The organism is Agrococcus sp. Ld7, assembly GCF_045064095.1.
Classification (GTDB): Bacteria; Actinomycetota; Actinomycetes; order Actinomycetales; family Microbacteriaceae; genus Agrococcus.
This window is the reverse complement of the sequence record NZ_JBISGY010000034.1, coordinates 1-53,826: the sequence shown is the minus strand read 5'-3', so window position 1 is coordinate 53,826 and position 53,826 is coordinate 1. Positions and strand designations below refer to the sequence as shown.

Annotated in this window: 58 protein-coding genes (1 of these 58 only partly in view); 38 read left to right on the top strand and 20 right to left on the bottom strand. The window is 71.7% G+C overall.

Annotated elements, in window-relative coordinates; translation table 11 throughout:
* Positions 1-736, bottom strand: the 5' portion of a protein-coding gene (locus ACJJVL_RS11045; RefSeq protein WP_405218718.1) for a spermidine/putrescine ABC transporter substrate-binding protein. Its footprint begins 455 nt before the window's first position; 736 of the gene's 1,191 nt are visible here — the first part of the coding sequence; the start codon lies at positions 734-736; its stop codon lies off the left edge, out of view.
* A gap of 27 nt (positions 737-763) precedes the next feature.
* Positions 764-1,921: an ABC transporter ATP-binding protein gene (locus ACJJVL_RS11040; RefSeq protein ID WP_405218717.1), complete on the bottom strand. Its 1,158-nt coding sequence runs from the start codon at positions 1,919-1,921 to the stop codon at positions 764-766.
* Positions 1,922-2,038: 117 nt separating this feature from the next.
* Here ACJJVL_RS11040 and ACJJVL_RS11035 point away from each other — a divergent pair, with 117 nt between their 5' ends.
* Together ACJJVL_RS11035 and ACJJVL_RS11030 are read left to right on the top strand one after the other, a co-directional pair.
* A complete protein-coding gene (locus ACJJVL_RS11035) occupies positions 2,039-3,091 on the top strand; it encodes an NYN domain-containing protein (protein WP_405218716.1) in 1,053 nt (350 codons plus the stop codon).
* A gap of 32 nt (positions 3,092-3,123) precedes the next feature.
* Positions 3,124-4,014 carry an Fpg/Nei family DNA glycosylase gene (locus ACJJVL_RS11030; RefSeq protein WP_405218715.1) on the top strand — a complete coding sequence of 297 codons (891 nt, stop codon included), beginning with the start codon at positions 3,124-3,126 and terminating at the stop codon, positions 4,012-4,014.
* Between the two features lie 10 nt (positions 4,015-4,024).
* On the opposite strand, the gene ACJJVL_RS11025 is transcribed toward ACJJVL_RS11030, so the two are convergent.
* The 3 genes from ACJJVL_RS11025 to ACJJVL_RS11015 all read right to left on the bottom strand — a co-directional run bounded on the left by ACJJVL_RS11025 (position 4,025) and on the right by ACJJVL_RS11015 (position 6,248).
* Positions 4,025-4,306 (bottom strand): YciI family protein, encoded by a 282-nt coding sequence (locus ACJJVL_RS11025; RefSeq protein ID WP_405218714.1) that lies wholly within the window; start codon positions 4,304-4,306, stop codon positions 4,025-4,027.
* Positions 4,307-4,350: 44 nt separating this feature from the next.
* Positions 4,351-4,926 carry an NADPH-dependent FMN reductase gene (locus tag ACJJVL_RS11020; RefSeq protein WP_405218713.1) on the bottom strand — a complete coding sequence of 192 codons (576 nt, stop codon included), beginning with the start codon at positions 4,924-4,926 and terminating at the stop codon, positions 4,351-4,353.
* Positions 4,927-5,027: 101 nt separating this feature from the next.
* A complete protein-coding gene (locus ACJJVL_RS11015; protein ID WP_405218712.1) occupies positions 5,028-6,248 on the bottom strand; it encodes an amidohydrolase in 1,221 nt (406 codons plus the stop codon).
* 62 nt (positions 6,249-6,310) lie between these two features.
* On the opposite strand from ACJJVL_RS11015, the gene ACJJVL_RS11010 reads away from it, so the two are divergent.
* The 7 genes from ACJJVL_RS11010 (at position 6,311) to ACJJVL_RS10980 (ending at position 11,007) form a co-directional block, all read left to right on the top strand.
* Complete coding sequence (locus ACJJVL_RS11010) at positions 6,311-6,895, top strand: hypothetical protein (RefSeq protein ID WP_405218711.1); 585 nt, start codon at positions 6,311-6,313, stop codon at positions 6,893-6,895.
* Positions 6,892-7,149: an ABC transporter ATP-binding protein gene (locus ACJJVL_RS11005; RefSeq protein ID WP_405218710.1), complete on the top strand. Its 258-nt coding sequence runs from the start codon at positions 6,892-6,894 to the stop codon at positions 7,147-7,149. The genes ACJJVL_RS11010 and ACJJVL_RS11005 overlap by 4 nt, the downstream gene beginning before the upstream one ends.
* Positions 7,146-7,754, top strand: a complete 609-nt coding sequence (locus tag ACJJVL_RS11000) for a hypothetical protein (RefSeq protein WP_405218709.1) — start codon at positions 7,146-7,148, stop codon at positions 7,752-7,754. The genes ACJJVL_RS11005 and ACJJVL_RS11000 overlap by 4 nt, the downstream gene beginning before the upstream one ends.
* Positions 7,755-7,816: 62 nt before the next feature.
* Complete coding sequence (locus tag ACJJVL_RS10995) at positions 7,817-8,680, top strand: sulfurtransferase (RefSeq protein WP_405218708.1); 864 nt, start codon at positions 7,817-7,819, stop codon at positions 8,678-8,680.
* 47 nt (positions 8,681-8,727) lie between these two features.
* Entirely contained in the window at positions 8,728-8,967 is a 240-nt protein-coding gene (locus ACJJVL_RS10990; RefSeq protein WP_405218707.1) for a hypothetical protein, read from the top strand.
* Between the two features lie 91 nt (positions 8,968-9,058).
* Positions 9,059-9,505, top strand: coding sequence for a Fur family transcriptional regulator (locus ACJJVL_RS10985; protein WP_405218706.1), 447 nt, complete (start codon positions 9,059-9,061; stop codon positions 9,503-9,505).
* On the top strand, positions 9,502-11,007 hold the full coding sequence (locus ACJJVL_RS10980) for a catalase (protein ID WP_405218705.1): 1,506 nt from the start codon (positions 9,502-9,504) through the stop codon (positions 11,005-11,007). The genes ACJJVL_RS10985 and ACJJVL_RS10980 overlap by 4 nt, the downstream gene beginning before the upstream one ends.
* 70 nt (positions 11,008-11,077) lie before the next feature.
* On the opposite strand, the gene ACJJVL_RS10975 is transcribed toward ACJJVL_RS10980, so the two are convergent.
* The 4 genes from ACJJVL_RS10975 to ACJJVL_RS10960 are packed head-to-tail and all read right to left on the bottom strand — an operon-like array spanning position 11,078 to position 14,635.
* Positions 11,078-12,094: a zinc-binding dehydrogenase gene (locus ACJJVL_RS10975; protein ID WP_405218704.1), complete on the bottom strand. Its 1,017-nt coding sequence runs from the start codon at positions 12,092-12,094 to the stop codon at positions 11,078-11,080.
* Positions 12,095-12,124: 30 nt separating this feature from the next.
* Positions 12,125-12,685, bottom strand: coding sequence for a GAD-like domain-containing protein (locus ACJJVL_RS10970; RefSeq protein WP_405218703.1), 561 nt, complete (start codon positions 12,683-12,685; stop codon positions 12,125-12,127).
* A 47-nt stretch (positions 12,686-12,732) separates the two neighbouring features.
* Complete coding sequence (purB, locus tag ACJJVL_RS10965; RefSeq protein WP_405218823.1) at positions 12,733-14,115, bottom strand: adenylosuccinate lyase; 1,383 nt, start codon at positions 14,113-14,115, stop codon at positions 12,733-12,735.
* Between the two features lie 7 nt (positions 14,116-14,122).
* On the bottom strand, positions 14,123-14,635 hold the full coding sequence (locus ACJJVL_RS10960) for a low molecular weight protein-tyrosine-phosphatase (RefSeq protein WP_405218702.1): 513 nt from the start codon (positions 14,633-14,635) through the stop codon (positions 14,123-14,125).
* A 230-nt stretch (positions 14,636-14,865) separates the two neighbouring features.
* On the opposite strand from ACJJVL_RS10960, the gene ACJJVL_RS10955 reads away from it, so the two are divergent.
* Together ACJJVL_RS10955 and ACJJVL_RS10950 are read left to right on the top strand one after the other, a co-directional pair.
* A complete protein-coding gene (locus ACJJVL_RS10955; RefSeq protein WP_405218701.1) occupies positions 14,866-15,132 on the top strand; it encodes a hypothetical protein in 267 nt (88 codons plus the stop codon).
* Positions 15,129-16,613 (top strand): hypothetical protein, encoded by a 1,485-nt coding sequence (locus tag ACJJVL_RS10950; RefSeq protein WP_405218700.1) that lies wholly within the window; start codon positions 15,129-15,131, stop codon positions 16,611-16,613. The genes ACJJVL_RS10955 and ACJJVL_RS10950 overlap by 4 nt, the downstream gene beginning before the upstream one ends.
* A gap of 10 nt (positions 16,614-16,623) precedes the next feature.
* Here ACJJVL_RS10950 and ACJJVL_RS10945 read toward each other — a convergent pair whose 3' ends face one another.
* Positions 16,624-17,028, bottom strand: coding sequence for a phage holin family protein (locus ACJJVL_RS10945; RefSeq protein WP_405218699.1), 405 nt, complete (start codon positions 17,026-17,028; stop codon positions 16,624-16,626).
* A gap of 59 nt (positions 17,029-17,087) precedes the next feature.
* Between ACJJVL_RS10945 and ACJJVL_RS10940 the strand changes: the two genes are divergently transcribed.
* The 4 genes from ACJJVL_RS10940 to ACJJVL_RS10925 are packed head-to-tail and all read left to right on the top strand — an operon-like array spanning position 17,088 to position 21,556.
* Entirely contained in the window at positions 17,088-18,146 is a 1,059-nt protein-coding gene (locus ACJJVL_RS10940; protein WP_405218698.1) for a histidinol-phosphate transaminase, read from the top strand.
* A 23-nt stretch (positions 18,147-18,169) separates the two neighbouring features.
* Positions 18,170-19,273, top strand: coding sequence for a thiamine pyrophosphate-dependent enzyme (locus ACJJVL_RS10935; protein WP_405218697.1), 1,104 nt, complete (start codon positions 18,170-18,172; stop codon positions 19,271-19,273).
* 20 nt (positions 19,274-19,293) lie between these two features.
* Positions 19,294-20,256 (top strand): alpha-ketoacid dehydrogenase subunit beta, encoded by a 963-nt coding sequence (locus ACJJVL_RS10930; protein ID WP_405218822.1) that lies wholly within the window; start codon positions 19,294-19,296, stop codon positions 20,254-20,256.
* A gap of 13 nt (positions 20,257-20,269) precedes the next feature.
* On the top strand, positions 20,270-21,556 hold the full coding sequence (locus ACJJVL_RS10925; RefSeq protein WP_405218696.1) for a dihydrolipoamide acetyltransferase family protein: 1,287 nt from the start codon (positions 20,270-20,272) through the stop codon (positions 21,554-21,556).
* A 35-nt stretch (positions 21,557-21,591) separates the two neighbouring features.
* Here the strand turns inward: ACJJVL_RS10925 and nadE are convergent, their stop codons facing one another.
* Positions 21,592-22,449 carry an ammonia-dependent NAD(+) synthetase gene (nadE, locus tag ACJJVL_RS10920; RefSeq protein WP_405218695.1) on the bottom strand — a complete coding sequence of 286 codons (858 nt, stop codon included), beginning with the start codon at positions 22,447-22,449 and terminating at the stop codon, positions 21,592-21,594.
* 113 nt (positions 22,450-22,562) lie between these two features.
* On the opposite strand from nadE, the gene ACJJVL_RS10915 reads away from it, so the two are divergent.
* The 13 genes from ACJJVL_RS10915 (at position 22,563) to ACJJVL_RS10855 (ending at position 32,747) form a co-directional block, all read left to right on the top strand.
* Entirely contained in the window at positions 22,563-23,657 is a 1,095-nt protein-coding gene (locus tag ACJJVL_RS10915; protein WP_405218694.1) for a metal ABC transporter substrate-binding protein, read from the top strand.
* Positions 23,654-24,466, top strand: a complete 813-nt coding sequence (locus tag ACJJVL_RS10910; protein ID WP_405218693.1) for a metal ABC transporter ATP-binding protein — start codon at positions 23,654-23,656, stop codon at positions 24,464-24,466. The genes ACJJVL_RS10915 and ACJJVL_RS10910 overlap by 4 nt, the downstream gene beginning before the upstream one ends.
* Positions 24,463-25,356, top strand: a complete 894-nt coding sequence (locus tag ACJJVL_RS10905; RefSeq protein WP_405218692.1) for a metal ABC transporter permease — start codon at positions 24,463-24,465, stop codon at positions 25,354-25,356. Before ACJJVL_RS10910 ends, ACJJVL_RS10905 begins: the two co-directional genes overlap by 4 nt.
* Positions 25,356-26,219, top strand: coding sequence for a metal ABC transporter permease (locus ACJJVL_RS10900; RefSeq protein ID WP_405218691.1), 864 nt, complete (start codon positions 25,356-25,358; stop codon positions 26,217-26,219). The genes ACJJVL_RS10905 and ACJJVL_RS10900 overlap by 1 nt, the downstream gene beginning before the upstream one ends.
* Positions 26,216-26,656: a Fur family transcriptional regulator gene (locus ACJJVL_RS10895; protein WP_405218690.1), complete on the top strand. Its 441-nt coding sequence runs from the start codon at positions 26,216-26,218 to the stop codon at positions 26,654-26,656. The genes ACJJVL_RS10900 and ACJJVL_RS10895 overlap by 4 nt, the downstream gene beginning before the upstream one ends.
* A 188-nt stretch (positions 26,657-26,844) precedes the next feature.
* The gene (gene rpmB, locus ACJJVL_RS10890) at positions 26,845-27,081 is read left to right on the top strand and encodes a 50S ribosomal protein L28 (protein ID WP_405218689.1); all 237 of its coding nucleotides are present in this window, start codon (positions 26,845-26,847) and stop codon (positions 27,079-27,081) included.
* On the top strand, positions 27,081-27,251 hold the full coding sequence (gene rpmG, locus ACJJVL_RS10885; protein WP_123696729.1) for a 50S ribosomal protein L33: 171 nt from the start codon (positions 27,081-27,083) through the stop codon (positions 27,249-27,251). Before rpmB ends, rpmG begins: the two co-directional genes overlap by 1 nt.
* Complete coding sequence (gene rpsN / locus ACJJVL_RS10880; protein WP_347755015.1) at positions 27,252-27,557, top strand: 30S ribosomal protein S14; 306 nt, start codon at positions 27,252-27,254, stop codon at positions 27,555-27,557.
* Positions 27,558-27,761: 204 nt separating this feature from the next.
* Complete coding sequence (locus ACJJVL_RS10875) at positions 27,762-28,454, top strand: YitT family protein (RefSeq protein ID WP_405218688.1); 693 nt, start codon at positions 27,762-27,764, stop codon at positions 28,452-28,454.
* Positions 28,400-28,924 (top strand): HU family DNA-binding protein, encoded by a 525-nt coding sequence (locus ACJJVL_RS10870; RefSeq protein ID WP_405218821.1) that lies wholly within the window; start codon positions 28,400-28,402, stop codon positions 28,922-28,924. The genes ACJJVL_RS10875 and ACJJVL_RS10870 overlap by 55 nt, the downstream gene beginning before the upstream one ends.
* Positions 28,925-29,027: 103 nt before the next feature.
* The gene (locus ACJJVL_RS10865; protein ID WP_405218687.1) at positions 29,028-29,750 is read left to right on the top strand and encodes a hypothetical protein; all 723 of its coding nucleotides are present in this window, start codon (positions 29,028-29,030) and stop codon (positions 29,748-29,750) included.
* A 256-nt stretch (positions 29,751-30,006) separates the two neighbouring features.
* Positions 30,007-32,004: a cytochrome c oxidase assembly protein gene (locus ACJJVL_RS10860; protein ID WP_405218686.1), complete on the top strand. Its 1,998-nt coding sequence runs from the start codon at positions 30,007-30,009 to the stop codon at positions 32,002-32,004.
* On the top strand, positions 32,001-32,747 hold the full coding sequence (locus ACJJVL_RS10855; RefSeq protein WP_405218685.1) for a histidine phosphatase family protein: 747 nt from the start codon (positions 32,001-32,003) through the stop codon (positions 32,745-32,747). Before ACJJVL_RS10860 ends, ACJJVL_RS10855 begins: the two co-directional genes overlap by 4 nt.
* 58 nt (positions 32,748-32,805) lie before the next feature.
* Here ACJJVL_RS10855 and ACJJVL_RS10850 read toward each other — a convergent pair whose 3' ends face one another.
* Together ACJJVL_RS10850 and ACJJVL_RS10845 are read right to left on the bottom strand one after the other, a co-directional pair.
* Positions 32,806-33,291, bottom strand: a complete 486-nt coding sequence (locus tag ACJJVL_RS10850) for a GNAT family N-acetyltransferase (protein ID WP_405218684.1) — start codon at positions 33,289-33,291, stop codon at positions 32,806-32,808.
* Positions 33,292-33,354: 63 nt separating this feature from the next.
* Positions 33,355-34,218: a rhodanese-related sulfurtransferase gene (locus ACJJVL_RS10845; protein WP_405218683.1), complete on the bottom strand. Its 864-nt coding sequence runs from the start codon at positions 34,216-34,218 to the stop codon at positions 33,355-33,357.
* A 59-nt stretch (positions 34,219-34,277) separates the two neighbouring features.
* Between ACJJVL_RS10845 and ACJJVL_RS10840 the strand changes: the two genes are divergently transcribed.
* Positions 34,278-34,853, top strand: a complete 576-nt coding sequence (locus ACJJVL_RS10840) for a thioesterase family protein (protein ID WP_405218682.1) — start codon at positions 34,278-34,280, stop codon at positions 34,851-34,853.
* 218 nt (positions 34,854-35,071) lie between these two features.
* Here ACJJVL_RS10840 and ACJJVL_RS10835 read toward each other — a convergent pair whose 3' ends face one another.
* Positions 35,072-36,667 carry a phytoene desaturase family protein gene (locus ACJJVL_RS10835; protein ID WP_405218681.1) on the bottom strand — a complete coding sequence of 532 codons (1,596 nt, stop codon included), beginning with the start codon at positions 36,665-36,667 and terminating at the stop codon, positions 35,072-35,074.
* A gap of 85 nt (positions 36,668-36,752) precedes the next feature.
* Between ACJJVL_RS10835 and ACJJVL_RS10830 the strand changes: the two genes are divergently transcribed.
* Both ACJJVL_RS10830 and fgd read left to right on the top strand, forming a co-directional pair.
* Positions 36,753-41,453 carry a proline dehydrogenase family protein gene (locus ACJJVL_RS10830; protein WP_405218680.1) on the top strand — a complete coding sequence of 1,567 codons (4,701 nt, stop codon included), beginning with the start codon at positions 36,753-36,755 and terminating at the stop codon, positions 41,451-41,453.
* A 198-nt stretch (positions 41,454-41,651) separates the two neighbouring features.
* On the top strand, positions 41,652-42,644 hold the full coding sequence (gene fgd / locus ACJJVL_RS10825) for a glucose-6-phosphate dehydrogenase (coenzyme-F420) (RefSeq protein ID WP_405218679.1): 993 nt from the start codon (positions 41,652-41,654) through the stop codon (positions 42,642-42,644).
* A 12-nt stretch (positions 42,645-42,656) separates the two neighbouring features.
* Here the strand turns inward: fgd and ACJJVL_RS10820 are convergent, their stop codons facing one another.
* Together ACJJVL_RS10820 and ACJJVL_RS10815 are read right to left on the bottom strand one after the other, a co-directional pair.
* On the bottom strand, positions 42,657-43,964 hold the full coding sequence (locus ACJJVL_RS10820; protein WP_405218678.1) for an FtsX-like permease family protein: 1,308 nt from the start codon (positions 43,962-43,964) through the stop codon (positions 42,657-42,659).
* Complete coding sequence (locus ACJJVL_RS10815; protein WP_405218677.1) at positions 43,961-44,779, bottom strand: ABC transporter ATP-binding protein; 819 nt, start codon at positions 44,777-44,779, stop codon at positions 43,961-43,963. Before ACJJVL_RS10815 ends, ACJJVL_RS10820 begins: the two co-directional genes overlap by 4 nt.
* 196 nt (positions 44,780-44,975) lie before the next feature.
* On the opposite strand from ACJJVL_RS10815, the gene ACJJVL_RS10810 reads away from it, so the two are divergent.
* Both ACJJVL_RS10810 and ACJJVL_RS10805 read left to right on the top strand, forming a co-directional pair.
* On the top strand, positions 44,976-45,809 hold the full coding sequence (locus ACJJVL_RS10810) for a type II CAAX prenyl endopeptidase Rce1 family protein (RefSeq protein WP_405218676.1): 834 nt from the start codon (positions 44,976-44,978) through the stop codon (positions 45,807-45,809).
* A gap of 166 nt (positions 45,810-45,975) precedes the next feature.
* Positions 45,976-46,347, top strand: a complete 372-nt coding sequence (locus ACJJVL_RS10805; RefSeq protein WP_405218675.1) for a VOC family protein — start codon at positions 45,976-45,978, stop codon at positions 46,345-46,347.
* A 6-nt stretch (positions 46,348-46,353) separates the two neighbouring features.
* On the opposite strand, the gene ACJJVL_RS10800 is transcribed toward ACJJVL_RS10805, so the two are convergent.
* Positions 46,354-47,052 (bottom strand): GNAT family N-acetyltransferase, encoded by a 699-nt coding sequence (locus ACJJVL_RS10800; RefSeq protein ID WP_405218674.1) that lies wholly within the window; start codon positions 47,050-47,052, stop codon positions 46,354-46,356.
* Between the two features lie 67 nt (positions 47,053-47,119).
* Between ACJJVL_RS10800 and ACJJVL_RS10795 the strand changes: the two genes are divergently transcribed.
* The gene (locus tag ACJJVL_RS10795; protein WP_405218673.1) at positions 47,120-48,064 is read left to right on the top strand and encodes a nucleoside hydrolase; all 945 of its coding nucleotides are present in this window, start codon (positions 47,120-47,122) and stop codon (positions 48,062-48,064) included.
* A 29-nt stretch (positions 48,065-48,093) separates the two neighbouring features.
* On the opposite strand, the gene ACJJVL_RS10790 is transcribed toward ACJJVL_RS10795, so the two are convergent.
* Together ACJJVL_RS10790 and ACJJVL_RS10785 are read right to left on the bottom strand one after the other, a co-directional pair.
* Positions 48,094-49,260: a MalY/PatB family protein gene (locus ACJJVL_RS10790; protein ID WP_405218672.1), complete on the bottom strand. Its 1,167-nt coding sequence runs from the start codon at positions 49,258-49,260 to the stop codon at positions 48,094-48,096.
* Positions 49,261-49,420: 160 nt separating this feature from the next.
* Positions 49,421-49,918 (bottom strand): beta-class carbonic anhydrase, encoded by a 498-nt coding sequence (locus tag ACJJVL_RS10785; RefSeq protein ID WP_405218671.1) that lies wholly within the window; start codon positions 49,916-49,918, stop codon positions 49,421-49,423.
* Positions 49,919-49,955: 37 nt separating this feature from the next.
* Here ACJJVL_RS10785 and ACJJVL_RS10780 point away from each other — a divergent pair, with 37 nt between their 5' ends.
* Both ACJJVL_RS10780 and ACJJVL_RS10775 read left to right on the top strand, forming a co-directional pair.
* Positions 49,956-50,306, top strand: coding sequence for a hypothetical protein (locus ACJJVL_RS10780; protein WP_405218670.1), 351 nt, complete (start codon positions 49,956-49,958; stop codon positions 50,304-50,306).
* 42 nt (positions 50,307-50,348) lie between these two features.
* Complete coding sequence (locus ACJJVL_RS10775; protein WP_405218669.1) at positions 50,349-51,665, top strand: FAD-dependent monooxygenase; 1,317 nt, start codon at positions 50,349-50,351, stop codon at positions 51,663-51,665.
* Between the two features lie 281 nt (positions 51,666-51,946).
* Here ACJJVL_RS10775 and ACJJVL_RS10770 read toward each other — a convergent pair whose 3' ends face one another.
* Entirely contained in the window at positions 51,947-52,357 is a 411-nt protein-coding gene (locus ACJJVL_RS10770; protein ID WP_405218668.1) for an NUDIX domain-containing protein, read from the bottom strand.
* A 92-nt stretch (positions 52,358-52,449) separates the two neighbouring features.
* Between ACJJVL_RS10770 and ACJJVL_RS10765 the strand changes: the two genes are divergently transcribed.
* Both ACJJVL_RS10765 and ACJJVL_RS10760 read left to right on the top strand, forming a co-directional pair.
* On the top strand, positions 52,450-53,394 hold the full coding sequence (locus tag ACJJVL_RS10765) for a hypothetical protein (protein ID WP_405218667.1): 945 nt from the start codon (positions 52,450-52,452) through the stop codon (positions 53,392-53,394).
* Between the two features lie 128 nt (positions 53,395-53,522).
* Positions 53,523-53,810: a WXG100 family type VII secretion target gene (locus tag ACJJVL_RS10760; protein WP_405216198.1), complete on the top strand. Its 288-nt coding sequence runs from the start codon at positions 53,523-53,525 to the stop codon at positions 53,808-53,810.
* Positions 53,811-53,826 lie beyond the last annotated feature (16 nt).

Genomic DNA, 53,826 nt, shown 5'->3' with positions numbered 1-53,826 from the left:
CCAGCTCGTTCACGAGGAAGTCGCGGCACGCGTTCAGCTGCGCCTCATCCGTGGTGTTCCAGTCGATCTCATCGCGCCAGAAGAACGGGCCGAGCACGCCGGCGGGGTCGTCGAGCAGGGTCGTCCTGCCGCTCGCCTCGTTCATGGCGGCATCGAGGAAATCGGCCCAGGTCGAGAGCTCGCGCGTGATCACGGTGTTGTCGTAGACGAAGCCCGTCGTGCCCCACGCCTTGCAGACCGAGTACTGGTTCTCGGGATCCCATTCGCGCCCGACGTACTGCGGGGCCAGGTTCGCAAGGTTGGGCAGCAGCTCCTTGTTGAACGGCGTCAGCAGCTCGTTCTCGATCATCTGCGGGATGAAGGAGCCGGTCGGCACGATGACGTCGTAGCCGGAGGTGCCGCGCGCGGCGACCAGCTTCGCGATCATCTCCTCGTTCGAGCTGAACGAGTCGAGCCGGATGGTCGGGCCCAGCTCATCGCTGAAGCCGGAGAGCACGTCGGGGGCGTCGTAGTCGCCCCAGGTGTACATCGACAGCTCGCGCTCGAGCGAGCCGCCCGAGGCGCCGGACGTGGCGGCGGGGCTGCCGCCTCCGCTGGGCGTGCAGGCCGCGAGCAGCGCTGAGCCGCTCGTGATCGCAGCGATGCTGAGGAAGCGGCGACGCGAGACCTCGCGCTCGATGAGCGGCACGGCCTCGGCGCTCGCGAGGATGCGGATCGGGTTCTTTCCAGCGGGCATCATTGCCTCCTGAGGGGTGAGCGGGGATCAGTCGGTCGGGGGATCGATGCGGCCGCCGGCGGCCGCCGCATCCGTCGCGGGGAAGAGGTGCACGTCGCTCGCGAGCCATGAGCAGCGCACCGTGTCGCCGGTGCTCATCTCAAGCGATTGCGCGGTCGGCTGCCGCACGACGATGCTCTGGTCGTCGCCCAGCCCCACGAGGAACTGCTTCGTCTCGCCCAGGTGGGAGATACCCAGCAGCGTGCCGCGCACGGCGTTCGCGTCGGGCAAGGGATCGCGGCCATCGGGCTCGACGCGCACATGCTCGGGGCGCACCGCGGCCATGCCGGGGCCGGAGGCGAGGCTGTCGTCAGCCGAGCGCAGCCGCACGTGGTGCGCGTCGATGCCGCGACCGGAGTCGATCAGCGCCCCCTCGAAGAAGTTCTGCTGGCCGACGAACGCAGCGACGTAGGCGGATGCGGGCCGGGCGTACACGCTGTCGGGGTCGCCCAGCTGCTCGATGCGGCCCTCGCGCATGATCGCGATGCGGTCGCTCATCGAGAGCGCCTCGGCCTGGTCGTGCGTGACGAAGACGAACGTGATGCCGAGCCGCGACTGCAGCAGCTTCAGCTCCAGCTGCATCTCCTCGCGCAGCTTGCGGTCGAGTGCGCCGAGGGGCTCGTCGAGCAGCAGCACTGCGGGACGGTTGACAAGGGCGCGTGCGAGCGCGACGCGCTGCTGTTGACCGCCCGAGAGCATCGTCGGCCTGCGGTCGGCGAAGCTGCGCATCTGCACCATCTCGAGCGCCTCGGTGACCTTGCTGCGGATCTCGCCCCGTGGCGTGCGCCGCTGCTGGAGCCCGTACGCCACGTTCTCGGCGACCGACATGTGCGGGAAGAGCGCGTACGCCTGGAACACGGTGTTGACGTCCCTGCGATGCGGCGGCCTGCCCAGCACACTCGTGCCGGAGATGCGGATGTCGCCGGCATCCGGGTGCTCGAAGCCCGCGATCATGCGCAGCGTGGTGGTCTTGCCGCAGCCGGAGGGGCCCAGCAGCGACAGGAACTCTCCTGCGCGGATGTCGAGCACGAGGTCGTCGACGGCGAGGTGATCGCCGTAGCGCTTCGTGACGTGCTCGAGCTGGATGCTCCCGCGCACCGTCTCGCTGGCTGCGGGTGCGAGGGTCGCGTCTGCTGCGTTCGACAAAGATCGGCCTTCCCGGTCATGTGCGCTTCGTTGTGCACATGGACAACACCATAGGCACAAGACGGCGGTTCGCGCACCAAATCACGGCAACCGTGACCTGACTGACACACTGGAGCCATGCCAACAGACCTCGAGGCGCGCGTCGCCGTCTACATCGACTTCGACAACATCCTCATCTCCCGCTATGACCAGCTGCACGGTCGCGGCGCCTTCCACACCGACAAGGTGCGCACGCTGCCCACCGATGGTCGCGAGTCGAAGGCGCGCACGCGCTTCCAGCAGGCGACCGTCGACCTCGGCGCCATCATCGACTACGCCTCCAGCTTCGGCTCGATCGTGCTCAGCCGCGCCTACGCCGACTGGTCGGTGCCCGCGCATGCCGCCTATCGCGACCAGCTGCTCGCGCGCGCTGTCGACCTCGTGCAGATGTTCCCCACCACCCGAGCGCTCAAGAACGGCGCCGACATCCGCCTCGCCGTGGACGTCGTGGAGGATCTCTTCCGGCTCGAGGACATCACGCACGTCGTGATCGTCGCCGGTGACAGCGACTACATCGCGCTCGCGCAGCGCGCCAAGCGGCTGGGCAGCTACGTGGTGGGCATCGGCGTCGCCGGCAGCACCTCGAAGTCGCTCGCGGCTGCCTGCGACGAGTTCGCCGACTACGACGCGCTGCCAGGCATCGAGCCGGTGCGGATCGTCGAGCCGGAGCCCGAGCCCGAGCCGAAGCAGCCGGAGGCGGAGGCTGCACCCGCGCGCAAGCAGACGCGAGGCAAGGTCGGCGGAGCCAAGTCGGCGGACAAGGCAGAGCCGGCTGCAGAGCCCGTGCCCGACGCGGAGCCCGAGCCCGAGCAGCCGCCGGCCCGCCGCCGTCGTCGCGCCACGACCGAGTCGGTGGCGGCGGGGCAGGATGAGGTGGCGATGTCGGCCGATGAGCGCGGCGACGCCGCGACCGGCCTGCTGGAGCGCGCCCTGCGGATCCTGCACCAGAAGTCCGACGACGAGTGGCTGCACGCCAATGTCGTCAAGGAGCAGATGAAGCGCATGGATCCTGTCTTCAACGAGAAGTCGCTGGGCCACAAGTCGTTCACCGACTTCGTCACGGCGCGCGCCGACCTGGCGGACATGCGCGAGGAGGGGCAGGCGCGCCTGCTGCAGCTCAAGACGGTCTAGCCGCATTCGGCCGCCGGGTGCACACTGGCTGCATGCCCGAGCTGCCGGAGGTCGAAGCGCTCGCCCTCGACCTGGGCGCGCGGCTGACCGGACGCGCGATCCACCGCATCGACGTGCTGGAGATCGCCGCGCTCAAGACCGTCGAACCGCCGGTCGCCGCGCTGCACGGCAAGGCGGTGCTCGGGGTCGCTCGGCGCGGCAAGCACCTGGTGCTCTCGGTCGAGAGCGGCCCGCATCTGGTGATCCACCTTGCCCGCTCCGGCTGGATCCGCTGGCGCGAGGCCGCGCCGCGGCCCACGGCCGGTCGCGGCAGGGGTCCGCTGGCCGCGCGCGCGGTGCTCGAGCCCACGGACGGGGACCCTCCGGGCGGCGACGGCTTCGACGTGACGGAGCAGGCGACGCGCAAGCGGCTCGCCATCCACGTCGTCGAGCATCCGGAGCAGGTGCTCTCGATCGCGACGCTGGGGCCGGAGCCCCTGGCTGCCGACTTCACCGAGGAGCGCTTCGCGGGCATCCTCGCCGCTGCAGGGCGCGCGCAGATCAAGGGTGTGCTGCGCGATCAGCAGCGCATCGCGGGCATCGGGAACGCCTACTCGGATGAGATCCTGCACGCAGCGGCGATGTCGCCGTTCCACCCCGCGTCGATGCCCGCGGACGAGGTGCACCGGCTCTACGCGGCACTGCGGCAGGTGCTCCAAGAGGCCGTCGAGCATGCCGCCGGTGTGCCGGCGTCGTCGCTGAAGGCCGAGAAGCGGCAGCGCATGCGCGTGCACGGCCGCAAGGGCGAGGCATGCCCCGCCTGCGGCGACACGGTGCGCCAGGTCATCTACGCCGACTCGACGCTCGAGTACTGCGCGACGTGCCAGACGGGTGGCAAGCCGCTCTCCGATCGCGTGCTGTCGCGTCTCGGGGTGCGCCGCTAGGCAGCAGGGATCAGTCCGAGTGGGCGACGACCCCGCCCGAGACGACGGTCCACGGCTGCACCGTGGCGACCCGCACCCCTGGCGCGGAGTAGTAGGGGTCGTCGGCGAGTGCCGCCTCGACAGCGCCCATGTCGTCGGTCGAGAACAGCAGCAGCGCCCCTGACTGATCGGCGAACGGGCCGCCGGCGGCGAGCGTGCCGTCGGCGACCAGTGCCGCAGCCTTCTCGCGATGCGCGGGGCGCAGCTCGAGGCGGGCCGGGTCGTCGGAGAACGAGAGGATGACGGCGATCATGCGCTCAGCCTAGGCACTGGCGACGCATGCCGCCGCATCCGGGACTAGACGGCGACCAGCTCGTCGGCAGCCGCGGCGACCACCAGCTCGATGCTTGCCTGCAGCTCGTCGCGCGAGCGAGCGACGAACGCGGGAGCGTCCACCATGCGCATGGACTCGTCGAAGTCGGTGGACTGGAACGGCATCTGCACGCCCGCTCCCTGCAGCGCGACGCCGATGTAGCGCAGCACCGACGCGAGCTGCGCGGCAGCCGAGCGGCCCCCGGCCCAGCCATAGGAGACGATCGCGGCGGGCTTGCCCTCCCACTCGGCCTTGAGGTAGTCGATGGCGTTCTTGAGCGCTGCCGGGTAGCCGGAGTTGTAGTCGGGGGTGAGGAAGACGATGCCGTCGAGGGCGTCGATCTGCTCCGCCCAAGCGATCGTGTGGTCGTTCGTGCGCACGCCCGATGCCGGCGGCAGCGCCTCGTCGAGCAGCGGCAGGCGCTGCTCGGCCAGGTCGAGCATCACCGCGTCGGCTCCCGCCGTCTCGATGATGCTGACGAGCTCGTCGGCGACGGGTCGCCCGACCCGCACGGGGCGGGTGCTGCCGACGATGATGCCGATTCGGGGACGTGCAGACATGGTGCTCCTCAAGAGTGTGGTGGGTGCTGGGGCGCGCGTCCGCGCTGCGCCCGAGAGCCAGAACGCGCGGTGCTGAGGGGTATTCCCGGGCTGAGACGGCGTCAGGCGAGGAAGGCCCGCGCCGCGGTCACCATGGCCGTCGTGGCGGTGTCGAGGGTCGGCTGCAGCACCGGGATGAAGTCGGGGGAGTGGTTCGAGGGCACATCCGCGTCGGCCGTGCCGCGCGCGGTCGCCTCGGCGACGAGCTGCGGATCGAAGCCGCCATAGAACCAGTAGACCGAGGGGGCGCCCCAGGTGTCCGGGAGGTAGTTGAAGTCCTCTGAGCCGAGCAGCGGCGTCTGCGGCACGTGCCGGTCGCCGAACACGTCGTCGAACGCGGCCCCCACGGCCGTGGCGGCATCCCGGTCGTTGATCGTGAGCGGTGCCCGTTCGCCCGTCTCGATGGTCGCCGCCGGCGCGCCGGCCGCGGCGCACTCACCCTGCACGATGCGCTCGATCGCCGCGATCATGCGGGTGCGCACGCGGTCGTCGAACGTGCGGATATTGATCTCGAACCTGGCGGTCTCGGGGATGATGTTCTGCCGCGTGCCCGCGTGGAAGGTGCCGATCGTCAGGACCGCTTGGTCGGAGGGTGCCACCTCGCGCGACACGATCGTCTGCAGCCGCAGCACCATGCTCGCGGCGAGCACGATCGGATCGATGGTCTTCTCCGGCTGCGAGCCGTGGCCGCCGCGGCCGCGCACCGTCACGACGAAGTGGTCGCTCGCTGCCATCACGGGACCCCCGGCGGTGAGCACCGTGCCTGCCGCCTCGGGCATGACGTGCTGGCCGAGTGCGATGTCGATCCGATCGGGGAACAGCTCGCGCAGCGCGTCCTGCATGCCGAGGGCGCCGTCCATGGTCTCCTCCGCGGGCTGGAAGACGGCGATGATCGTGCCGGACCAGTCCTCCTGGTCGGCGAGGATGCGCAGCGCGCCATGCAGCGACGCCATGTGGGTGTCGTGGCCGCAGGCGTGCATGACGCCGACCGGTGCCCCGGCGAGCTCGTCGACGACCGTCGAGCGGTAGGGCACCTGCTCGACCTCGGTGACCGGCAGGCCGTCCATGTCGGCCCGCAGCAGCACCGTCGGGCCCCGACCGCGGCGCAGCACGCCGACCACACCAGTGGCGGTGCCGACCTGCTCGTGCACCTCGAAACCTGCCTCCCGCAGCAGCTCCGCCATCCGGGCGGCAGTGCGATGCTCCCGCAGCGAGAGCTCCGGGCTCGCGTGCAGCTCGCGGTAGAGCTCCTCGATGAACGGTCGGTGCGTGTCCAGCGTCATGGGGTCAGGCTACGCCGCGCCAGCTCGCGGGTAGGATTGGGGCTGAACCGTGAGGAGCAGCCGTGACCGCCACGTCCGTCGCCTCGCAGGGGTCGCGCCACTGGCACCTCCCTGCGCTGCGAGCCGTGCCCGCGCTCGTCGTGGGCCTGCCGCTGCCCTTCATCCAGCTGCACGCGCCGATCGTGGGTCTCATCGCACTCGCCCTGCTGCTCGCGGGCAGCGCTGCGGCGCTGTGGGCCACCCGCGGGAACGTGCCGAGCGGCGCGGGCCGCTGGCCGGTGCGTCTCGCCTGGTGGTCGGGGATCGGCGCGGTCATCGCGACCGCGCTCGCGATCGCCGCACCCACCGCGGCGATGCTCGGGCTCGCGGTGGCACTGTGGGCGATCCCCGCGGGGCTGCTCGAGCTGCACGGCTGGTGGGGCATGCGATCGGTCACCGAGCCGCGCTCGCGACAGCTCACACGCGACTGGCTCGTGGTCGGAGCGCTGACGCTCATCCTCGGCGCCGTCTACGCGTTCCTGCGCGACCCCGTCACCCTCACCGGGCTCCTCGGCGCCTACGCCGTCATCGTCGGCGTCTTCCACGCGGTCGCGGCTCTCTCCGCCCGCCCGGCCCGCACACCCACAACCGAGCGGAGCAGCGCATGAGCCCCCAGCATCCCACCGACCCCAGTCGCCGCCAGCGGCTCAAGCCCTTCGAGTACATCGTCTTCGCCGCCGTCTCCGGCCTGTTCATCGGACTGGTCGTCATGCTCACCGTGCGCGATCTGACGCTCGCGCTCGTCTTCGGGGGCATCGGGTTCATCGCCACGCTGCTGCTGACGGCAACGCTCATGCTGTCCGTGAAGCCGAAGGGTCGGGCGTCGGCCGACCTCGACAAGCGCGAGGGCTTCGAGCCGTGAGTTGCCGGCGCCCGCTGCCGGTCGCCCTGCTCGTGCCCACGCTGCTGCTCGTCGGATGCACCGCCGTCACGGGCGCCGACGATGGCGCTGCGCAGCCGTCGGTCACGACCGCCGCGGGCGGAGGGGACGCGCGACCGGCCACCGCTGATGGCCCGCACCTCACCGTCGCGGGCCTCGTCTTCGATCCGATCGCGGACGACGTCGACCCCGACGGCGCCTGCGAGTCCGTGGCGGGGCGCGAGGCGCTCGAGGAGTTCGACCGCGCACCCTGGCCGGAGCTCGACGTGCCGGCGGGCAGCGCCACCATGACCTGCGGCAACGCGTCCGGTGCCGGCTGGCGCCACATCGCCGACGGCCATACGCGCGACTTCGGCGAGCTCGCCGATCCGGTCGGCGCCGACTGGGAGGACGTCGCCTGGTTCGCGATCGACCGAGCCCTTGAGGAGCCGACGCGCGTTGAGGCGTACCGCGACGACATCGTCAACTACGACGTGCTGGTCGAGCTCGTCGACGACGAGCGGGTCGAGCGCTCCTGGGTGGTGACGGTCGGGTTCGGCCTCGGCTCGGGCCAGATCATCACGGCGTTCCCCGACGAGCAGCACTGATCGGGTTCGGCACGATTGCAGCGGCTGCACCCGGCCGGTGCGCGTTCTGCCACCATGGCCGCATGGATGCCCTCGTGACCGTCGACTGGCTCGCTCAGCACCTCGGCGACCCGAGCCTGCTCGTGCTCGACGCCTCGATGGCACCGCCCGGCAGCGCGGCAGCCCTGCCGCCCGACAGCGCGGCAGCCCTGCCGCCCGACAGCGTGCCGGGTGCGGTGCGCTTCGACATCGAGGGGCGGATGTCGCGACAGGAGGCGAGCGACGGCCTGGGACCGGTGGGCGCGCACGACATGCTCGCGCCCGCCGACTTCGAGCGCGAGCTGCGCGCGCTCGGCGTCCGCGACGGCGATCGCATCGTCGTCCTCGATGCGATGGGCATCTTCTCGAGCGCGCGCGCCTGGTGGATGCTGCGCGCGGCAGGGATCGAGGCGGCCGTGCTCGACGGCGGCCTGCCCGCCTGGATCGAGGCTGGGCATCCGGTCGCCCGGGTCGCGGCGTCGACCGGCCGCGCCGGCGACGTGACGGTCGCATGGGATGGATCGGCATTCGTCGACGCCGACACGACCGCCGACGCGCTCGCGGACGGCGGCTCCGTGGTGCTCGACGCGCGCTCGGCCGCGAGGTTCAGCGGTGCCGAGCCCGATCCGCGCGCCGAGGTCCGCGCCGGGCACATGCCGGGCGCTCGTTCGCTCCCGTATGCGACGCTCGCCCCTGGCGGGCGGATGCTGCCTCCGGCGGCGCTCGCCGAGCAGCTGCACGACGCGGCGAGCGATGCCCCCATCATCGCCAGCTGCGGCTCCGGCGTCACGGCGGCGGTCATCGCGCTCGCGGCCACCTGCGCCGGCCGGCCCGTCACGGTCTACGACGGCTCCTGGTCGCAGTGGGGTCACCGGGAATCCGGGAGGCCGGTCGTCGGGGGCGCGTGAGGCGACAGCCGCGCCTCCGTTGCGGGAGCGCCGGGTACGCTCGCGGCATGAGTGAGCAGCCGCAGGAACCGTTCGAGCTCGACTACGACGCCGCAGCCGCGAGCCTGCCCACCGACCACCCGGAGCAGGCGGCGGACGGCCTCAAGGCGCTCATGGAGATCCCCGCGTTCCGCCAGCTCGTGCAGCAGGTGCAGGCCGGTGAGCTGCACGACGACGAGCTGCGCGACGAGGCCACCTCGATCGCCCACGACCTCGCCGCCCGCCAGCAGCTGCGCCGCGAGCAGTAGCGAGCACGGCCCGGCGCCTCGCGGGCCTGGTGCGCCGTGCCGTCGACGGTTCTTATTTTGATCGGTTCACGATAGCGGCTACGCTGGAGTCATGACGAAGGCCGATGGCGAACTGCTGCGCGCGCGCGGACTGCGCGTGACGCAGGGCCGCCTCGCGGTGCTCGACGTGCTCGAGCAGCGACCGCACGCCGACGCCGAGAGCGTGCACCGCACGCTGGCAGCGCAGGGGCACGACACCAGTGTGCAGTCCGTGCACAACGTGCTCGGCGACCTCACAGCGGCCGGCATCGTCCGCCGGTTCGCGCCCGCACGCTCGGCCGCGCGCTACGAGCGGCGCATCGACGACAACCACCACCACGCGGTCTGCTCCCGCTGCGGCCGGATCGACGATGTCGACTGCGTCGTGGGCGAGGCGCCGTGCCTGCACGCCGATGCGCCCACCGGCTTCACGGTGCTCGCTGCAGAGGTGACCTTCGTCGGCATCTGCGCCACGTGCGCGCAGACCCAGATCCTTGACACGAAACGGAGCGATACATGACGACACCCACCACGAACAGCGTCGGCACCCCCATCGGCAGCGACGCGCACTCGCAGAGCGTCGGCGCCGACGGCGTGATCGCGCTCACCGACCACTACCTGGTCGAGAAGCTCGCGCACTTCAACCGAGAGCGCGTGCCGGAGCGCGTGGTGCACGCCAAGGGCGGCGGTGCCTACGGCCGATTCGTCACGACGCACGACGTGTCGCAGTACACCCGCGCTGCGCTCTTCCAGCCGGGCGTCGAGACCGAGATGCTCGCGCGCTTCTCCACCGTCGCCGGCGAGCAGGGCAGCCCCGACACCTGGCGCGACCCGCGCGGCTTCTCGCTGAAGTTCTACACCAGCGAGGGCAACTACGACCTGGTCGGCAACAACACGCCCGTGTTCTTCATCCGCGACGGCATCAAGTTCCCCGACTTCATCCACTCGCAGAAGCGCCTGCCGGGCTCCAACCTGCGCGACAACGACATGCAGTGGGATTTCTGGAGCCTCTCGCCCGAGTCGGCGCACCAGGTGACGTGGCTCATGGGTGACCGCGGGCTGCCGAAGACCTGGCGCAACATGGATGGATTCGGCTCGCACACCTACCAGTGGATCAACGCCGCGGGCGAGCGCTTCTGGGTGAAGTACCACTTCAAGACCAACCAGGGCAACGACTACCTCACGCAGGCCGAGGCCGACGAGCTCGCGGGAAGCGATGCCGACCACCACATCCGCGACCTCTACTCGGCGATCGAGGACGGCGACCACCCCTCCTGGACGCTGTCCGTGCAGGTCATGCCGTACGAGGATGCGGCGAGCTACCGCTTCAACCCGTTCGACCTGACGAAGGTGTGGCCGCACGGCGACTACCCGCTCATCGAAGTCGGTCAGATGACGCTGGATCGCAACCCCGAGAACTACTTCGCCGAGATCGAGCAGGCCGCGTTCAGCCCCGCGCACTTCGTGCCTGGCATCGCGGCCAGCCCCGACAAGATGCTGCAGGCTCGCATCTTCAGCTACGCCGACGCCCACCGGTACCGCATCGGTGCGAACCACGCAGAGCTGCCGGTGAACCGCGCGCGGGCGACCGAGGTCGACTCCTACGACAAGGACGGCCAGCTGCGCCACACCTTCCGCTCACCGAGCACACCCGTCTACGCGCCGAACTCCTTCGGCGGACCGGCAGCGGACGCGGCTGCGGCAGGGGACGACCGCGGGTGGCAGAACGACGGCGAGCTCGTGCGCGCCGCGGCCACGCTGCACCCCGAGGACGACGACTTCGGCCAGGCCGGCACGCTCGTGCGCGAGGTGCTGACCGACGCGGAGCGCGAGCGCCTGGTCGCGAACATCGTCGGCCACGTGGGCAAGACGCGGGTGCCGGAGATCCGCGAGCGCGCCATCCAGTACTGGAAGCAGGTCGACGCCGGCCTCGGCGCGCGCGTCGAAGCGGGCCTCGAGCCCATCAGCGAGCCGCGCACGTCGCTCGCGTCGGAGCCGGTGCGCACGCCCGCCGTCGTCTAGTCCATCCCGCACCGCGGCCGGCGCTGGTTCCCACCGGCGCGGGCCGCGTCGCGCTGCGGGATCGGCGTCGTCACGGGCGCAGCAGCACCTTCACGGCGCGCCGCTCGTCCATCGCCGCATAGCCCTGCGGCGCCTGCTCGAGCGGCAGCTCCAGGTCGAAGACGGCGGATGCGTCGAGCTCGCCCGCGAGCACGGCGGGCGCCAGCTCGGGCAGGTAGCGCACGACCGGTGCCATGCCGCCGCGCAGTCCGATGTTGTTGCGGAACGCGGTGGACCACGGGATCTCCGTGCCGTGCGGCACGCCCACGAAGCCGACGGTCGCCCCAGGGCGGGCGACCCGGAACGCCGTGCGCATCGACTCACCGGTGCCCACGCACTCGAGCACCGCATCCGCCCCCACACCGTCGGTGAGCTCGAGCACCGCCTCGACGGCGTCGTCGCCGCGATCGGGCACCAGGTCGGTGGCGCCGAAGATGGTTGCGATGCGCTGGCGCTGGGGATTGCGGCTGAGGGCGATGATGCGCTCCGCGCCCAACCGCCGCGCCGACAGCACGCCGCACAGGCCCACGGCGCCGTCACCGACGACCACGGCGGTCGATCCGGGTGCAACGCCTGCGGAGACCGCCGCGTGGTAGCCGGTGGGCAGCACGTCGCTGAGCGCCAGCACCGCCGCATGCTGCGCGGGGTCGGGCGCGGCGTCGAGCACGAAGCAGGTCGCGTCGGCGTTCGTGACCCGGGTCAGCTCGGCCTGCCCGCTCGCGGTCATCGCCAATTCGACGCAGCCCTGCGTCTGCCCGGCGAGGCAGTGCACGCAGCGGCCGCAGCAGTGGTTGAACGGCACGACGACGAAGTTGCCCGTGCGCACGCGCTCGACCTCGGCGCCGACCGCCTCCACGACGCCGATCGCCTCGTGGCCGATGGTCCGCGGCTCGCTCACAGGGTTCGCGCCGCGGTACGGCCACAGATCGGAGCCGCAGACGCAGCCGGCGACCACACGCACGATCGCGTCGGTGGGTCGTTCGATGGATGGGTCAGCCCAGGACTCGACGCGGACGTGGCCGGGGGCGTACAGGATGGTCGCTCGCATGGCTCCAGCCTGGCACTGCCGGCGGTGTCGTCAGTGCAGGATCGGTCCCTGCCGCTCGAGCAGCGCCTCCACGGCTGCCAGCGCCGGGTGCAGCTCGAGCGCGTCGAGCGCGGGCGGCGGATCGTCGGATCGCCGAGGCACATGCGCGAGCACCTGGTCGTACGGGGGCACCCCGTGCCGCGCCACCGCGTCCGGGTAGGGCGCCCAGTCGAACGCACGCGCCAGGTGCGCCGCGCCGTGCTTGGACGTCAGGTGCAGCAGGGTGCGCGGCCGCGAGCCGAGGCCGACGGCGCGCCGCCGCCGCAGCAGCAGGCCGGCGACCCCGCGGTCGGGCTCCCACAGCACCACATCGGCGAGCGCCGTGACCATGATCGGCACCGCGGGGCCTTCGCCGATCATCTTGCCGAGCAGGTTGCCGATGCGTCCCTCGTATGCGCCGGGGTCGATCAGCCGCAGGAAACCCTCGCCGAACGAGCCGTAGCCGTAGCGGTGCCAGAGCTCGATGATCTCTGCGGGCACCCGTCCGTCGTAGGCGTCGAACGTTGCCGCCTGCACCGGGCCGTGCGGTACGAAGTCGTCGATCTCGAGCACGCTTCGACCGTAGCGAGCGCGGTGCGGTGCCTGCCAGTGCCCGCGGCCTACGGCAGGCGGTCGACGAGCGCGCTCGCGACGCCCGTGTAGGTGCCGGGGGTGAGGCGGCGCAGGCGCTGCTTCGCGGCATCCGAGATGTCGAGACCGTCGACGAACGCGACCAGCTGCTCCTGACCGACGCGCTGGCCGCGCGTGAGCTCCTTGAGCTGCGCGTAGGGGTCGGCGATCTGCGAGTTGCCCGCGAGCACCTCTGCTCGGATCACCGTCTGGATCGCCTCGGCCAGCACCTCCCAGTTGCCCTCCAGTGCAGCGTCGAGCGCGGCATCCGAGACCGCGATCTCGCTGAGCCCACGGCGCAGGTTGTCGAGCGCGAGCAGCGAGTGGCCGAGCGCGACGCCGATGTTGCGCTGCGTCGACGAGTCGGTGAGGTCGCGCTGCAGGCGGCTGGTGACGAGCGTCGCCGAGAGCGACTCCAGCAGGGCCGAGGCGATCTCGAGGTTGGCCTCGGCGTTCTCGAAGCGGATGGGGTTGATCTTGTGCGGCATCGTCGACGAGCCGGTGGCGCCTGCGACCGGAATCTGCGTGAACGCGCCCAGCATGATGTACGTCCACACGTCGGTCGCGAGGTTGTGCAGGATCCGGCCCGCGTGTGAGATGGCGCCGAAGAGCTCTGCCTGCCAGTCGTGCGACTCGATCTGGGTCGTCAGCGGATTCCACACGAGCCCCAGGTGCTCGACGAACGCGGATGCGGTGGCCGGCCAGTCCGCGTCGGGCTCAGCGACCACATGCGCAGAGAAGGTGCCGGTGGCGCCGGAGAACTTGCCCAGCACCTCCACCCCGTCGATGCGCGTCGCCTGACGCTCCAGCCGCCACGCGACGACGGCGAGCTCCTTGCCGAGCGTGGTGGGGGTGGCGGGCTGGCCGTGCGTGAGCGACAGCATGGGGCGGTCGCGCTGCTCGAGCGCCAGCTCGCGCAGTCGGTCGATCACGGCGCGGAACGCGGGCATCCACACCTCCTGCACCGCCGAGCGGATCGTGAGCGCGTAGGAGAGGTTGTTGATGTCCTCGCTGGTGCAGGCGATGTGCACGGCCTCCGAGAGGCGCTCGAGGCCGAGCTGCTGGAGCCGATCGCGCACCAGGTACTCCACGGCCTTCACGTCGTGGCGGGTGACGGCCTCCTTCTCGGCGAGAGCGTCGATCTCGGTCTGGCCGAAGGCGGCCGCCCACTGCCGCAGCGCCGCCGCGGCGTCCGCGTCGACAGGCTCCGCGCCGAACAGTCGGTGCTCGGCGACCCACAGCAGCCACTCCACCTCGACGTGCACGCGGGCGCGATTGAGCCCGGCCTCCGAGAGGTGCTCGGCCAACGCCGAGGTCTGCCGCTGGTAGCGGCCGTCGAGGGGCGAGAGGGGCTGGATGGGCAGCGTCATGATGGCTCCTTCAGGCGCGCATGGCGGGCTGGATCTGGCGAAAGAGCCTGCCGACGGCGGTCTCGATCTGGTGCAGGACGGTGCCGAAGAACTCGTCCTCCGAGTAGTAGGGGTCCGGCACGTCGAGCGCCGTCGATTCGGGGTCGAACGACAGCAGCAGGCGGATCTTCGACTCCTGCTCGTCGCTCCGGGCGAGCGAGCGCAGCGCCCGCTCCTGGCCCCGATCGAACGCGATCACGAGATCGAAGGCGTCGAGCCACTCCACGTTGAACTGCTTGGCGCGGTGGTCGACGGCGTCGTAGCCGGCATCGTTCAGCGCCGCGAGCGTGCGCGGGTCGGCGGTCTCGCCCACGTGGTACTCGCTGATGCCGGAGCTGGCGACCAGCAGCCGGTCGGCGACGCCGTGCTGCTTCGCGAGGTGCTCGAAGACGGTGGCGGCCATCGGCGAGCGGCAGATGTTGCCGGTGCAGACGAAGGCGACACGGAAGCGCGTCGCATCGGCGAACTCCCGGTCGATGGTCACCCCACCATTCTGGCGCACCCCGCGCCCCCGTCGGTCGTGGAGCGCGCGGCCGCAGCAGCCTCGTCGGTCGAGGAGCGCGCGGCCGCACCAGCCCCGTCGGTCGAGGAGCGCGCGGCCGAAGGCCGCACGCGTCACGAGACCAAGCTCTCCACAGTCCCACCTCCACCCGCCGCGCACCGCGACCCGCCCATGCGACAGTGCGCGGCAACCCCGGCGATGGAGGCGCACCCATGACCACGATTGATCCCGCGGCCGCCGCTCAGGCCGCCAGCCGCGCCCACGCGGTCGCTCAGGCTCACGATGCGATCTGGGCGGTGCACCGAGCAGCGCGGATGCTCGACGACGCGGCGGGCCTCGCGGTGCTGCGCGGCCAGGAGGCCTGGCTGGGTCCGGCGCGCGACGCCTTCGACGCGCGCGGCGAGGCGCTGCGCTCGCGGCTGATCGCCGAGACCGGCGGGCTGCGCGTGCTGGCGCTCGCGATCGAGGGGGCCATGTGAGCGGGTGGAGCGGCGGTGGAGGCTCGTTCGGCGGGCCGCTCGGCAATTTCAGCGTCGGATCGAAGCAGAGCGGCTGGGATCCGACGGTGACCGGCATTGCCTGCGCACGGCTGCGCGATGCGCAGCGGCAGGTCGAGGCCGCGGTCCGCGCCCTGCGTTCGGCGCCCGACTTGGCGACGGCCGCCTCGGGTGTGCTGCACGGCGCGTCGCTGCGGCGCTGCGCGGCCGAGATCGATGCACGCGTCCTGGCCACGCAGCAGCTGGCGGACGAGCTCGGTCGCCTGCACGACGAGACGCAACTGGCCGGCCGCGCCTACGAGTGGGCATCGGACGCGGTGCGGCACCGGATCGAGGAGGTTGCGGGCACCGTCGCCTTCGCGCTGGGCGCCACCGTCCGCACAGCGGTGTTCGCGACAGCACCCTGGGCGGTCGCGATCGGGCTGGTGGCCGTGCCGCTGGCGGCGCGGCTGCTGCTGGGCAGCCCGGGCGCACTGGCGCGCGTGACGGCACAGGCGCGGCGGGCGGGAATCGATCTCGAGCGCTTCCTGGCGGACACCTCCGCGTTCTGGGAGCGCGCAGGAGAGGTGCTCATGGCCAACCCTGTCTTCGTCGGCGCGCTCGCGCTCGCGATCGAGTCGAGCGACGAGGCGGTGGCGGGTCTGCTCGGCGTGCCGCTGCCGGTCGCCTCGGCGATGGAATCTGCGATCGGCGACGACGAGGTCTTCGGCCTGATGGCGCTGACCGGTGCCGCAGGTGCCGGGCTCGCGACCGGAGGCGGGCGGGTGCACGCGGTCTTCTCGAGGCCGGTTCGGCCGCCGAGCCAGCCGATCGACGATCCGGCGGACGCGATGCGCGTGATCATCGAGCAGGAGGAGCAGGTGACGATCCACGAGCATCGCATGCCCGATGGCTCCCGCCGCTTCCAGGTGTTCGTGCGCGGCACGCAGACGATCGCACCGGATCCGTCGAGCGGCCTCGACATGCGCGCGAACCTCGAGAACACGGGTGCGGTCGGCGACCGGCTGCACGGCTCCGACGCGGCAGTCGCAGAAGCGATGCGCGCAGCGGGCGTCGGCCCCGGCGATGCCGTCGACCTGTTCGGCTTCTCGCAGGGTGCTGGCGCGGTCGCGAATGTGGCGGCATCCGGCGAGTTCGACGTCGAGACCGCGCTGCTGGTGGGCGGGCCGGTCGGCGCAGCCGAGATCCCGCCGGGGGTGGCGGTCTTCAGCGTCGCGCATCGGGGCGACCTGGTGCCCGCGCTGGACGGCTGGGGCGACGAGCCGCGAGTGCACACGACGATGGCTGCGAGCGCGGGCGGCCACGGCACCGGGCCCCTGGCGCGGCACTCCGGGCTCGAGTACGTCGACACCCTCGAGCGGCTGGACGACTTCGCCTACGACGACTACCGCGCCCGACTCGCCGCGGCCACCGCAGGTGGGACCGGGGTCGCCGCGCTCAGCGTGAGGATTCGGCGACGCTGACCGTGCGCGCTCAGCGCTCGCGCGGTCGCTCCTTGCCGAAGATCGGGCGCGTGACGATGGTGATGAACCAGGTGAGGAATGCGATGCACACGGCCGCGAGCATGCCCCACCAGAAGCTGTCGACACGGATGCCGTAGCCGACCAGGCCGGAGATCCAGTGCACGATCATGAGCAGGAACGCATTCACGAACAGGGCGACGATGCCGAGCGTGAGGATGTAGATCGGGAACGCCACGATGCGGATCAGGTTGCCGAGCGTCGCGTTGACGAGCGCGAACACCAGCGCCACGCCGAGCGTCGTGAGAGCGATCTGCCACCACGCATCACCGAACGAGACGATGTGGACGCCGCTCACGAACAAGGTCACGAGCCAGATCGCAACGGCGGTGAAGACGACGCGGAGCAGGAAGCGCATGCCACGATTCTCGCACCCATATCCCGCGCGAGAGGCGAGGCTCGCAATAGCCTGAGGCTGTGACTGTGCGACTTCGACCAGAGATCGCGGCCGTGCCGCCCTACCAGCAGGGGCGGCCAGCGCCGCAGGGGAGCTTCAAGCTCTCCAGCAACGAGAACCCCTTCCCCCCGCTGCCCGCGGTGGTCGAGGCGGTGCAGCGCGAGGCGGAGCGCGTCAACCGCTATCCGCGACCCGGGGCCCCCGACCTCAAGTCAGCGCTCGCCGACGAGCTGAGCGTCGACACCGACCGCATCCTCATCGGCGACGGCTCAGCCACGCTGCTGCAGCAGCTCATCCACGCGGTCGCCGGCCCCGGCGACGAGGTCATCTACGCGTGGCGCTCGTTCGACGCCTACCCGCTGTTCGTCCGCACCGGGGGCGCGACGGCGATCGAGGTGCCGGTCGACGCCGAGCACCGCCACGACCTCGACGCCATGGCTGCTGCCATCACCGATCGCACGCGTGCGGTGATCGTCTGCAGCCCGAACAACCCCACCGGCACGATCGTCGACGCCGATGCGCTCGACGCCTTCATCGCCCGCGTTCCTGCGGATGTGCTGATCATGCTCGACGAGGCATATATCGAGTTCGTGCGGGAGCCCACCGTCGATGGCATCGGTCTGCAGCGCGCGCACGACAACCTGGTCGTGCTCCGCACCTTCTCGAAGGCGCATGGCCTCGCGGGTCTCCGTGTCGGCTACGCGGTGGGCGACCCGCGGGTGCTGCGCGCGGCCGACCTGTGCGGCGTGCCGCTGTCGCAGACGGCGCTCGCCTCCAGCGCTGCGATCGCCGCGCTGCAGCATGTCGGCGAGACGTTCAGCCGCATCGACGTGCTGGCCGATCAGCGCGACGCACTGTGGCGGAGGCTCATCGACGCCGGGGTGCCGGCTCCGAAGCCCTACGCGAACTTCTTCTGGATCCCGTCCGAGCCCGGGCAGGAGGCGGCGATCCAGGACATCCTCGATGCCAACCGCATCGTCGCGAAGGTGTTCTCCGACGGCACGCGCATCTCGGTCGGTGAGCCGGAGGCCGATGAGCACATCCTCGCGGCGGCCAAGGCGATCCAGGCGCTGCAGTGACCCCACCGCTCGCAACGTCGGCGGTGCCTGAACCCATCCGGCTGCTCGACGCGGACGGCTCACTGGTCGAGACCGACGCGAACGCGCCGTGGCGCGAGCTCTCGGCGCAGCTGAGCGTCGACGACCGCCTCGCGATGCACGGCGAGATGGTGCGCACACGCAGCTTCGACATCGAGGCCGGACACCTGCAGCGGCAGGGCAAGCTGGGTCTCTGGGTGCCCTCGATCGGTCAGGAGGGCGCACAGGTCGGCGCAGCCTGGGCCGCCCGCGACCAGGACACGATCTTCCCGTCGTACCGCGAGCACCTGCTGGCGCTGCACCGCGGGGTGACGATGCAGCAGATCATCGACATCTTCCGCGGCGCTCGCCACGGCGGCTGGAATCCGCTCGAGGTGCGCGGCATGCGCATCTATTCGCTCGTGATCGCCACGCACGCGCTGCACTCCACCGGCTACGCCATGGGCATCCGTCTCGACGGCGCGTGCGGCACCGGCGATGCGTCGACCGACGAGGCCGTCATGGCGTTCTACGGCGACGGCGCAGCCAGCCAGGGCGATGCGAGCGAGGGCCTGGTCTTCGCGGCGAGCTACCGTGCGCCCATCGTCTTCTTCGTGCAGAACAACAAGTGGGCGATCTCGGTGCCGTCCACCCGGCAGAGCCGCTTCCCGCTGCATGAGCGCGCGCGCGGCTTCGGGCTGGGGGCGGCATGGGTCGACGGCAACGACCCGCTCGCCTCCTTCGCGGTGACCCGCCGGATGCTGGATGCGGCCCGGCAGGGCGAGCCCGGCTACATCGAGGCCGACACCTATCGGATGGGTGCGCACACGACGAGCGACGACCCCACCCGCTACCGCACGAGCGACGAGGAGGAGTCGTGGCGACGCCGCGACCCCATCGCGCGCCTCGCCACGCACCTGCGCGCGCTCGGCGTGACCGACGCGCTGCTCGCTGAGCAGCAGCAGCAGGCCGACGATCTTGCCGCCGACATGCGACGAGAGGCGCTCGCCGCAGGCGTAGCCGCCAGCGACGACATCTTCGACTTCGTCTACGCCGAGCCGCATCCGCTCATGACCGAGCAGAAGCGCCAGCTGGCCGAGTTCGAGGCCGGCTTCGGGAGCGACGCGTGAGCGCGACGCCGGCAACCACCATGCCGATCGCGAAGGCGCTGAACTCGGCGCTGCGCGCGGCGATGCGCGCCGACGAACGGGTGCTGCTGATGGGCGAGGACATCGGGCCGCTCGGCGGCGTCTTCCGCGTCACCGACGCCCTGCATGCCGAGTTCGGCGAGGATCGGGTGCTCGACACCCCGCTCGCCGAGTCGGGCATCATCGGCACCGCGATCGGCCTCGCCATGCGCGGCTACCGCCCGGTGATCGAGATCCAGTTCGACGGCTTCGTCTACCCCGGCTTCGACCAGATCGTCTCGCAGCTGGCGAAGATGACCGCTCGGCATCGCGGCGCCGTGCGCATGCCGATCGTCATCCGCATCCCCTACGGCGGCCACATCGGCGCCGTCGAGCACCACCAGGAGAGCCCCGAGGCGTACTTCGCGCACACCGCCGGCCTGCGGGTCGTGAGCCCCTCGACCGCGAACGACGCGCACTGGATGCTGCGGCAGGCGATCGAGAGCGACGACCCCGTGATCTTCATGGAGCCGAAGTCGAAGTACTGGTCGAAGGGCGAGGTGCTGGAGAAGCCTGCTGTCGACCTGCACCGCGCGGTCATCGCGCACCCAGGTACGGACGTCACGCTCATCGGGCACGGAGCCATGGTGCACGTGCTGCTGCAGGCGGCGCAGATCGCCGAGGGTGAGGGAACCTCGTGCGAGGTCGTCGACCTGCGCTCCCTCTCGCCCGTCGACTGGGAGACGCTCGTCGGCTCTGCCCGTCGCACCGGCCGCGTGGTCGTCGCGCAGGAGGCGCCCGGGCACGTCTCGGTCGGCAGCGAGGTCACCGCGACGATCGCGGAGCGCGCCTTCTACTCGCTCGAGGCTCCCGTGCTGCGCGTGTCGGGGTTCGACGCCCCCTTCCCGCCCGCGCAGCTCGAAGACATCTACCTGCCGGACGCCGACCGCGTGCTCGATGCGGTCGATCGCGCCATGGCCTACTGACGGAAGGACGCACATGCAGGAGTTCCGACTGCCCGATCCGGGTGAGGGCCTCACCGAGGCCGAGATCGTCACGTGGCGGGTGAAGCCCGGCGACACCGTGCGCGTCAACGACGTGCTGCTGGAGGTCGAGACGGCGAAGTCGCTCGTCGAGCTGCCGAGCCCGTTCGAGGGCACGGTCGAGGCGCTGCTGGTGGAGGAGGGCCAGACCGTCGAGGTCGGCTCGCCCATCATCCGCGTCTCTGGGGGCGATGTGGACGCGGTGGAGACGGCGCAGGACACCGCCGCCACCGTCACCGAGGACGAGGACGGCGGCGCCGTGCTGGTCGGCTATGGCGTCCGCGGCGGCGCCGAGACGCGCAGGCGGAAGCCCAGGACGGTGCGCGACGTGCCTGCGCCCGTCACGCCGGTGCGGCCCGCGTCGGTCCCTGCGGCATCCGCCTCCGGCGTGATCGCGAAGCCGCCGACCCGCAAGCTCGCCAAGGACCTGGGCGTGGATCTCACCGCTGTCGAGGGCTCGGGCCTCGCGGGCGAGGTGACGCGCGACGATGTCGTGCAGGCAGCCAAGCAGGCCACCGTGTTCCGCAACCTCGACGCCCCAGCGTGGTCGGGCGGTCGCGAGGAGCGCATCCCCGTGAAGGGCGTGCGCAAGGTGATCGCGCAGGGCATGGTCGAGTCGGCGTTCACGGCGCCCCACGTGTCGGTGTTCACCGACGTCGATGCCACGCGCACGATGGAGTTCGTCAAGCGGCTGAAGGTCTCGAGCGACTTCGCCGACGTGAAGGTGTCGCCGCTGCTGGTGATGGCGAAGGCGATCCTGTGGGCGATCCGCAGGTCACCGCAGGTGAACTCCACCTTCACCGGTGACGAGCTGGTGGTGCACCACTACGTGAACCTCGGCATCGCGGCTGCCACGCCGCGGGGGCTGCTGGTGCCGAACGTGAAGGATGCGCAGGACATGTCGCTGCGCGAGCTCGCCCTCGCGCTGCAGGAGCTGACCGCCACGGCGCGCGAGGGCCGCACGCAGCCGGCCCAGCTGCAGCACGGCACGTTCACCATCACGAACATCGGCGTCTTCGGCATGGATACCGGCACGCCGATCCTGAACGCGGGCGAGACGGGCATCATCGCGCTCGGCACGATCCGGCAGAAGCCGTGGGTGGTCGATGGTGAGGTGCGACCGCGCTGGGTGACGACCGTCGGCGGCTCGTTCGACCACCGCGCGATCGACGGCGACGTCATCAGCCGCTTCGTCGCCGACGTCGCGTCGATCCTGGAGGAGCCGGCGCTGCTGCTCGACTGACGGCTCTGCAGCGCACACCCGGCGCGGCCGCGCCGCTATTCGAAGAGCGGGCCCGCGGCCGGGCGCCACCAGTCGTCAGCGGGGCCAGGGGGCAGCTGACGCTTATGCTCGCTGCGGTCGTACTTGGCGATGACGTGTGCTGCGACCCGGTCCTCCACCGGCTCGCCGCGCAGGAAGGCGTCGATCTGCTCGTAGGAGATGCCGAGCTCGGCCTCATCGGTCTGGCCGGGCCGATCGTCCAGCAGGTCGGCCGTCGGCACCTTCTGCCACAGTCGTTCGTCGGCCTCCAGCAGGCGCAGGAGCTCCTTGCCCTGGCCCTTTGTGAGACCGGCGAGCGGCAGCACGTCCGCCGCGCCGTCGCCGTGCTTCGTGTAGAACCCTGTGACCGCCTCCGCCGCGTGATCCGTGCCGATCACGAGCAGCCCCAGCTGCCCGCCGATCGTGTACTGCGCGACCATGCGCGCGCGGGCCTTCACGTTGCCCTTGTGGTAATCGGTGACTTCGCCGATCGCGGCCTCCACCGACGCCTCCATCGCGTCGACGCCCGGCTTGATGTCGACCGTGACCTCGCGGTCGGCGCGGATGAAGTCGAGCGCCAGCTGCGCATCCGCCTCGTCGTGCTGCACGCCGTACGGCAGGCGCACCGCCAGGAAGACCGCGTCGCCGCCGGCCTCGCGGACGCGCTCGACGGCGAGCTGCGCGATGCGGCCAGCGAGCGTGGAGTCCTGGCCGCCGGAGACGCCGAGCACGAAGCCGCCCGCGCCGCTCGCACGCAGGTAGTCGACGAGGAAGCGGATGCGTCGCTCGAGCTCCGCGGGCGGGTCGATCGAGGGCCGCGAGCCGAGCGCGGCGATGATCGCCGACTGCCGGGTGCCGATGGGAGTGGTCGCCATGGCTGCGAGCCTACGCCGGGACATTGGGCTGCGACCAGCGAGATTGACAATCGTTCTCAATAGCCTTTAGCGTTGCACTGCACGGCAGGTCGTCGTGCTGGACAAGGACTCTCATGCGGATGCTTCCCGCACTCGGCGCCGTCGGCGCCGTCACCCTCGCGCTCGCCGGTTGCGCCGGCCCGACCGGACAGCAGGACGTCGAGCCCGGCTCCGCAGGCGACCGGCTCGAGATCGTCGCCACCACCACGCAGCTCGCCGACGTCACGCGCGAGCTGGTCGGTGACGCAGCGTACGTGACGAGCCTCCTGCGGCCCGGCGCGTCCGCGCACGCCTTCGATCCCGGGCCCACGGCGCTCGCAGCGCTCGCGAGCGCCGACCTGCTCGTCATCAACGGCGCAGGGCTCGAGGGCTGGCTCGACAGCACCGTGGAGGCCTCCGGGTTCGACGGCACCACCGTTGACACCTCGGGGGGTCTCGACCTCATCGCGGCCGAGGACGACCCGCACGAAGGGCACGACCACGCCGATCACGCCGATGCGGCGCATGATGAGGCGGCGCATGACGATGAGACCGCCGAGGAGCATGCCGCGCACGACGACGAGGCCGACCCGGGTCACGACCACGAGGGTCACGACCACGGCGAGTTCGACCCGCACGTGTGGACCGATCCGGCGAATGTGCTCGTGCAGGCGGAGACCATCCGCGACGCCGTCACCGCGGCCGACCCCGACGCCGACATCGCCGCATCCGCCGAGGCCTACCTCGCGCGCCTGGCCGACCTCGACGCATGGATGCGCGCGTCCATCGAGCAGGTGCCGACGGACGAGCGCCGCATCGTCACGACGCACGACACCTTCGGCTACCTCGAGCGAGCGTTCGACGTGCAGGTGGTCGGCACGGTGCTGCCGAGCCTCGACGACAGCGCCGGTGCGAGCGCGGCCCACATCGACGAGCTGGTGGCCGAGATCCGCGCGACCGGCACGCGCGTGGTCTTCAGCGAGAACGCGATCGACCCGCAGCTGGCCGGCACGATCGCTCGCGAGGCGGGCGTCGAGCTGCGGCAGGGCGCGGATGCGCTTGCCGCCGACGCGCTCGGGCCCGAGGACAGCGATACGGGCACCTACATCGGTGCCCAGATCCACAACACGTCCACGATCGTCACGGCCTGGGGTGCCGAGCCCCTGCCGCTGCCGGAGTCGCTCGCATGAGTGCGCAGCGGGAGCTCGTCGTCGAGATCGAGGACGCCTCCTTCGACTATGGCGGGGCACCGGTGCTCACCGATGTCTCCTTCTCGGTGCGCGCGGGGGAGGCGGTCGCCCTCATCGGCCCCAACGGCGCGGGCAAGTCGACGCTGCTCGCGGGCATCCTCGGTCTCGCGCGGCAGGACGCGCGCGTCTTCCGCGTGCCGACCGGGCGCGGCGAGATCGGCACCCTGCCGCAGGCGAACGAGATCGATCCGGCCTTCCCCGTCACGCTCGACCAGGTGGTCTCGATGGGCCGCACGCCGCGGCTGGGCCTGCGCTGGCCCGGTGGCGCGGACCGCCGCATCGTGGCGGACGCGCTCGAGACGGTAGGCCTCGCCCACCGCCGCGGCACACGGTTCGGCGATCTCTCCGGCGGGCAGCGCCAGCGCGGCCTGCTCGCGCGAGCGCTCGCGAGCGAGCCGCGTCTGCTGCTGCTGGACGAGCCGTTCAACGGCCTCGACCTGACATCGCGCGAGGCGCTCATCGAGACGATTCGCACGCTGAAGTCGCGCGGCGTGGCGCTGCTGATCACGACCCACGACCTCGACCTGGCCCGGGCGGTGTGCGACCGCACCCTGCTCGTCAACCAGCGGCAGATCGCCTTCGACGACACCGACTGCGTGCTCACGCTCGAGCAGGTGGAGGCTGCGTTCGCCAGTCACGTCATGGAGATCGACGGCCACACGCTCGCCACCACCGAGCATCACGCCAGCGAGCATCACGGCCACCATCCGCTCGCCGACGACCAGCCGGTCGAGCGCGACGGGCGATGATCGCGCTGCCCGTCCTCGTCGACCCCTTCTCGCCGTTCTCGGCGCCGTTCCTCGCGCGACCGCTGCTGCTGCTCGTCGCCCTCGCGATCGCCGCCGGCACCGTCGGCGTGCTCGTGCATCTGCGTCGGCTCGAGTTCTCCACCGACGGACTCACGCACGCGGTCTTCCCTGGCCTCGCGATCGGCGCTGCGCTGGGCGGCACCGCGGGTCTGCTGCCCGGCGCGATCGGCGCGGCGCTCGCAGCCGCCGTCGTGCTCGCGCTGCTGTCCCGCCGCGGCCAGCCCCGCGACAGCGCCGTCGCGATCGTGCTCACCACCTTCTTCTCCTTCGGCGTCGTGCTGGTGTCGCTCTCCCGCGGCACCGGCGGCAGCATCTCCGACTTCTTCTTCGGCCGACTGCTCACCATCACGTGGAGCGACCTCGGCGTGGCGCTGACGCTCATCGCGATCGCCATCGCCCTCATCGTCGGCACCGGCAGGCAGCAGCTGTTCGCGGCCTTCGATGCCGCCGGTGCGCGCCGCGCCGGACTGCCCGTGCTGGCGCTCGAGATCATCGGCACCGTCGCGATCGCGCTCGTGGTGGTCGCGGCCTCCGCCTCCGTCGGCACCCTGCTCGCCCTCGCGGTCGTCATCGTGCCGGCCGCGGCCGCCCGTGCGCTGACGCGCTCGCTCCGCACCGCGATCGCGATCTCGATGCTGTTCGGCGCGATCACGGGCTGGATCGGGCTGTGGGTCGTCGTGCAGCTCGCGCAGCTGGGAGTGGATGCCGCTCCCGGCGCCACGGTCGCCCTCACCATGATCGCGGCGTACCTCCTGGCGCTCGCGGCAGGCGCCGTGCGCGGCGGCCCAACACCGAGCGCCGCAACGTCGTCGCCCGCAGCGGTGCGCTGATGGGGGCACCGCTGCTCGACTTCTTCCAGCTCGCCATGCTGGAGACCATCCTCGCCGGAGCGCTCGCTGGCATCGTCGGCGTGCTCGTGGTGCTGCGGGAGCGCGCCTTCTTCACCATGTCGCTCACCCACGCGACGTTCCCCGGCGCGGTCGCGGCGGCGATCGTCGGAGGATCCATCCCGCTGGGTGCAGCTGTCGCGGCCATCGCGCTCATCGGTGTCGCCGTCGGCATCGGCCGCATCCGCTCCCAGGGCCCGGCCGTCGCCTCCGGGGTCATGCTCACCGCAGGCTTCGCGCTCGGAGCGTTCCTGCAATCCGTCGCGCCGCTCGCGATCGACGTCGAGTCGTTCCTGGTCGGGCAGGTGCTGGCAGTGACGCCCGCCGATGCGTGGCTCACCGGTGCCGTGCTCGCGGCGGCGCTCACCGCGTGGGCGGTGTTCGGCAGACACCTGCTCTTCTCGAGCGTCGATGAGGCCGGCTACCGGCAGGCAGGCATGCGCCCGTGGCTGCCTGAGGTGCTCTCGCTCGCCGTCATCGCCGGCACCGTCGTCGCGATCATGCCGGTCGTCGGCGCGATCCTCGGCGTCGCACTCATCGTGGCACCGGCCGCAGCGGCGCGCCTGCTCGTGACGGACTGGCGGTGGATGCTCGTCATCGCCCCGGCGATCGGCATCGGCTCCGGAGTGCTGGGGCTGCTCGCATCGCGCGCGCTCGACCTTGCCGCGGGGGGCGCGATCGCACTGGTCGCCGCGGTCGCCTACGGCGCGGCATGGGTCGTCAGCACCCGCAGGACCCGACCGCGGCGCGGGGCGGACCCCGGCCGCGTCGACCGATCGCACCCCAGAGAAGCGAGGACCTCGTGACTGCTCCAGATCCGTCGACCGCGTCGGGCCCGTCGACGGCCCCCGATCCCGCGCCTCGCCGCGCCACGCGGCAGCGCGAGGCCGTGCGCGAGGCGCTCGCGGCCAGCGAGGAGTTCGTCTCTGCCCAGGCCCTGCACCAGAGCCTGCGCGGCGATGGCTCCACGGTCGGCCTCGCCACCGTCTACCGCGCGCTCGCGGCGCTCGCGGAGGACGGGGAGGCGGATGCGCTGCAGTCGGGCGGGGAGGTGCTCTACCGCGCCTGCACGCCCACGCATCACCATCACCTCATCTGCCGCAGCTGCGGCCGCACGGTCGAGCTGGAGGCGGCCACGGTGGAGCGCTGGGCACGGGAGGTTGCGTCGGCGCACGGCTTCATCGAGCCCGATCACGTGGTCGACATCTTCGGACTGTGCGGCGACTGCGCCGCACGACGCTGAGACCCTGCGCACCCGGCAGGAATTCGGGATTGCCGAGTGCCCATCCGGTGCCGTACGATAGACCCTTGGTGCGGCCTCGGCCGCGCAGCACACGCCCCCTCCAGCGCCCGCAAGGGCACGGCAGCGGCGTGGGCAGGCAAGTGATCTTGGGCAGGCCGAAAGGTCTGCGGTAACCATTTGGAGGCACCATGGCAGCCGTATGCCAGGTGACCGGAGCCATTCCCGGCTTCGGGCACAACATCTCGCACTCGCACAGGCGCACGAAGCGACGCTTCGACCCGAACGTGCAGCGCAAGACCTATTTCGTCCCGTCGCTCAAGCGCACGATCAAGCTGAACGTCTCGGTCAAGGGCATGAAGGTCATCGATGCCCGCGGCATCGAGGCCGTCGTTCGTGACATGCAGGCTCGGGGGGTGAAGCTCTGATGGCGAAGAAGTCGCAGGACGTCCGTCCGATCATCAAGCTCCGCTCGACCGCGGGCACCGGCTACACCTACGTGACGAAGAAGAACCGTCGCAACAACCCTGACCGACTTGTGCTGAAGAAGTACGACCCCATCGTGCGTCAGCACGTCGAGTTCCGAGAGGAGCGATAAATGGCCAAGAAGAGCATGATCGCGAAGAACGAGCAGCGCAAGGTCATCGTGGCCCGCTACGCCGAGAAGCGTGCGGCGCTGAAGAAGGCCCTCGTCGACCCCAAGAGCACGGACGAGGAGCGCGAGGCCGCTCGTCTCGGCCTGCAGAAGCTCCCCCGCAACGCATCGCCCGTCCGCGTCCGCAAGCGCGACGCCATCGACGGCCGCCCCCGCGGCCACGTCGGTGCGTACGGCATCTCGCGTGTGCGGTTCCGTGACATGGCGCACGCGGGCCAGCTGCCCGGCGTGACCAAGTCGAGCTGGTAGCACCCGATTCGCACGACGCCCCCGACCGCGAGGTCGGGGGCTTCGTCATTGCCCCGGCAAGTCCCCAACAGCGGACGGATCGCCGGTCCGTCGCAGGCGGAGGGTAGATCGTCCTCGCCTCGCGCCATCTCCGCCGCTCGCGACGAGCGAGCTCCTGTGGGAGTGGTGCGCCCGAAGGGTCGCCGGACACGATGGAATGGAGTCGTGCACCGCATACGCCACCTGCTGCTCCCCATCGACTCGCTCGGTCCCGCCGACACGGCGGCCCGGGTCGTGCAGCTGATGGTCGGCCTGTTCCTCTACGGCATCTCGCTCTCGCTGCTGGTGCGCGCCCTGCTCGGCGTCGGGCCGTGGGATGTGCTGGCGCTCGGCATCGCGAACCACCTGCCGATGAGCTACGGCGCCGCGACGGTCGTGGTGTCCGGCCTCGTGCTGCTGCTGTGGATCCCGCTGCGGCAGCGGCCGGGCATCGGCACCCTCCTGAACGCGGTGCTCGTGGGCGTGGCTGCCGACCTCGGGCTCTGGCTCATCCCGAGCCCCACCGAGCTCTGGGGGCAGATCGCGATGCTCGCCGGCAGCATCCTGCTGCTCGCGATCGCCACCGGCATCTACATCGCGCCGCAGCTCGGACCCGGGCCGCGCGACGGGCTCATGACGGGCCTCGTGCGCATCACCGGCTGGCCGATCTGGATCGTGCGCACGCTGATCGAGGGCAGCGCGCTGCTGATCGGCTGGCTGCTGGGCGGCCCGGTCGGCATCGGAACGGTCATCTTCGCCTTCGGAGTCGGGCCGCTCATCGGCATCTTCCTGCCGTACTTCGAGCGTCGCAGGGCGGCCACGGCATCCCGTCTCCGGGCTCGCCGGCTCGCGGCCGAGTCGGGGCCGCAGCAGCCCTGACGTGCGATCTGTCCCCCAAATCTGTTCGCACATCGCGAAAAGACGCGGAAATCGCGGCGTGTCGCCGTGTTTCTCCGAAGGAATGGAAGCCTCGCGGCTACGTTCGGGGGTGGTCGGAGCCCCATCAGGGCCCGGCGCATGCCCGCCCCCAGGCGGGACGGACACGCCACCACCAGGAGGACACCATGGCTGAGACCATCAACAAGACCACCCTCGCATCGAAGATCGCTGCGTCCACCGACCTGTCGCAGGCCAAGGTCAGCGCCGTGCTCGACGCGCTGTTCGACGAGGTCTCGACGGCCGTCGCCGCTGGCGACAAGGTCTCGATCCCCGGCTTCTTCAGCGCAGAGCGCACCGAGACGTCGGCTCGCACGGGCCGCAACCCGCAGACGGGCGAGGAGATCCAGATCGCCGCGGGCCACCGCGTCAAGCTGACCGCTGGCTCGAAGCTCAAGGCAGCCGTCAAGTAAGCACTGCACCACACAGCACACCAGGGGCCCCGCCACGACGGCGGGGCCCCTGGTGCGTTTGGCTCCGTACAGTGGGCACGCGCGACACACCCGAGGAGGCCGGATGCACCCGCGAACCGTGAACGGTGCTCGTCGCTCGAGGTCGGAGCAGCTGATCGCCGCAGAGGCGCTCGCCGCTCGGCTGGATCGCCCGATGGGCTACCTGGGCGTGCTGTTCCTGTTCGTCGTGCTCGGACAGCTGCTCGTCGACGACCCGGGCTGGGCGCGGCTGCTGAGCATCACCGGCTGGGTGTTCTGGGCGCTCTTCGTCGCCGAGTTCGTGCTGCGCGCGTGGGTTGCCAGGTTCCAGGCCGCGTTCTGGCGCCGCAACTGGTGGCAGGTGCTGTTCCTCGCGATCCCCTTCCTGCGGTTCTTCCGCGCGCTGCAGGCCGTGCGGATGCTGCGCGTGGCACGGTTCGCGCGCGTCGGCGGCATCCTCTCCGCGGGCGTGCGCGGCTCTCGTTCGGCGGGTCGCCTGCTCTCGAGCCGCATCGGCTGGCTCGCCGCCGTGACGCTCGTCGTCATGCTCGCCGCCGGCCAGCTGCTGTACGCCATGGACTCGCACAGCGACTTCACGACCGCGCTCTACGAGGCCGCGCTCGCGACCATCACCGGCTCGGGCATCACCGCCCGGGACCCGTTCGCGAAGGTCGTGCAGCTCGTGCTCGCCGTCTACTCGGTGGTCGTGTTCGCCGGTCTTGCGGGCGCCCTGGGCGCGTACTTCCTGCGTGGGCAGACGACGTCGGCTGCGGAGGGCCCGGGCGACGAGCCCGCCGCGCGCGCCTGAGGCTGCGGGCTCTGCGATCGGGGGGGTCTCGTGACGCACGCGGCCTCCGGCCACGTGCTCCTCGACCGGCGGGGCGTGCGACCGGGTGCTCCTCGACCGGCGGGATGCGCGACCGGGTGCTCCTCGGTCGGCGGGACGTGCGACCGGGTGCTCCTCGAGCAGCGGGATGCGCGACCGGGTGCTCCTCGGTCGGCGGGGCGGGCGGCCCGGGGGCCAGCCGGGCGGCGGTCATAGGGGCGACGACTACCCTGGATGGGTGCAGCGCCTCCGTCTCCTCGCTCCGGCTCTCGCGATCCTCGCGGGGCTCGCAGCGCTCTGGGCGGCGCTCGAGTTCGGCGGCGGTGCCGCCCCGCTCGCGATCGAGGATCCGGGCGCGGCGGTGCGCTACGGCATCCCCATTGCCAGCATGCTCCGCAACATCGCGATCGCGGCAGCGTTCGGCGGCCTCGTGCTCGCGTGCTTCGCGCTCCGACCCGGCAGCCGCGACTGGCACCGCACCCTCGACATCGCCGCGGCCGCGACCGGCATCGCCGTCGTCGCACAGGGCTTCATGGCGTGGGGCAGCTTCCGCACGCTGGTGTCGAATCCCGTCACCGCCACCAACGAGTTCGGCGAGCTGCTGCAGCTCTTCTTCACCGAGATCGAGACCGGCCGCCTGCTGCTCGCGACGCTGCTCTCGCTCGCTGTGCTCACGGTCGTGCTGCTGGTCGCGCGCGGCCCCGTCGCCGCCGCCTTCACGACGGTCGCCTGGGTGGTGCCCTTCTGGTTCATCGCCTCTGGGGGCCACGCGGGCGGCACCGCCGGCCACGACGTCGCCGTCTCCGCGCTGCTGCTGCACCTGATCTTCGTCTCGATCTGGCTCGGCGGCGTGCTGCACCTGGGCCTGCTGCTCACGGGCCGCCGAGGCGCCGGGCCCGCAGCGGACGACGCAGCGGCGGCATCCGCTCCCGACGTCGCCTACGGCGACGTGCTGCTGCGCTACTCGAGCCTCGCGCTCGCAAGCTTCGGCGTCGTCGCCTTCACCGGCATCGCCTCGGCGTGGGTGCGCCTCGAGGGCGACTGGTTCAGCGGCTACGGCATCCTCACGCTCGCGAAGGCCGCACTGCTGATCGTGCTGGGCGGCTTCGGTGCCTGGCACCGGATGCGGCTGCTCACCCCCGTGAAGACGCTCGGTGAGCGCGTGGGCGGCAGGACGATCGCCGCGATCCTCGGGCTCGAGCTGATCGTGATGGGCGTCACGGCGGGTGTCGCGGCGGGCCTTGCGCGCACGCCGACGCCGGTGCCGGAGACGCCGCCAGGGCTCGAGGCGACCCCTGCGGAGATCCTCACGGGCAAGCCGCTGCCACCGCCGTTCGACGTCGGCCGGCTCGTCACGGAGTGGGCGCTCGACCCGCTGTGGACGGTCGTCTGCGCGCTGCTGCTGTTCTTCTACCTCGCGGCCGCGCGGCGGCTCACGAAGCGTGGCGACCACTGGCCGGTGCTGCGCACGGTGTCGTGGACGGCGGGCGTGCTGCTGCTGTGGTGGTGCACCTCCGGGGCGCTGAACGTGTACGAGGAGTTCCAGTTCTCGCTCCACATGCTCGTGCACATGCTGCTGGGGATGGCCGTGCCGGTGCTGCTCGTGCCGGGTGCCCCCATCACGCTCGCGCTGCGCACGATCGCCAAGCGGCGCGACGGCAGCAGGGGCGGGCGCGAATGGCTGCTGGCCATCGTGCACTCGCGCTACATGCAGGTCGTCGGGCATCCGCTCGTCTCCGCCGCGATCTTCGTCCTCAGCCTGTGGGTCTTCTACTACACGCCGATCCTGGAGTGGGCGATGGAAGACCACCTCGGGCACATCTGGATGGTGCTGCACTTCGTCGGCGCCGGCTACCTGTTCGTGCAGGCGATCATCGGCATCGACCCGGCGCCGGCCCGGCCGCCCTTCGCCCTGCGGCTTGTGCTGCTGATCGGCACGATGGTCTTCCACGCCTTCTTCGGCTTGACGCTCATGACCGGCGAGGCGCTGCTGCTGGCCGATTGGTTCGGCGCGATGGGCAACGGCATCGACGCGCTGGAGGATCAGCAGGTGGGCGGCGGCATCGCCTGGTCCATCGGTGAGATCCCCACCGTGATCCTGGCGATCATCACCTCCGTGATGTGGGCCCGCAGCGACAAGCAGGAGCGCACGCGCATCGACCGGGCGGCCGACCGCGACGGCGGTGCGCAGCTGAGCGCCTACAACGACATGCTCGACAGGATGGGGAACCGATGACCGACACGCAGCAGTACCTGCCGGCCGAGCTCGCGGCGCTCGCCGAGGGTCGCGCGCTGCGGCTGCGCATCGTGCGGCACGCAGAGACCGAGTTCAACGTCGGCCACGTCATGCAGGGCTGGTCGGACTCACCCATCACCGAGCTCGGCCACCGGCAGATCGCCGCGGTGGCGCGGCGGTTGTCGAGCGAGCGCTTCGACGTCGTGCAGAGCTCCGACCTGCCGCGCACGCGCACGACCGCCGAGGGCATCGTGGCGGCGCTCGAGGCAGCGCCGACGATCGAGTACACCGAGCTGCTGCGCGAGTGGAACTTCGGCTCCCACGAGGAGCGCCCCGCGTCGGAGGTCTGGCAGGCGGTCATCGTCGAGCACGGCTACGAGGTCGACCGCGAGCTGACCGCGCTGCGCACGATCGGCGAGCAGGTCGGCTGGCGCGGCCTGTTCGACACCATTGCGCAGCTCGACACGAGCGGGCAGGCGGAGCACGCGCTCGCGACCGTCGTGCGGGCGGATGCGGCACTGGAGCGGGTGATCCGCGCCGCGGCCGCCGCGCCCGGAGAGGACCGCGCCGAGGTGCTGATCGTCTCGCACGGAGGCTTCATCACCTCGATGCTGCGGCAGCTGGTGCCGGAGCTGGCACCGGACGTGATCCTGCCGAACTGCTCGGTGACCACCGTCTCGCTGCCGGCGGGATCGACGGCCTGGCAGCTCGACGCCGTCGGCGAGGTCGCCGAGCCGGAGTGAGCCGTGCCCGAGCGAGCCGGTCAGGCATGAGCCGGGCCGGCGTGACCGGCCCCGCCCGTCAGTCGCGCGAGGGCAGGTGCACTTCGATCTCGTACAGCTCGCGCGGGTCGGCCTCATCGACGCGCTCGCCGGAGAGGCCGAGCTTCCGGTAGAAGTCGGCGGCCACCTCGAGCGACTGCCACTCGAGCACGCGGATGCGGGTCTGCTCCTCGGCCCATTGCTGCACCGCCCGGAACAGCGCCGTGCCTGCGCCGCGGCCTCGCGCATCCGGTGACACCCACAGGTCGTGCATGCGCGCGATCGACCAGTCGCGCTGCGGCGCGGGCCCGTAGTCCTGCGCGGCGGCGTAGCCCACCACCTGCCCGTCGGCCTCGGCCACCACGATGTGGTGCGCGTCGTTCACGACCAGCGCGTCGAGGCGCTCGCGATAGCGATCGACCTTCTCGTCATCCTCGTCGGCATGACGATGCGCGGCGATCAGCCGCTGCAGCACGGCCGCGTCATCGCGCGTCGCGCGTCGGATGAGGATGTCGCCGTCGACCATGTCGCCAGCGTAGCCGCCGTCGCCCGGGAGTCTCGCTGTGCTGCCGCGGCCGCCCCCGCGCCGTCAGGCCGCCGCGACGTGCCCGGCGCAGGCGGGCTCGCAGGCGCCGCAGACGGGCACCTGCTTGCGGCAGGACCAGAGACGGCAGTTGCCCATGTCGCCGGTCGGCGTGCCGCAGCTCGCGCAGCTGCCCAGCACCGCGGCGCCCGCACCGAAGTCCACGGTCTGGCGCTGGTCGAAGACATACAGCGAGCCCTCCCAGAGCCCCGCATTCCCGAAGCTCTCGCCGTAGCGGACGATGCCGCCGTCGAGTTGGTAGACCTCCTGGAAGCCGCGCTTGACCATGAGCGATGACAGCACCTCGCAGCGCACGCCGCCGGTGCAGTAGGTGACCACCGGCTTGTCCTTCAGGTGGTCGTAGGCGCCCGAGTCGAGCAGCCGGACGAAGTCGCGCGTGGTGTCGACCTCGGGCACGATCGCGTCCTTGAAGCGGCCCACCTCGGCCTCGAAGCGGTTGCGGCCGTCGAAGAAGACCACGTCGTCGCGCTCGGCGACCAGCGCGTGCAGGTCGGCGGGCTGCAGGTGCCGTCCGCCGCCGACCACACCCGCGGCATTCACCTCGATCTCCCCGGGGGCGCCGAAGGTGACGATCTCGTCGCGCACCTTCACGCTCAGCCGCGGGAAGTCCGCGCCGGTGCCCGCCGACCACTTGATGTCCATGCCGCGGAACCCGGAGTACTCGCGGGTGGCCCTGGCGTAGCGCTTGCACGCGTCCAGCTCGCCGCCCACCGTCCCGTTGATGCCGTGCGGGGAGATGAGGATGCGCCCGGTGAGCCCCAGCTGCTCGCAGAGCGCACGCTGCCACAACCGCACCGCCTCGGGATCGGCGATGGGCGTGAAGCGGTAGTAGAGCAGCACCTTGTGCATTGGACGATTCTCCCAAACGATGACGGATGCCGCGCACGGCTCGGGCAGGATGGCTCGTCATGAACATGTGGTTGCAGTGGCTCCTGGCGATGACCGTGAAGAGCAGGGGGCGCCCGGCGCTCGCGATCGACGGGGTGGCCCGGACGCCCTTCATCGTGCTGCCGAGCGACATCGATCTGCTCGGGCACATGAACAACGGCCGCTACCTGTCGTACATGGATCTCGCGCGCGTCGACATGACGGTGCGCACCGGCATGCAGGACGTGCTCGGGCGCGCCGGCATCTACGCGGTGGTCGGGCAGTCGACCATGGTCTACCGCCGCAGCCTGGACCTGTGGCAGCGGTTCGACATCGAGACCGCGGTGCTGGGCGCCGACGAGCGCGCGATCTACCTGCAGCAGCGATTCGTGGTCGACGGCGAGGTGCACGCGCGCGGCGTCGTGCAGGGGCGCTTCATCGAGAAGGGCGTCGGTACGGCGACGGTCGCGCGCGTTGTCGAAGTGCTGGAGGCCGCGGGCATCCCGGTCTCGCTGCCGGAGCTCGACCAGCGCGTGCACGACTGGGCCGAGACCAATCGGCTGCCGTCGAACCGCCAGAGCGCCCCCTCGATCTGGGGCTCGCGCACCCCTCGCTGAACCGCCGCGGGCCCGCGCGCGCCCGCCCGCCGTCCGTCCGTCAACCGAGCCCTTGGTCTGTCGCGCCAGAAATCGACGCGCCAGGCCAAGGGCTCGGTCGACGAAAGGGGCAGCAGCCGGGTCGGCGGTGGTTGTCGGGCGCCGACCGGGCCGGCGCAACCGAGCCGGCGCAACCGAGCCGGCGCAACGGGCCGGCGGTCAATGAGCCGGCGGCCGGTTCAGGGCAGCCGGTCGGCGAGCAGCTCCAGCGCCGCATGGGCCGCGTTGTGGCCGCCGATGCCGGAGACGGCGCCGCCTCGGCGCGCGCCCGAGCCTGCGAGCAGGATCCGCGGATGCGCGGTCTCGACGCCCCACGCCGCTGCCGGCCCGGTGGCCTCCGACTCCAGCCATGGCCAGGAGAGCGGGCCGTGGAAGATGTTGCCACCCGGCATCGCCAGCGCCTCCTCGATGTCGAGCGTCGTCTTCGTCTCGATCGCGGCCCCCTGCGGGCCCTGCACCAGCAGCGGCTCGATCGGCTCCGCGAGCACCGAGTCGAGCGACGCGAGCACGGCGCGCTCGAGCTCGCCGCGCATCCGCTCGTTGGTCTCGCCGGTCAGCAGCCGGTCGGGCGTGTGCAGCCCGAAGACGGTCAGCGTGTGCGCGCCGGATGCCCGCAGCTCGTCACCGAGGATCGTCGGGTCGGTGAGCGAATGGCAGTAGATCTCACACGGCAGCGGTTCGGGGATGCGGCCGTCCGCCGCCGCCCGGTGCGCCGCGCCGAGCTGCGTGTAGGTCTCGTTGACGTGGAACGTGCCGCCGAAGGCGGCCTCCGGTGCCACGTCATCGCGCAGCCGCGGGAGCCGCTCGAGCAGCATGTTGACCTTCACCTGCGCGCCCTCGGGTCGCGGCGCCTCCTCGCCCAGCAGCCCGGCGAGCACGTGCGGAGCGACCCCCGACAGCACGAGGTCGAACTCGGCGGTGAGCTCGATGCCGGTGGCCAAGCCGGGTGAGTCCGTCGGCAGCCCGCCGACGCGCTCCTCCCACGTCACCTCGCCATCGGGCGTGACGCGCGTGACCGTCACCCCGGTGAGGATCGTCGCGCCCGCCTGCCGCGCCGCGAGCTCGAGCTCGCCGGACACCTGTCCCATGCCGCCGATCGGCACGTCCCAGTCGCCGGTGCCACCGCCGATCACGTGATAGAGCAGGCAGCGGTTCTGCTGCAGGCCGGGATCGTCGAGCGCCGCGAAGGTGCCGATGAGCGCATCGGTGGCAATGACGCCGCGCACGACGTCGTGCTCCACCGCGCGCTCGATCGCCTCGCTGATCGGCGCATCGACGATCTCGGACCAGGCGGATGTCGCGCCAGCGGCGTCGCGCGCCGCGTCCCGGGTCGGCAGGGGCTGGGTGAGCGTCGGGAACAGCGAGCGCGCGAGGCGCGTCGTGCGGTCGGTGAAGGCGGCGAAGCCGTCGGCGTCGTCGCCCGCACCGATGGCGGCGAAGGATGCGCGCGTGGCGACTTCGTCGCCGGCATCGATGAGCAGGCCCCGAGCGGCGGGTCCGTAGCCCTCCGGCACGGGCGTGTAGCTCGAGTAGCGACGCCTCGCGAGCTGCACGTCGAGGCCCAGATCCGAGATGATCTGCGCCGGCAGCAGGCTCACGAGGTAGGAGTAGCGCGACAGACGCGCATCCAGGCCGACGAAGTCGCCGGTCGATACCGCCGCGCCGCCGACGTGCGGCAGGCGCTCCAGCACCGTGACCGTGACACCCGCGCGAGCGAGGTAGGCGGCGGCGGTCAGGCCGTTGTGGCCTCCGCCGATGATGGCAACCTTCGGCATGCGATCCTCCTCGAGCGATGGCGGTTCTCGGGGCCCGCCTCCGCGGAATGAGGATGCGAGGCACCGCACGCATACGATATGCCGCATGACCGAGCAGCCCAGGGACGACGACTTCGATGCCCTGATCAAGGAGGGCATCGCGCGGGCAGAGCAGGCGCCGCCGGAGACCGAGCCGCAGCACGCGAGCGCCGACGACATCGCTCAGCTGGGCCTGGACGACCCGCTCGAAGTGGTGGAGGAACAGGTGGTGGTGCGGCAGGAGGCGCCCGGCACCGGTGCCGAGGCGCAGGATCCCGACGAGCCCATCGAGCTGCGGTCGAGCCTCGACTCCGGCCCGGCGTTCGAGATCGACGACGTCACCTGGGCGGCCGCCGTCAGGCCGTACGAGCCGGTCGAGGCGCCCGGGATCCCGCGCCCGGCCTCGGCCCCCGCCGCTGGCTGGTCACTCTCGAACGAGGGCGCCGACGTGCCGACCGTGCAGATGGATGCCGCTGAGCTGCAGGCAGAGCTCCGGGAGGCGTCGTCGATGCCGCACTCCGAGCAGACGCCGGCCGATCCGCCGCTCGAGCGACGCAGGCGCATCCGCGCAGAGCAGGCGGCCGCAACACCCGCTGACGCCGCGACGCCCCCTGCCGCTGCGACGTCCGCTGCATCGCCGCTGGACAAGCCGCGTGTCGGCGGACTCGCGGCAGCCGTCTCCGCACGCGCGGAGGCCAGGGCTGCAGCAGAGCGCGCGGCCGAGCGCGCGGCCGAGCGCGCGGCCGAGCGCACAGCCGAGCGCACGGCATCGACGCCCACAACGCCCACGCCGGACGCTGCGCCCGCGTCCGCTCCGGCCGCCGCGACGGCGACGCCTGCCACAGCGCCCGCTCCCGAGCCCGCGCCCGCTCTCGAGCCCGCTCTCGAGCCCGCGCCCGCTCCCGAGCCCGCGCCCGCTCCCCAGCCCGCCCCTGAGCCCGAGTCGGAGCCCGCTCCCGAGTCGGAGTCCGAGCTTGCGCCCACGCCCACGCCCACGTCCGCTCCGGAGCCCGAGCCCGAGCCAGAGCCAGAGCCCGAGCCCGAGCCGGAGCCCACGCCCACTCCCGAACGGGAGCCCGCGCCAGCGCCCCAGTCGGAGCCCGCGCCCGAGTCGGAGCCAGAGCCCGAGCCCGAGCCCGCTTCCGAGCCGAGCGCAGCACCGGCGCGGCGGCGGCGGGTCGAATCCGTGCAGAACCCTGCCGCTCCCAAGCCACCGAGCGCCGTCGCGCCGACCCCGCTCACCGATCCCGCGAGCGACGACCCGTTCGCGCTCGCCGCTATCGAGCGCGTGCGCGACTGGGTCTCCCGGCCGCTGCAGGGCAAGCGCGACAAGGCCGAGGAGCGCCTTGCGGGGCTGCTGCACGACCCGAAGGGCCCGGGCTTCGCCGTCGGGTTCGTCGACCGGGTCATCCGCCCCGAGGATCCGCGGATCAGTGCCCGCAACTTCGAGGAGCTCAGCCGCGACATCCCGGGCTTCCTCGACTGGTACCTCAAGCTCGGTGTCACGCTCGGAGGCGGCTTCGGCATCGTGACGCCGAAGCTCATCATCCCGGTGGTGAAGAAGGCGATGCGCGAGATGGTCTCGCATCTCGTCATCGACGCGACGCCCGCCAAGCTCGCGAAGCCGCTCGCGCGGTTGCGCGAGGAAGGCAATCGCCTCTGCATCACCCTGCTCGACGAGGCCGTGCTCGGCGACGCGGCCGCGGCCGATCATCTCGAGAGCACGATGGCGCTGCTGCGTCGCGACGACGTCGATTCCATCACGATGACGGTCTCGTCGGTGGCCCCGCAGCTGCAGCTGTGGGCATTCGACGAGACGGTCGATGCGGTGGTCGAGCGACTGCTGCCCGCGTTCCGGCTCGCGGCCGAGTCCGAGGTGCCGAAGCTCATCAACCTCGGCATGGAGGAGTACCGCGACCTCGACCTCACGATCGCGGTGTTCGAGCGGCTGCTCACCCGGCCGGAACTGGCGAAGCTGGAGGCGGGCATCGTGCTGCAGGCCTACCTGCCCGACGCGCTCGGCGCCTACCGGCGGTTGGCCGCATTCGCGAAGGAGCGCCGCGCCCAGGGCGGCGCGGGCATCAAGGTGCGGCTCGTGAAGGGTGCCGCCATAGCGCTCGAGCGCGTCGACGCGACGCTGCACGGCTGGCCGCTCGCGGTGCTGCCGTCGAAGGAGTCGACCGACGCGAACTTCAAGCGCGTCCTGCGCGAGGCGCTGCTGCCCGACAACACCTTCGCCGTGCGGCTCGGCGTCGCGACCCACAATCTGTTCGACCTCGCCTATGCGGCAGAGCTCGCTCGCCATCACGGCACGCACCATCGTGTCGATGCCGAGATGCTGCTGGGCATGGCATCCGAGCACCGCGCCGCCGTCCGCGAGGTGCTCCCGAGCCTGGTGCTCTTGACGCCTGTCGTGCAGTCCCACCGGTTCGACGCCGCCGTCCCCTACCTCGTGCGACGGCTCGAGGAGCAAGCGGCCGACTCCAACTTCTCCTCGACCATGGTCGACCTCGCCGACCCGGCGGTGCTGCAGCGCGAGCGCGACCGCTTCCTCGACTCGCTCGCGCTGCTGCAGCGCGAAGACGCCCGGCGCGCCGCGGATGCCGCACCGGCGCCCAACCGCACCCAGGATCGCTCCGGCGACCTGCAGACCTCCATGACGCATCCGGATGAGTTCGCCAACGAGCCGAACACCGATCCTTCGCTCGCGGCCAACCGCGCCTGGGCACGGCAGATCGTGCAGCGGGCAGCCGCCACCGAGCTGGGCAGCCGCGTGCTCGAGATGAACACGATCGACGACTGGCCGACGCTCGAGCGCCGCATCGACCGCACGGCGCAGGCGGCAGATGGATGGGCGGCGCTGGGCGCCGAAGCACGAGCCGGGATCCTGCGCGACGCGGCATCGACGCTGGGTGCCTACCGCGGGCGGCTGATCGAGATCCTGATCGCCGAGGCCGGCATGACGCTCGCCGAGGCTGATCCGGAGGTTTCGCAGGCCGTCGACTTCGCCCGCTACTACGCGGAGCAGGCGACGACGCTCGAGCAGGTCGAGCTCGCAACGCCGAAGCCCGTCGCGCTCACGCTGGTGGTGTCCCCTCGGAGCTCGGCGGTCGCGACCGCCGCGGGCGGCGTGACCGCCGCGCTCGCCACCGGCTCCGCCGTGATGCTGAAGCCCGCGCCGCAGGTGCGCCGGAGCGCCGCGGTGCTGTGCGAGGCGCTCTGGGAAGCGGGGGTGCCGCGTGACGTGCTGGTGCTCTGCGGCATCGAGCAGGACGAGATCGCGCAGCAGCTCGTCACCCACCCGGCAGTTGGCCGCGTGCTCCTCGCCGGATCCATCGAGACGGCGGAGCGGTTCACCTCCTGGCGCCCGGAGATGCCGCTGCTCGCGCAGACGATCGGCACGAACGCGATCGTCGTCACGCCGTCCGCCGACCTCGAGCTCGCCGCTGCCGACATCGTGCAGAGCGCGTTCGGCCACGCAGGGCAGCAGCGCTCGGCCGCCTCCGTCGTCATCATGGTCGGCACGGTGGGCGACTCGGAGCGCTTCCGGCGCCGGCTCGTCGACGCGGCGACCACGCTGCGCGTCGGGTCGCCGCTCGACGCCCGCACGCAGGTCGGCCCGCTCAGCGAGCCCGCACGGGGCGCGCTGCTGCATGCGCTGACCACGCTCGGCGACGAGGAGGAGTGGCTGCTCGAGCCGAAGCGGCTGGATGCGGCCGGAGCCCTCTGGTCGCCCGGCATCCGCGACGCGGTCGAGCCGGGGTCGGTGACGCACCGGACCGAGCTCTTCGGGCCCCATCTGACGCTCATCGAGGTCGACACGCTCGACGAGGCCATCGACGTGCAGAACGACACCGACTTCGGACTCACGGCCGGCATCCACTCGCTCGACCCGCGCGAGGTCGCGCAGTGGATGGACGAGGTACGGGCGGGCAACCTGTACGTGAACCGCGACATCACGAGCGCGATCGTGGGCCGGCAGCCGTTCGGCGGCTGGAAGCGCTCGCAGGTCGGCCCGGGTGCGAAGGCGGGCGGGCCGAACTACCTGACGACGCTCGTCGACTGGCAGCGGGTCGATCGCGGTCCGCGCGAGTCCGTGCGCCTGCACGGGCTCGATCGTCGCGTCGCGGCCGTGATCGAGGCGGCAACGCCCGCGCTCGACTTCCTGGCCTTCGACCGGGTCCGCGCCGGCGCCAACAGCGACCAGACGGCCTGGGAGGAGGAGTTCGGGCTTGCCCGCGACGTCGCCGACCTCGGGGTGGAGCGCAACATCTTCCGCTATCGCCCGGCGGACATCCTGATCCGCGTCGCCGAGGACGGCTCGGTCGCCGACCTCGTGCGGCTGCTCGCGGCCGCGACCCGCACGCGCGCGATCGTGCGGATCTCGAGCGCTGTGGAGGTGCCGGATGCCGTCGTGCGGCTCTCGCGCCAGGCCATCCCGCACGTGCGCATCGAAGAGCTCGTGCAGGAGACGGATGCCGCGTTCCACGACCGGATCGCGGACGGGTCCGTGCTCGAGGCGATCGAGAACGAGGACGCGCTCGGCCTCACGCGCGTGACCGAGCCGCTGCGGCGCATCCGCCTGATCGGCACGGATGACGGGCTGCGGGCGGCACTCGCTGGCAACGCTGCGGTCGCGGTCTACGACGGGCCGGTGACCGCCGAGGGGCGCATCGAGCTGCTGCCCTTCCTGCGCGAGCAGACGATCTCGATCACCGCGCACCGCTTCGGCACGCCCGACCCCGAGATGCAGGCCCTGCGCTTCTGACCGGACCGCAGGCCCCCGCGCCTCCGCGTGTGTCGAGGAGAGCGCGGCCGCAGGCCCCCGCGCCTCCCGCGTAGGTCGAGGAGCGCGCGGCCGCAGGCCCCCCGCGCCCCCCGTAGGTCGAGGAGCGCGCGGCCGCAGGCCGCCCGCGTCACGAGACCGGCCGCACCCTCCACAGCCGATCCTGCTTGACTGGCTCCCATGCGGTACGGATACAAGGCCAGCGCCGAGCAGTTCAGCCCCTCCGAGCTGCTCGAGCTCGTGCAGCTCGCCGAGCAGTCGGGCTTCGACAGCGCGTTCATCAGCGATCACCTGCAGCCGTGGCGGCATGACGGCGGCCACGCACCGAACGCCGTCGCCTGGCTCGGGATGGCGCTCGAGCGCACCGACTCGATCGTGCTGGGCACCTCCGTGCTCACCCCCACGCTGCGCTACCAGCCGGCCGTCGTCGCGCAGCAGTTCGCCACCCTCGGCCAGGTGCACCCGGGTCGCCTGATCCTCGGCGTCGGCACGGGTGAGGCGCTCAACGAGCAGGTGATCGGCGTCGAGTACCCCGAGCTGAAGGAGCGCTTCGCCCGGCTGCGCGAGGCCGTGCGCCTCATCAAGCGCCTCTGGCGCGAGGAGCGGGTCGAGTTCGAGGGCGACTTTTACGCCACCAACGGCGCAACCATCTACGACCGGCCCGCCACGCCCATCCCCATCTACGTCGCGGGCGGTGGCCCCGCCACCACGCGGTACGCAGCCCGATTCGCCGACGGCCACATCTGCACCTCCGGCAAGGGCGACGAGTACTACCGCGACACGATCGTGGCGAACCTCGAGGAGGGTCTCGCGAAGGCCGAGCGCGATGCCACCGAGGTCGAGCGCATGATCGAGATCAAGGTCTCCTACGACCGTGACCCGGATGCCGCGCTGCAGCACACCCGCTTCTGGGCCGCGCTGTCGCTGACCCAGGAGCAGAAGCACGCGGTGAGCGACCCGATCGAGATGCAGCAATTGGCGGACGACCTGCCCATCGAGCAGGTCGCCAAGCGCTGGATCGTGAGCTCGGATCCCGCCGAGGTCGCCGCCGCGATCGGCCACTACGCCGACCTCGGCTTCACGCACCTGGTGTTCCACGGGCCGGGGGGCGATCAGCGTCGCTTCCTCGAGCAGTTCTCCGAGGATGTGCTGCCGCTGCTGCCCGCGCGCTGAGCCGCAGCGCCATCAGGCCGGCACGTCCTCCGTGGCGACCCGCCGCACGAGCGGCAGTGCGCAGGCCGTCGCACCCAGCGTGACGACCACGGCACCGAGCACCAGGAGCGCCCAGGTGATGACCGAGTCGGGGTTGCCGATCCAGAGCACGATGCTCGGCAGGATGAGCAGGAGCGCCATCGCGGCGGCTCCGCCGACCGCGACCACGAGCGGCAGTGCCACCTGACGAACGATGGCGCCGCGCATCACCGACAGGTCGACGCCCAGCTTGTGCATCGCCTGGTGCTCGCGACGCTGATCGAGCACCTTCGCCGACTGCGCGATGCCGGCGAGCACCGCGCCGAGCACGGCTGCGATCGCGATCGTCAGCGCGGCACCGGTGGCTGTGTCGACGCTCATCGGATCGTCGCCCATCGCCATCGCGGGAGCCAGGGATGCGAAGCCGCCTGCCATCACGGCGATCGCCATCGCTCCGACGATGTTGAAGGCGCCCCGCGGGTCATCGACCACCCGCCGCGCTGCCAGCAGGGTCGCCGGACGCCGTGCCCCCTTGGCGACGAGCCAGGCGACGCCCTGGATGATGAGCGGCCCGATGAGCGCGTAGGAGAGCACCACGATCGAGATGAGCGCGATCGAGATGCTCAGCTCGACCGGGATGAGGTTCAGCACCGAGATCGCGATGTAGACCGCGATGACGGCTGCGAACCCGGCGATGCGCCAGAGCGAGAGGCGCTTCGACCCCGCGCGCTGCGCGACACCGAGCGGCGTGACGTGCACGCGTCGCAGCGACGCGAGCGCTGCCACGAGCGCGATGGTGATCACCGCGCCGCCGGCTGCCAGCCACACCCACGCGGGAGGCAGCAGCTCCGCCACCGTGAACGGCATGCCCTGGAACTCGATCCGAGCGATGCCGGGCGTCACGGCGAGCGCCAGCATCGCCCCGACCAGCACGCCGACGAGCGCCTGCGCGACGGCATCCAGCACGGCCATCGCCGTGACCTGGCCGCGAGTGGCGCCCGCGAGTCGCAGCGCCGCGAGTCGATCGTCGCGGCGGGCGATCGCGAGCCGCACCGCGGCTTGCGCGAGCGTCCACACCGCGGGCAGCAGCAGCGCCGCCGCGACGAACGCGAGCGTGAGGATGAACACGCCGTTCGCCTCGTCGACGGCGCCGGTCTCGAGCCGGACGCGGAACGCGTTGACGCCACCCAGCACCGCGAGCAGGGCAGCAGTGGCGAACGCGAACGCGATGGCGCTCAGGACGTCGGTCGCGCGCGGACCGGTCGCGCGCAGCAGGCGGGCCCAGAGGCGGACGGCGATCATCGGGCAACCCCGGAGCCGAGCTGCTGCACCGCTGGCTGCGCCGACTCGGTCACGCGGAGGTCCTGGCGCACGGCGCCGTAGGACGGCGCACCGCCCTGGGCGGGCGCACCAGCCGGGTCCCCGGCACGAGCGTCGCTCACGATGCGGCCGTCCTCCAGGCGGATCACGCGCGAGCACGCGGCTGCGACCTCTGGATCGTGGGTCACCACGACGAGCGAGGCGCCGTGGCCGAGCGTCGCCCCGATGAGCAGCGCCATGACGGCCTGCCCGGTGGCACGGTCGAGCGCACCGGTCGGCTCGTCTGCGAAGACGATGCCGGGGCTGCCGACCAGCGCCCTGGCGATCGCGACTCGCTGCGCCTGCCCACCGGAGAGCTCGCCCGGTCGGCGCTGCAGCATCGCACCCAGTCCGAGGCGGTGCAGGAGCGCGCCGGCGGCTGCCTCGGCGCCCGACCGCAGTCCGCCGCCCAGCATGAGCGGCAGGGCGACGTTCTCGATCGCCGGCAGCTCCGGCAGCAGCTGGCCGGACTGGAAGACGAAGCCGAAGTCGCTCCGGCGCAGTCTCGTGCGCTGGCTGTCGCGAAGCGTCGCGAGGTCGTCGCCGCGCCACACGACGCGGCCGTTGTCGGGTGCGACGATGCCCGCGAGCACGTGCAGCAGCGTGGACTTCCCCGAGCCGCTGGGCCCCATGATCGCGACGGACTCCGGCCCGTCGGCGCCGATGGCGAGCGACACGTCGGCGAGCGCCGGGCTCGCTGCGTCTCCACGGCCGTAGGTGTGCGTGAGTCGGTGTGCTTCGAGTCGATTGATGTGCATGACTCCCATCTGAGCGGTCGCGGGCGCGCTGCCGGCGGCCTTTGCATCGCACGGGTGACGCGGGATCATCCGATGGGATGAGGATGGATGCGCCCGCGTCCACCGCCGGACAGGTGCGGTTGGCATCCGCTCGCGCGGCACCGATGCGCGTCACTCATGAGGGCGGCATCGAGGCGGCACTCCGTAGGCTGGAGCCGTGACGATCGCAGCCGAAGGCGCCCCCACCAGGCCGGTCGCAATCGTGCCCGCCGCGCTCGTGACGCTCGGTGCGGTGCTGCTGTTCTGGGTGCTGAGCGACTGGGGCTACCTGCCGCTCGTCGCCGGCGTGGTCGGCGGCATCCTCACCGACCGGGCTGGCGCGTCGCGCAAGCTCGGGCAGGATCTCGCGCTCATCGCGATCGCACTCACCTGGATCAGCTTCATCTCGCTGCATGCCGACATCTCGAACGCCGGCATCGCGGGCTTCACGATCGCGCTCGGCGGCGCCGTCGTGATCCCCTACGCGGTGACCCGCTGGGGCTTCAAGGACCGCGCCATCCGCTTCCCCTGGAAGGGCGGGCGCTGGTCGCGGCGCATGTGGACCTACATCGTCGTCGTGGTGCTGGCCGCCTACCTGATCCTGCCGTTCTACTTCCTCACCTCCGGCGTCTACCGCAACTGGCCGGCCGTGGAGGAGTGGGACATGATCGCCCGGCTGTTCATGGGCGTGAATGCCGTGGGACTGTGGGACGAGCTGTTCTTCATCTGCACCGCCTACACGCTGCTGCTGCGCCACTTCCGACCGTGGCTGGCGAACATCCTGCAGGCGGGGATCTTCGTGTCGTTCCTGTGGGAGCTCGGCTACCAGTCGTGGGGGCCGCTCTTGACGATCCCGTTCGCGCTCGTGCAGGGCGCGATCTTCTCCTGGACGAAGAACCTGCTCTACGTCGTCACGGTGCACCTGCTGTTCGATGCCGTGGTGTTCCTCGTGATCGTGCACGCCCACCACCAGGAGGCGCTGCCGATCTTCCCCCTGGTCCACGGCTTCTGACCGCGGCGTCCCCCCGCTCGTCGAGGAGCCGCCGGAGGCGGCGTCCCCCCGCTCGTCGAGGAGCCGCCGGAGGCGGCGTCCCCCCGCTCGTCGAGGAGCCGCCGGAGGCGGCGTCACGAGACGAAGCCCGTGGCGGAGGCCGCAGCCTGCGCGTACCCTCACCGGCATGGCCATCGCACGCTTCCCTTCCATCGTCATCGACTGCCCGGATGCTCACGGGCTCGCGACCTTCTACAGCGCCCTCCTGGACTGGCCCATCGAGCCCCGCACCGATGACCAGGACGACGACTGGGCCGAGATCCGCGGGCCCCAGGGGCAGGTGCTCGACTTCCAGCAGGTCGACCACCACCGCGCGCCCGTCTGGCCCACCCAGGAGCATCCGCAGCAGATGCACCTGGACGTCATGGTCGACGACCTCGAAGAGGCCGAGGCGGCGACGCTCGCCCTCGGGGCGACGAAGCACGAGCACCAGCCGGGCGAGACCTTCCGCGTCTTCCTCGACCCGGCCGGCCACCCGTTCTGCCTCTGCGTCGGCTGAGCAGCGCTACGACGCAGGCAGCGCGACCGCTGCCTGCGTGCCCAGCCGCGTGAAGCCCAGCCGCTCGGCGAGCCGCAGCGACGCCTCGTTGCCGACGCGCGTGCGCCACTGCGCCACGAGCCCCGCGTCGATCGCCGCGCAGACGGCGCGGGAGGCGGCCGAGAACGCGAAGCCGCGTCGCCGCTGCGCCGGCGCGCTCGCGACCCCCAGGTGCGCGACCGTCCCGTGCCACCGCTGGTAGCCCGCGATGGCGACCGCGCGGTCGCCGTCGCGGGCCGCCCAGCGGTGCGCCATCTCCTGCACGCCGGCCTCCGCCCACGCATCCTCCGGCAGGCTCGCGCCGACCGAGGCCACATCCATCGAGCTCGCGTCCACGACCGTGAGCGGCGGATGGCCGGGCCGCGTGCCCGTGAACAGCAGGTGCCCGGTGCCGATCGCGCGCGATCCCGGCAGCGCCGCGGCGATCGCGTCGGCGTCGCGCAGCGCCGCGACCGACAGCGCCGCGAGCGCTGCCTTCACGCGCGGCGGGCCGGCGACCACCGTCGCGTCGCCGACGGCGACGACGATCACCGCGTCCAGATCGGCGCGCTCCACGCGCGTCACGCTCGAGCCCTCGAAGGCGGAGAGCGTGGTGCCGAGCGCCTCCGCCCATGCCGCGCGCAGTTGCACGCCCTCGCGCTGCGGCAGATCGGGGTTGCCGAACATGGCCTCAGTGTCGTCCGCTTCGCGCGCCACGGCGCACGCCACGCCACGCCAGCCCTAGGCTCGTGCCGTGACAACCGTGCTGCTCGACGTCGATACGGGCATTGACGACGCTCTGGCCATCTTCACCGCAGCGCTCTCCAACTCGATCGACCTCGTGGGGTGCACCGTCACCTGGGGCAACGTCGACGTCGAGCAGGGCGCCCGCAACACCTCGGAGGTGCTGCAGCTCGCAGGGCACGGCGACGTGCCGATCGCGGTCGGTGCCGCGGGACCCCGCAATGGCGCCCCGGCGATCTTCTCGCCGCAGGTGCACGGCGACGACGGACTGGGTGGATGCGCCGACACGGCCCACGTGCCCACCCTCGCGAGCGAGAGCGCCGTCGAGCTGATGCTGCGGCTCAGCCACGAGCACGCCGGGTCGCTCGAGATCGTCGCGGTGGGGCCGCTCACCAACCTCGCGGCGGCACTGGACGCTGACCCGACGCTGCCCGAGCGCATCCGGCAGGTGACGATCATGGGCGGTGCGGCGCTGGCGCCCGGCAACGTGAGCGAGACCGCCGAGGCGAACATCTGGCACGACCCGGAGGCGGCGCAGATGGTCTTCGACGCGCCATGGGAGACGACCATGGTGGGGCTCGACGTCACCATGACCTCGCTCATCACCGACGAGCACCGAGCTCGGCTCGCGGCCGGCGGTGCCATCGGCAGGTTCTCGGCAGCGATCCTCGACTACTACCTGCGGTTCTACGAGGGCTACACGGGCGAGCGCGCCTCCGGCAACCACGACGCGCTCGCGCTCGCGGTCGCGACCGGTCTCGTGCGCACGACGCTCTCGCCGCTGGTCGACGTCACGGTCGACTGCTCCGAGGGCGACTCGCGCGGCCGCACCGTCACGACCCTCGAGGGTCAGTGGGGGATGTGGCCGGAGCGCGACGGCGACCGCCATCGCGTGGTGATGGAGGTCGAGCCGGGCTTCGAGGAGCGGATGGTCGATCTGCTCGCGCGCGCCTGAGCCGCAGCGCATGGGCGCGCGAGCGCCCGTCAGGCGATCGCGCCCATGCGGCGCACGGCCTCCTCGATGACATCCGGCCTGGTGCCGAGGTTGAACCGCACGTGGTTCTCGCCCCCGGTGCCGAAGGCCTCGCCGGCGTTGAGCCCGACGCGAGCCTGCTCGAGGAACGCCTTCGCCGGGCCCGCGGAGAGCCCCTGATAGCCGGCATCGGCGCGCGAAGCGGGGTCGGCGACACGCGTGTCGCGGCAGTCGAGCCACGCCAGGAAGGTCGCCTCGCCGGGCTGCCACCGGATCGTCGGCGCATGTTCGGGCAGCAGCCGAGCCAGCAGCGCGCGGTTCTCGCGCAGACCACCGAGCACCTCGTCGAGCCACGCCCGGCCGTCGTCGAACGCCGCGATGTGCGCCATGGAGGCGAGGTGCGACGGCCCGTGGCTGACGACCTCGGCGACGGCGGCGAAGTCGTCGCCGGTCTCCTCGCCGCCCACGATGAGCGCAGTGCGCAATCCGGCCAGGTTCCACGCCTTGGATGCACTCGTGATCGAGAAGCCGCGCGGGTCGACGCTCCAGTAGGGCGTGAACTCGGCGTCGAAGAGCAGCGGCGCATGCACCTCGTCGGCGATCACTCGCACGCCGTGGCGGGCAGCTGCCTCCGCCGCCGCCGCGAGCTCTGCGCGGGTGTGCACGGTGCCGGTCGGGTTGTGCGGGTTGCAGAGCAGCAGCACCGCGCCGGCGCCGCCGTAGCGAGCGCACGCCTCCTCGATCGCCTCCAGGTCGAGGCGCAGATCCTCGCCCACCGGCGCCTCGACGACCGTCCGCTCCGCGTGTGCCGAGTAGGCGTGGAAGGGCGGGTAGACGGGGCTCGTGACGATCACCGAACCGCCGGGCGGCGTCAGCATCCGGATCAGCTCGAACACGCCCATCATCACGTCGGAGACGAGCGCGGTGCGCGATACCTCCAGCTGCGCGCCCCACGTCGCGTCGGCGAACCGCCCGAATGCCTCTGCATAACCGGTGCCGAACGGGTAGCCGGTGTCGCCGCGTCGCAGCGCGTCGGTCACCGCTCGGGTCACGGCCTCCGCGGGCAGCACATCCATCTCGGCCACCCACATGGGCAGCACGTCGGGCTCGAAGAAGCGCCACTTGATGCTGGTGCGCTGCTGCAGGTCGGCCAGGGAGACGCGCTCGAAGGGTGACATGACCCCATCCTGCCGCCATCCAACCGGTTCTGCGGTCTGGGATCGACCGATTCGCGACGCCGTGCCACACGCTCGGTTGACGGACGGGACGGCGGCCGCGCGCGGCCCTGCACGCCCCGCGCGGCCGTGCACGCCGCGCGCGGCCGTGCACGCCCTGCGCTCAGCCGATCTGCTCGAGCAGGCCGGTGTCGACGTCGTAGAGGAAGCCGCCGACGCGCGCGCGAGCGCCGATCAGCGGATGCGACCGCACCCGGTGCACGTCCTCGATGATCGCCAGGTGCTGCTGCTCGATCGCACCCAGGTCGAGCCAGGAGGCGTCGGTGCCGGCGGAGGCGGAGATGTCGGCGAGCAGTGCGCGCTCCGACTTCGACGCCATCGCGCACCTGGTGTGCTGCACGAGCAGCACGCGCTCGACGCTCAGCAGATGCACGCCGAGCACGAGCGCCACCAGGGTGCGCTCGGTCGCGCGTCCACCCGGGTTCCGCAGGATCTTCGCATCGCCCGGCACCAGCCCGACCATGCCGAGCGGATCGAGACGCGAATCCATGCACGTGACGATCGCGACGCCCGCGCGCGCGACGCCGTCGAAGCCCTGCAGGTCGAAGGAGTCGGCGAACGCCCGGTTGTGGGCGAGGAGGTCATCGAAAGCGGATTCCATAGGAACGAATCTATTGCCGCGTGCGAGCATTGGCCGCATGGAGCTCCGCGCCACCGCCCAGCAGATCGACGCGATCTCCCGCCGCTACGCCGACATCTACGGATTCGAGCGCAGCACCGATTGGCTGGTGCTCAAGCTGCAGGAGGAGGTGGGGGAGCTCGTGCAGGCATACCTCGCGAAGACCGGCAGGCAGCGCGAACGGGGCCACACGCAGGAGGAGATCGACCGTCGCTTCAGCCTGGAGCTGGCGGACGCGCTCGGCATGCTGCTGGCGCTCGCGGAGGCGACCGGCGTCGACATCGAGCAGGCGGTCGACGACAAGTGGCTCGTGTGGGACCGCCGCGTCTCGCAGCGTGCCGGAGAGCGGGATGCGCCGGCGTCCGACTGAGCACGCTGGCCGAGCACAGGTGCGGCCGTTAGCCTCTGGTGCATGACGCAGACCGCCATCATCGTCGGAGCAGGACTCGGCGGGCTCTCCGCCGCCCGCGGCCTCGAAGCGGCCGGCTGGCAGGTGCGCGTGCTCGAAGCCGCGCCCGCCGTCCGCTCGTTCGGTGCCGGCATCACGATCACCGAGAACGGCCTCGCCGCGCTCGATGAGCTCGGGGTCGGCGATGCGGTGCGCAGCGCCGCAGTGCGCGCGCTGCCGGAGGGGATCTTCACCGACCAGGGAACACCGCTGCAGCAGGGCATGCACGCCGACTCGAGCGCCGTGCACGGGATCCACCGCGCCACGCTGCTCGAGATCCTGCGGGGCGAGCGCGAGATCGAGACCGGGATGCGCGTGGTGAGCGCGAGCGATGGCGCAGACGGGCGCCCGAGCGTCACGATCGAGCACGGCGCCGCCGATCCCGACTCGTCCGACGCGCGTTCGGAGCGCGAGCGCCGCAAGGACCGTGCGCGCGGCACGAAGCTCGGGCGGCGCCTGCACCGGGTGCTGGAGCCGGGCGACGACCCCATCGATCGGCGCGCGGAGGCCCGCGCGACGAGGGCACAGGTGCGGGCGCTCGCATCGTCGCGCTTCGAGACCCTCGACGCCGACCTGGTGATCGGCGCCGACGGCGTGAACTCCGCGGTGCGGTCGGCACTCTGGCCGAAGGCGCGCACCGACTACTCCGGCGCGACGTCGTGGTTCGGGGTCGTGCAGGCCGAGGCGGATTCGCCATCCGGTCCGCGCATGTACCTCGGTCGCGGCGCCGAGTTCGGCATGGAGCCCATCGACGGCGGCCGCGTCTACTGGTGGGGGATGGCCTTCGCCCGCATGGGGCGCAGCGCCGACGACGAGGTCGCAGCCGCCCTGGCGCAGTTCGACGACTGGGCGCCTGAGGTGCGCGACCACATCGCGGCCACCGGACTGGACGGCATTGCCCGCCGCGACCTCTGGTCGCTCGCCACCCGTCTCGACTCCTATCACCGCCCGGGCGTGGTGCTCGTGGGGGATGCCGCGCACGCGATGCTGCCGACCATGGGACAGGGCGGCAACACGACGTTCGAGGATGCCGCCACGCTCGGCGTCCTGCTCGAGGATCATGCGCTCGAGCGCGCGCTGCACGAGTACGACCGGGCCCGTATCGATCGCACCCAGCGCTTCATGCGGCTCTCGGAGCGGATCGCACGCGCGAACACGCGCCTGCGCAATCCGGTGGTCGTCGCCGCACGCAACGGCATGCTCAACCTGACACCGGCCATCGCGACCGAGATCGCCGGCGACTGGATGCTGGCCTGGCGGTCACCGCGCGAGCGCGACTGAGCGAGCCCGGGCACCCCGCCACAGCGCTTCGGGGTACGCGGGCTCACAGCAGATGGGGAGTTCTCCCCATCGACGAATCCTAGGAAGCCTGCCTACCGTGGGGGCAAGCCCGGCTGGGGCCCCGCAAGGGGAAATCGGGCGTGACAGGGTTCTGGAGTCTCTTCTCCGGGATGCAGAGGGAGCCCCGCTCCATGGACGGGGCAATGCGCGGCACCTCGTGCCGTCCTGCTTTGCAAGGGGGCCCGACCGTATCGGTCGGGCCCCCTTCGCATGTCGGGACGCTAGCGCGGCGGTGACTCTGCCAGCAGGAGCGGGAAGATGCGCTCGCGGTTGAGCGGTGCCTCGGCCGCGTCGTCGATGCCGGCAGCCGGGTGGATCCAGCGCAGCGCCTCGATCTCGGCCCGCGCGACCGGCTCGATCGGCTCGCGGCTGCGGAAGACGCTTGCGTACAGGGCGAACCCCGCCTCGTTGGCGGCGCGGGTCTCGAACTCACCCATCGGCTCGATGCGATCCAGCGGGATCTCGACCCCCAGCTCCTCGAAGATCTCGCGCACAGCGCACTCGGCGGCCGTCTCGTCGCCCTCGGGCTTGCCGCCCGGCAGCATCCACGCGTGCGTGCCGCGCTTCCGCACCGTCAGCACGGCACCGTCTGCTCGCTGGAAGCAGATCGCCGACACGGTGATGATGCCCATGCCTTCAGGCTAGGGCTCGGTACCGTCGAGTTCATGCGGATCCCCAGCCGGCATCGTGGTCGCCCCCGCGCGCAGAGCACGAGCGTGCCCGCGTGGCTGCCCGCTCGCCGCGCGGCGAGACGACGGCCGCGATGAGGCGCGCGGTCCACCTCGCAGGTGACGATGTCGACATCACGGCGGTGGCAGCGGCCGCACTGCGCGCGATCGGTCCAACCCACGCCGGGTGGGTCGCGAGCGTGCGCCGCCTCCACACGGAGCGACGGGAGTACATGCGCTCGCTCACCCCGAGCGACTGGCGCGAGCAGTGCATCGCGGCGATCGATCCGAACGCGCATGACGCGCCGGCGGCGTCCGTGCCGGCTGCACCGCGGGACGCCGCCCGATCCCCGTTCCTCACGCCGGTCTGGTGGGTGCTGCTGTCCATCGCGGCCGTGGCCGGCACGGTGGGCGCACTGCCGATGATGTCGCTCAGGATCGCCCAGGATCCCGCGCTCCTCGTGGCGATCACGACACCGGCGATGGTGCTCGCCGCCGGATTGCTCGTGCTGACGGCCGCGAGCATGCCGCGAGCGGCGCGGAGCGGCACCGCGCTGGGGCTCGCCGCGTCGAGCGTGATCCTCGCCGGCGCCGCGGTCGCGCTCAGCGCATCGCGTTGGGAGGCGATGGTCGCCGCGGGCGATCGCGGCAGCGCGCTCGCATGGATGGTCGGAGCCGGCGTCACGGTGCTCGCCGGCTGCCTGCTCGCGTGGCGGGCGGCACCGCGCCGTGCGCTGCACGCCGTGGAGGCGAAGCCCGCAGAGGGGGCGCAGCGGCAGTTCGCGATCGAGCTGATGTCGAGGGCGAGGCGCTACGTGCGCAGGGTGCCGAACGATGAGGCAGTGGGGGAGCGCTGGCGCATCGAGCTCGCGGAGCTGGCTGGCAACGTCCCGCTCGAGTCGATCGAGCAGGCGCGCAGCCTGGGGCCCTGGAGCTGGCTCGTGTGGGCGGCCTACGATGGCGAGATCCACCTGCCTGACCTGCTGGCGACCCCCCGCTAGCGTCCGGCCGACCGCAGTCCAGCGCTGCGGAGGGGAGTTCTCCCCATCGCACCCTCAGCGGCGCCGTCGTACGGTGGTGGCACTGGCCCGGTCGGGCCGCAGAGACTGCACACCCAGGAGGAGACGCAATGGCTGACTTCGGAGCTTCATATTCCGAGATGGAGTCGGTGTCGGGCAAGCTCGACACGGGCAAGGAGGACATCTCGGGTGTCCTGAAGGATCTCAAGAGCCAGGTCGACACGCTGCTGGGTGAGGACTTCAAGACGCAGCACGCGTCGGGTAAGTTCGGCGAGGGCTATGAGGAGCTCACGTCCGGTCTTGAGACGGCGATCGAGGGCATCTCCGAGATGGGCGAGGCGCTGCGCGGCATGATGCAGGCGATCCAGTCGCTCGACGAGCAGCTCGCAGGCAGCTGAGCCCGACCGCGCAGCA

Excerpts from the sequence above, each read along its gene's own strand:
- ACJJVL_RS11035 (WP_405218716.1), top strand. The coding sequence starts at position 2,039 with ATGCCAACAGACCTCGAGGCGCGCGTCGCCGTCTACATCGACTTCGAC.
- ACJJVL_RS11030 (WP_405218715.1), top strand. The coding sequence starts at position 3,124 with ATGCCCGAGCTGCCGGAGGTCGAAGCGCTCGCCCTCGACCTGGGCGCG.
- ACJJVL_RS11025 (WP_405218714.1), bottom strand. The coding sequence starts at position 4,306 with ATGATCGCCGTCATCCTCTCGTTCTCCGACGACCCGGCCCGCCTCGAG.
- ACJJVL_RS11020 (WP_405218713.1), bottom strand. The coding sequence starts at position 4,926 with ATGTCTGCACGTCCCCGAATCGGCATCATCGTCGGCAGCACCCGCCCC.
- ACJJVL_RS11015 (WP_405218712.1), bottom strand. The coding sequence starts at position 6,248 with ATGACGCTGGACACGCACCGACCGTTCATCGAGGAGCTCTACCGCGAG.
- ACJJVL_RS11005 (WP_405218710.1), top strand. The coding sequence starts at position 6,892 with ATGAGCCCCCAGCATCCCACCGACCCCAGTCGCCGCCAGCGGCTCAAG.
- ACJJVL_RS10995 (WP_405218708.1), top strand. The coding sequence starts at position 7,817 with ATGGATGCCCTCGTGACCGTCGACTGGCTCGCTCAGCACCTCGGCGAC.
- ACJJVL_RS10990 (WP_405218707.1), top strand. The coding sequence starts at position 8,728 with ATGAGTGAGCAGCCGCAGGAACCGTTCGAGCTCGACTACGACGCCGCA.
- ACJJVL_RS10985 (WP_405218706.1), top strand. The coding sequence starts at position 9,059 with ATGACGAAGGCCGATGGCGAACTGCTGCGCGCGCGCGGACTGCGCGTG.
- ACJJVL_RS10980 (WP_405218705.1), top strand. The coding sequence starts at position 9,502 with ATGACGACACCCACCACGAACAGCGTCGGCACCCCCATCGGCAGCGAC.
- ACJJVL_RS10975 (WP_405218704.1), bottom strand. The coding sequence starts at position 12,094 with ATGCGAGCGACCATCCTGTACGCCCCCGGCCACGTCCGCGTCGAGTCC.
- ACJJVL_RS10955 (WP_405218701.1), top strand. The coding sequence starts at position 14,866 with ATGACCACGATTGATCCCGCGGCCGCCGCTCAGGCCGCCAGCCGCGCC.
- ACJJVL_RS10945 (WP_405218699.1), bottom strand. The coding sequence starts at position 17,028 with ATGCGCTTCCTGCTCCGCGTCGTCTTCACCGCCGTTGCGATCTGGCTC.
- ACJJVL_RS10930 (WP_405218822.1), top strand. The coding sequence starts at position 19,294 with ATGCCGATCGCGAAGGCGCTGAACTCGGCGCTGCGCGCGGCGATGCGC.
- ACJJVL_RS10925 (WP_405218696.1), top strand. The coding sequence starts at position 20,270 with ATGCAGGAGTTCCGACTGCCCGATCCGGGTGAGGGCCTCACCGAGGCC.
- nadE (WP_405218695.1), bottom strand. The coding sequence starts at position 22,449 with ATGGCGACCACTCCCATCGGCACCCGGCAGTCGGCGATCATCGCCGCG.
- ACJJVL_RS10915 (WP_405218694.1), top strand. The coding sequence starts at position 22,563 with ATGCGGATGCTTCCCGCACTCGGCGCCGTCGGCGCCGTCACCCTCGCG.
- ACJJVL_RS10910 (WP_405218693.1), top strand. The coding sequence starts at position 23,654 with ATGAGTGCGCAGCGGGAGCTCGTCGTCGAGATCGAGGACGCCTCCTTC.
- ACJJVL_RS10905 (WP_405218692.1), top strand. The coding sequence starts at position 24,463 with ATGATCGCGCTGCCCGTCCTCGTCGACCCCTTCTCGCCGTTCTCGGCG.
- ACJJVL_RS10900 (WP_405218691.1), top strand. The coding sequence starts at position 25,356 with ATGGGGGCACCGCTGCTCGACTTCTTCCAGCTCGCCATGCTGGAGACC.
- rpmB (WP_405218689.1), top strand. The coding sequence starts at position 26,845 with ATGGCAGCCGTATGCCAGGTGACCGGAGCCATTCCCGGCTTCGGGCAC.
- rpmG (WP_123696729.1), top strand. The coding sequence starts at position 27,081 with ATGGCGAAGAAGTCGCAGGACGTCCGTCCGATCATCAAGCTCCGCTCG.
- rpsN (WP_347755015.1), top strand. The coding sequence starts at position 27,252 with ATGGCCAAGAAGAGCATGATCGCGAAGAACGAGCAGCGCAAGGTCATC.
- ACJJVL_RS10865 (WP_405218687.1), top strand. The coding sequence starts at position 29,028 with ATGCACCCGCGAACCGTGAACGGTGCTCGTCGCTCGAGGTCGGAGCAG.
- ACJJVL_RS10855 (WP_405218685.1), top strand. The coding sequence starts at position 32,001 with ATGACCGACACGCAGCAGTACCTGCCGGCCGAGCTCGCGGCGCTCGCC.
- ACJJVL_RS10850 (WP_405218684.1), bottom strand. The coding sequence starts at position 33,291 with ATGGTCGACGGCGACATCCTCATCCGACGCGCGACGCGCGATGACGCG.
- ACJJVL_RS10845 (WP_405218683.1), bottom strand. The coding sequence starts at position 34,218 with ATGCACAAGGTGCTGCTCTACTACCGCTTCACGCCCATCGCCGATCCC.
- ACJJVL_RS10840 (WP_405218682.1), top strand. The coding sequence starts at position 34,278 with ATGAACATGTGGTTGCAGTGGCTCCTGGCGATGACCGTGAAGAGCAGG.
- ACJJVL_RS10835 (WP_405218681.1), bottom strand. The coding sequence starts at position 36,667 with ATGCCGAAGGTTGCCATCATCGGCGGAGGCCACAACGGCCTGACCGCC.
- ACJJVL_RS10830 (WP_405218680.1), top strand. The coding sequence starts at position 36,753 with ATGACCGAGCAGCCCAGGGACGACGACTTCGATGCCCTGATCAAGGAG.
- fgd (WP_405218679.1), top strand. The coding sequence starts at position 41,652 with ATGCGGTACGGATACAAGGCCAGCGCCGAGCAGTTCAGCCCCTCCGAG.
- ACJJVL_RS10820 (WP_405218678.1), bottom strand. The coding sequence starts at position 43,964 with ATGATCGCCGTCCGCCTCTGGGCCCGCCTGCTGCGCGCGACCGGTCCG.
- ACJJVL_RS10815 (WP_405218677.1), bottom strand. The coding sequence starts at position 44,779 with ATGCACATCAATCGACTCGAAGCACACCGACTCACGCACACCTACGGC.
- ACJJVL_RS10805 (WP_405218675.1), top strand. The coding sequence starts at position 45,976 with ATGGCCATCGCACGCTTCCCTTCCATCGTCATCGACTGCCCGGATGCT.
- ACJJVL_RS10800 (WP_405218674.1), bottom strand. The coding sequence starts at position 47,052 with ATGTTCGGCAACCCCGATCTGCCGCAGCGCGAGGGCGTGCAACTGCGC.
- ACJJVL_RS10790 (WP_405218672.1), bottom strand. The coding sequence starts at position 49,260 with ATGTCACCCTTCGAGCGCGTCTCCCTGGCCGACCTGCAGCAGCGCACC.
- ACJJVL_RS10785 (WP_405218671.1), bottom strand. The coding sequence starts at position 49,918 with ATGGAATCCGCTTTCGATGACCTCCTCGCCCACAACCGGGCGTTCGCC.
- ACJJVL_RS10780 (WP_405218670.1), top strand. The coding sequence starts at position 49,956 with ATGGAGCTCCGCGCCACCGCCCAGCAGATCGACGCGATCTCCCGCCGC.
- ACJJVL_RS10775 (WP_405218669.1), top strand. The coding sequence starts at position 50,349 with ATGACGCAGACCGCCATCATCGTCGGAGCAGGACTCGGCGGGCTCTCC.
- ACJJVL_RS10770 (WP_405218668.1), bottom strand. The coding sequence starts at position 52,357 with ATGGGCATCATCACCGTGTCGGCGATCTGCTTCCAGCGAGCAGACGGT.
- ACJJVL_RS10760 (WP_405216198.1), top strand. The coding sequence starts at position 53,523 with ATGGCTGACTTCGGAGCTTCATATTCCGAGATGGAGTCGGTGTCGGGC.